Annotated in this window: 37 protein-coding genes and 1 riboswitch; of the genes, 22 read left to right on the top strand and 15 right to left on the bottom strand. The window is 40.7% G+C overall.

Annotation, left to right across the window (positions count from 1 at the left end):
• The 4 genes from BMX11_RS24390 to BMX11_RS17800 form a co-directional block, all read right to left on the bottom strand.
• A partial coding sequence (locus BMX11_RS24390) for a hypothetical protein (protein ID WP_175474606.1) occupies positions 1 to 231 on the bottom strand: 231 nt, incomplete at its 3' end.
• A 162-nt stretch (positions 232 to 393) separates the two neighbouring features.
• A complete protein-coding gene (locus BMX11_RS17790) occupies positions 394 to 1,611 on the bottom strand; it encodes a right-handed parallel beta-helix repeat-containing protein (protein ID WP_090886734.1) in 1,218 nt (405 codons plus the stop codon).
• Between the two features lie 344 nt (positions 1,612 to 1,955).
• Entirely contained in the window at positions 1,956 to 2,726 is a 771-nt protein-coding gene (locus BMX11_RS17795; RefSeq protein ID WP_090886736.1) for an alpha/beta hydrolase, read from the bottom strand.
• 898 nt (positions 2,727 to 3,624) lie between these two features.
• Positions 3,625 to 4,890 carry a peroxiredoxin family protein gene (locus BMX11_RS17800; protein WP_090886738.1) on the bottom strand — a complete coding sequence of 422 codons (1,266 nt, stop codon included), beginning with the start codon at positions 4,888 to 4,890 and terminating at the stop codon, positions 3,625 to 3,627.
• Between the two features lie 317 nt (positions 4,891 to 5,207).
• On the opposite strand from BMX11_RS17800, the gene BMX11_RS24145 reads away from it, so the two are divergent.
• The 13 genes from BMX11_RS24145 (at position 5,208) to BMX11_RS17870 (ending at position 22,193) form a co-directional block, all read left to right on the top strand.
• Positions 5,208 to 5,468, top strand: coding sequence for a hypothetical protein (locus BMX11_RS24145; protein WP_139180219.1), 261 nt, complete (start codon positions 5,208 to 5,210; stop codon positions 5,466 to 5,468).
• A 284-nt stretch (positions 5,469 to 5,752) separates the two neighbouring features.
• Positions 5,753 to 5,852: riboswitch (SAM riboswitch) on the top strand.
• 46 nt (positions 5,853 to 5,898) lie between these two features.
• Entirely contained in the window at positions 5,899 to 7,047 is a 1,149-nt protein-coding gene (locus tag BMX11_RS17810; RefSeq protein ID WP_090886742.1) for a cysteine desulfurase family protein, read from the top strand.
• A 135-nt stretch (positions 7,048 to 7,182) separates the two neighbouring features.
• A complete protein-coding gene (locus tag BMX11_RS17815) occupies positions 7,183 to 7,437 on the top strand; it encodes a hypothetical protein (RefSeq protein ID WP_090886744.1) in 255 nt (84 codons plus the stop codon).
• 77 nt (positions 7,438 to 7,514) lie between these two features.
• The gene (locus BMX11_RS17820; protein WP_090886746.1) at positions 7,515 to 7,856 is read left to right on the top strand and encodes an NIL domain-containing protein; all 342 of its coding nucleotides are present in this window, start codon (positions 7,515 to 7,517) and stop codon (positions 7,854 to 7,856) included.
• A 1,153-nt stretch (positions 7,857 to 9,009) separates the two neighbouring features.
• Entirely contained in the window at positions 9,010 to 12,120 is a 3,111-nt protein-coding gene (locus tag BMX11_RS17830) for a SusC/RagA family TonB-linked outer membrane protein (protein ID WP_090886750.1), read from the top strand.
• Positions 12,121 to 12,137: 17 nt separating this feature from the next.
• On the top strand, positions 12,138 to 13,499 hold the full coding sequence (locus BMX11_RS17835) for a RagB/SusD family nutrient uptake outer membrane protein (protein WP_090886752.1): 1,362 nt from the start codon (positions 12,138 to 12,140) through the stop codon (positions 13,497 to 13,499).
• Positions 13,500 to 13,506: 7 nt separating this feature from the next.
• On the top strand, positions 13,507 to 14,448 hold the full coding sequence (locus BMX11_RS17840; RefSeq protein ID WP_090886808.1) for a cyanophycinase: 942 nt from the start codon (positions 13,507 to 13,509) through the stop codon (positions 14,446 to 14,448).
• Positions 14,449 to 14,454: 6 nt separating this feature from the next.
• Positions 14,455 to 15,786: a hypothetical protein gene (locus BMX11_RS17845; protein ID WP_090886754.1), complete on the top strand. Its 1,332-nt coding sequence runs from the start codon at positions 14,455 to 14,457 to the stop codon at positions 15,784 to 15,786.
• Between the two features lie 25 nt (positions 15,787 to 15,811).
• Complete coding sequence (locus BMX11_RS17850) at positions 15,812 to 17,503, top strand: acetate uptake transporter family protein (protein ID WP_090886756.1); 1,692 nt, start codon at positions 15,812 to 15,814, stop codon at positions 17,501 to 17,503.
• 3 nt (positions 17,504 to 17,506) lie between these two features.
• Positions 17,507 to 18,106, top strand: coding sequence for a c-type cytochrome (locus BMX11_RS17855; protein ID WP_090886758.1), 600 nt, complete (start codon positions 17,507 to 17,509; stop codon positions 18,104 to 18,106).
• On the top strand, positions 18,106 to 19,362 hold the full coding sequence (soxC, locus tag BMX11_RS17860; RefSeq protein ID WP_090886760.1) for a sulfite dehydrogenase: 1,257 nt from the start codon (positions 18,106 to 18,108) through the stop codon (positions 19,360 to 19,362). The genes BMX11_RS17855 and soxC overlap by 1 nt, the downstream gene beginning before the upstream one ends.
• Positions 19,359 to 20,801 carry a phytoene desaturase family protein gene (locus BMX11_RS17865; protein ID WP_090886762.1) on the top strand — a complete coding sequence of 481 codons (1,443 nt, stop codon included), beginning with the start codon at positions 19,359 to 19,361 and terminating at the stop codon, positions 20,799 to 20,801. Before soxC ends, BMX11_RS17865 begins: the two co-directional genes overlap by 4 nt.
• Positions 20,802 to 20,822: 21 nt before the next feature.
• Positions 20,823 to 22,193: a YeiH family protein gene (locus BMX11_RS17870; RefSeq protein WP_090886764.1), complete on the top strand. Its 1,371-nt coding sequence runs from the start codon at positions 20,823 to 20,825 to the stop codon at positions 22,191 to 22,193.
• Positions 22,194 to 22,260: 67 nt separating this feature from the next.
• Here the strand turns inward: BMX11_RS17870 and BMX11_RS17875 are convergent, their stop codons facing one another.
• Complete coding sequence (locus BMX11_RS17875; RefSeq protein WP_090886766.1) at positions 22,261 to 23,031, bottom strand: hypothetical protein; 771 nt, start codon at positions 23,029 to 23,031, stop codon at positions 22,261 to 22,263.
• Positions 23,032 to 23,551: 520 nt separating this feature from the next.
• Here BMX11_RS17875 and BMX11_RS17880 point away from each other — a divergent pair.
• Positions 23,552 to 24,712, top strand: a complete 1,161-nt coding sequence (locus tag BMX11_RS17880; RefSeq protein ID WP_139180220.1) for a pepsin/retropepsin-like aspartic protease family protein — start codon at positions 23,552 to 23,554, stop codon at positions 24,710 to 24,712.
• Between the two features lie 87 nt (positions 24,713 to 24,799).
• Positions 24,800 to 25,024 (top strand): hypothetical protein, encoded by a 225-nt coding sequence (locus BMX11_RS17885; protein WP_090886768.1) that lies wholly within the window; start codon positions 24,800 to 24,802, stop codon positions 25,022 to 25,024.
• Positions 25,025 to 25,504: 480 nt separating this feature from the next.
• Here BMX11_RS17885 and BMX11_RS17890 read toward each other — a convergent pair whose 3' ends face one another.
• Both BMX11_RS17890 and BMX11_RS17895 read right to left on the bottom strand, forming a co-directional pair.
• Positions 25,505 to 26,260 (bottom strand): oxygenase MpaB family protein, encoded by a 756-nt coding sequence (locus BMX11_RS17890; protein ID WP_090886772.1) that lies wholly within the window; start codon positions 26,258 to 26,260, stop codon positions 25,505 to 25,507.
• 4 nt (positions 26,261 to 26,264) lie between these two features.
• A complete protein-coding gene (locus BMX11_RS17895) occupies positions 26,265 to 26,657 on the bottom strand; it encodes a hypothetical protein (protein WP_217643870.1) in 393 nt (130 codons plus the stop codon).
• A 720-nt stretch (positions 26,658 to 27,377) separates the two neighbouring features.
• Here BMX11_RS17895 and BMX11_RS24150 point away from each other — a divergent pair.
• From BMX11_RS24150 to BMX11_RS17910, 4 genes are all read left to right on the top strand, one after another.
• A complete protein-coding gene (locus BMX11_RS24150; protein WP_139180222.1) occupies positions 27,378 to 27,569 on the top strand; it encodes a hypothetical protein in 192 nt (63 codons plus the stop codon).
• Positions 27,570 to 27,772: 203 nt separating this feature from the next.
• A complete protein-coding gene (locus BMX11_RS17900; protein WP_090886776.1) occupies positions 27,773 to 27,952 on the top strand; it encodes a histone H1 in 180 nt (59 codons plus the stop codon).
• Positions 27,953 to 28,478: 526 nt separating this feature from the next.
• Positions 28,479 to 29,522, top strand: coding sequence for an NAD(P)-dependent alcohol dehydrogenase (locus BMX11_RS17905; protein WP_090886778.1), 1,044 nt, complete (start codon positions 28,479 to 28,481; stop codon positions 29,520 to 29,522).
• A gap of 258 nt (positions 29,523 to 29,780) precedes the next feature.
• Entirely contained in the window at positions 29,781 to 30,413 is a 633-nt protein-coding gene (locus BMX11_RS17910; RefSeq protein ID WP_090886780.1) for a TetR/AcrR family transcriptional regulator, read from the top strand.
• Positions 30,414 to 30,509: 96 nt separating this feature from the next.
• On the opposite strand, the gene BMX11_RS17915 is transcribed toward BMX11_RS17910, so the two are convergent.
• The 3 genes from BMX11_RS17915 to BMX11_RS17925 form a co-directional block, all read right to left on the bottom strand.
• Positions 30,510 to 31,331 (bottom strand): HAD-IIA family hydrolase, encoded by an 822-nt coding sequence (locus tag BMX11_RS17915; protein WP_090886782.1) that lies wholly within the window; start codon positions 31,329 to 31,331, stop codon positions 30,510 to 30,512.
• 41 nt (positions 31,332 to 31,372) lie between these two features.
• The gene (locus tag BMX11_RS17920; protein WP_175474607.1) at positions 31,373 to 32,101 is read right to left on the bottom strand and encodes an esterase family protein; all 729 of its coding nucleotides are present in this window, start codon (positions 32,099 to 32,101) and stop codon (positions 31,373 to 31,375) included.
• A 63-nt stretch (positions 32,102 to 32,164) separates the two neighbouring features.
• Positions 32,165 to 32,752, bottom strand: coding sequence for a GDSL-type esterase/lipase family protein (locus BMX11_RS17925; RefSeq protein WP_090886786.1), 588 nt, complete (start codon positions 32,750 to 32,752; stop codon positions 32,165 to 32,167).
• 248 nt (positions 32,753 to 33,000) lie between these two features.
• Here BMX11_RS17925 and katG point away from each other — a divergent pair, with 248 nt between their 5' ends.
• Both katG and BMX11_RS17935 read left to right on the top strand, forming a co-directional pair.
• Positions 33,001 to 35,277 carry a catalase/peroxidase HPI gene (gene katG / locus BMX11_RS17930; protein WP_090886788.1) on the top strand — a complete coding sequence of 759 codons (2,277 nt, stop codon included), beginning with the start codon at positions 33,001 to 33,003 and terminating at the stop codon, positions 35,275 to 35,277.
• A 778-nt stretch (positions 35,278 to 36,055) separates the two neighbouring features.
• Entirely contained in the window at positions 36,056 to 38,614 is a 2,559-nt protein-coding gene (locus tag BMX11_RS17935; RefSeq protein WP_245738703.1) for a BamA/TamA family outer membrane protein, read from the top strand.
• Between the two features lie 141 nt (positions 38,615 to 38,755).
• Here the strand turns inward: BMX11_RS17935 and BMX11_RS17940 are convergent, their stop codons facing one another.
• The 4 genes from BMX11_RS17940 to pxpB are packed head-to-tail and all read right to left on the bottom strand — an operon-like array spanning position 38,756 to position 42,395.
• Positions 38,756 to 39,940, bottom strand: a complete 1,185-nt coding sequence (locus BMX11_RS17940; RefSeq protein ID WP_090886792.1) for an NRAMP family divalent metal transporter — start codon at positions 39,938 to 39,940, stop codon at positions 38,756 to 38,758.
• Positions 39,937 to 40,701: a LamB/YcsF family protein gene (locus BMX11_RS17945; RefSeq protein WP_090886794.1), complete on the bottom strand. Its 765-nt coding sequence runs from the start codon at positions 40,699 to 40,701 to the stop codon at positions 39,937 to 39,939. The genes BMX11_RS17940 and BMX11_RS17945 overlap by 4 nt, the downstream gene beginning before the upstream one ends.
• On the bottom strand, positions 40,698 to 41,648 hold the full coding sequence (locus BMX11_RS17950) for a 5-oxoprolinase subunit C family protein (protein WP_090886796.1): 951 nt from the start codon (positions 41,646 to 41,648) through the stop codon (positions 40,698 to 40,700). The genes BMX11_RS17945 and BMX11_RS17950 overlap by 4 nt, the downstream gene beginning before the upstream one ends.
• A 42-nt stretch (positions 41,649 to 41,690) precedes the next feature.
• A complete protein-coding gene (pxpB, locus tag BMX11_RS17955; protein WP_090886798.1) occupies positions 41,691 to 42,395 on the bottom strand; it encodes a 5-oxoprolinase subunit PxpB in 705 nt (234 codons plus the stop codon).
• Between the two features lie 480 nt (positions 42,396 to 42,875).
• On the opposite strand from pxpB, the gene BMX11_RS17960 reads away from it, so the two are divergent.
• Positions 42,876 to 43,172, top strand: coding sequence for a DUF3861 domain-containing protein (locus tag BMX11_RS17960; RefSeq protein WP_090886800.1), 297 nt, complete (start codon positions 42,876 to 42,878; stop codon positions 43,170 to 43,172).
• Positions 43,173 to 43,317: 145 nt separating this feature from the next.
• On the opposite strand, the gene BMX11_RS17965 is transcribed toward BMX11_RS17960, so the two are convergent.
• Entirely contained in the window at positions 43,318 to 45,399 is a 2,082-nt protein-coding gene (locus BMX11_RS17965) for a CehA/McbA family metallohydrolase domain-containing protein (RefSeq protein ID WP_090886802.1), read from the bottom strand.
• Positions 45,400 to 45,653: the final 254 nt, after the last annotated feature.

Raw genomic sequence — 45,653 nt, forward strand, 5'->3', positions numbered from 1 at the left:
CTTTATGATGTAAGATGGTTTGATGTAAGATGGACCTGCCACTCGGAAATCTATCCATCTTCCATTCCCTACATCTGCCTTTATGATGTAAGATGGTTTAATGTAAAAATGGACATGCCACTCGCAATTCCATCCATCTTCCATCCTCACATCTTCCATCATATAAAATGGTTTGATGTGAAAAGGATTAATGTAGGTGGTCTCCCTACTGCATACCTGTCCATCTTCCATACCTCCCTCTTACATATTAAATTAGGTTGGATGTAAAATGGATTGATGTAAGTGGTCTCTCCACTGCACACCTGTCCATCTTCCATCCCCACGTCTTACATATTAAATTAGGTTTGAAGTAAGATGGGCATTCCACTTCTGAAACACCCATCTTACATCCAGCTAATAGTTTCCTGACTGATTAATTCCTGCTTTCAGGCTTAATATGCCATAATCGTTGTTGTAAACACCACCATTTGCCGCGTTAAAATTTGTGACGTTAATGTTGTTGCCTGCAAAACTGATTGTTCCATTAGGTACTATATTTCCTTCAATTCGGAAAGAATATTCTGTGCCAGTTGTATTATCCCTGTAGTAACCAATACCGTGATAAATATCGTTCACATTGGTTGTAATGTTAATCGTGTTGTTAAGTACAATAACATTATTAAGATAAGGGTATGCAGGAGTATTGCTGTACTCATAAAGAAGAATTCCCGAATCGTTGAAGGTATTACCTGATATGGTAACATTTTGTCCATTTCTTGCTTTTACCGAGCCGCCACTGCCATTTGCTGGCCATCCTGAAATGGTATTTCCACTAATGGTTAGGCCGTTAAAGCTATGCGCATAAATGCCGTGATCAGTTTGATCTAAGTCGGTATTTAATGCGATGTTTCTATTAATTATATTATTGTTTATGAGACTGTTGCTTTCGCTATTGTCGTTTATAGCGGTTACAAAATATCCGGTAGTACCACCATTTCCAAAGGTACAGTTAAGGATCTTGCTGTTGGTGGTGCTCTTTAGCCAAACACCTCTGCCGCTGTTGTTCACTCTTCTCGCAAAGGTACAAGTGTTAACCACCGAAGAATCAGTATCATTAAATTGTAGGTAGGCATCCGAATAATAGGTTTCATTTGTCCCTGCTTTTCTAGTGCCATAGTCAAAAATACAGTACTTAAAGGTTACTTTGCTGGCATTGGTAATCACAAATCTATAATTCCAGAATGTAATGCCCGAAAAAACACAGTTGTTGAGCTCCGTATTGTAGCTTACCGAAAGCATGTCTGTGGTAGTTCCTGTGGCATCAAAAATGGGATTGGTTGAGGTTTTTTTAGCGAGAATTACACCTGCTTTCATTACTATTCTTCCGGTGATGGTATAGGTGCCAGCTTCTACCCAAACAGTGTCGCCAGAAACAGCAGCCGCAATAACCTGGTTAATCTGTGCAAGTGTCATTCCGGTATTAATGGTTAAGTCGGAAACGGAAGCAGTTTGATTTTCCATCCTCAGTGTTTTGTTAGTGTCAAAGGTGCTGCCCTCGGCTTCAGTTTCTTTTTTACAAGAAAGCAGGACAAGGCTTAGTGCTAAAATTAGCAATTGGGACTTTTTTTTCATTTTCTTTTGAATTTAGTATTTGGTTAAGTTGATATACTAATTTCAAATAAAACAGGAGTGATAAAGGGATAAGAATTGGTTTAATTAGGGGTAAGGATTATGGAGATCTATTGTTTTTTTATTGGTGTATTTGGCACGTTTACAATTGGTTAACGGTTTTGGTGCAGACTTCTGTGGAAGTGAAAAATAATTGTTTTCACGTTGAAGTTTATTAATAAGCAGTATGGGATAACGATGCTGAAGATTAGCATTTACCACTACTAAATAGAGTTGGTGGCAAATTGATGAGTAAGGACTTGTATAATCTTTAACAGCACTGTTCTCAATATTATATTTTTAGGGGTTTACAGCTTTTCATACCAATCAACAATATAGTCTGCTACCAATTCCCATCCCTTTTCGCCGCAAATAAAATGGCTTTTGCCCTCAAATATCTTAAGATCAACCCGACTACTGCTATCTGAATATTTTCCTGCAATGGTTTGAGTAAGTGCCGGGGGGAAAATGTGATCACTTCCACCGCCAATAAACAAGATCGGAGCGTGTGCTTTTTTAAAATCAATATTAGAGAAGGGATTTAACACCAGTTGACGGCTTACCTTATAGCTTTCCGGAACTGCGAACTGATCAAATAACTGGGCACGTTCTCCTGTTGGAGTGGTATTAAAAAAAGCATAATCGTACCATTTTCTGCTGCCCATAAAATACTTGCTAAAAGAAAAGAAACCAAAGGCAGGGATAACAGTCTTTAGTGTTTGGAAAGGAGGAAAAACATTTTTAGGTGGTGCGCCATCAATGCTCACTCCAGCGACAGCTTTTCCCAGTTCTATCAATTTCAATACCGCCATTCCAGCCATGGAGTGCCCAATAATAAAGGGTTTTTCAGGTAGCGTATCAATTAACTGGCTAATGTTATTTACGATATCAATAAAGCCTGTATTAGTGAGTTCGGGGTGAGGACTTGTTCTCAGGGTACTGGGATTGCCATCGTGTCCGGGATTTGCAGGGGTGTAAACTTTATAACCTTTTTGTTCGTAGTAGGATTTCCATGCTGCCCAGGTGAGGTTATTGACGAAATTACCATGAATGAGGACGATAGTTTTTGATTTTTCCATTGTAGTTTGTGGTTTAAGGAAGGGATGTGGTTCTTCCTGATCTTTTAAAAGACCAAGTATCCTGTTAGTACAGCTAAATATAAGGAAAAAGAATAGAATATTTATATAACGACCATGTTTTCAGTGTTTTGTGTTTTTTTTGTGCAAATTTAAGATGGTTAGTTTTAAGATTTTAGTTTCTTAGTTGCCTTAGGTGGTTAAATGATCTAAAATGGTTTAATGGAAAATGGCAGGAGTTCAAATTTTCTTTGTGCGCTTGGTGGTTTAAAACATTAAGAAGTTAAGGTGAGTTAAGATTTGGGGTTAAGGAAGCAATACTTATAATGTCTTATCTGGCTTATATGGTTCAAATTTTTGTGCGCTAATGTGTTTATTTTTAGTTTCTTAGTTGCCTTAGGTGGTTAAATGATGAAAAATGTTTTAATGGAAAATGGCAGGAGTTCAAATTTTCTTTGTGCGCTTCGTGGTTTAAAACATTAAGAAGTTAAGGTAAGTTAAGATGGGTTAAGGAAGCAAAACTTATAATTATCTTATCTGGCTTATATGGTTCAAATTTTTGTGCGCTAATGTGTTAATTTTTAGTTCCTTATTTGCCTTAGGTGGTTAAATTATATGATTGAGATTATGGAAGCAATACTTATAATTATCTTATCTGGCTTATATGGTTCAAATTTTTGTGTGCTTGGTAGTGAAACGATCTTAGATGGTTAGTTTTACGCTTTTCACTGCCCTAGTCCGTGACTTACATACCAGTATATTCTTATATTATTAGAAAAAATAAAAGGGACATCCCATCCGGATATGTCCCTTTTTCTAACCAAATATAAACCTGTTATGAGACAGGAATTTCTTTATCTATCCAGCCGGATTTTTGGCATGCATAGTCTTTATGTCTTTTTTACTGAGCAACTAATTCGTCGATCTCTTTATTAAACTCCTTTACAAATTCAGTATAGTACTTTCCGGTTGCCGGACCACTATATCCTGTGTGGATTTGCGCTACTTCACCTTTTTTATTGATGATAATTGTAGTTGGAAAGGAGAGGAAATTGCTCAAAGCAGGTAACGATTCTGCCACCTGTTGCTTATCGGGCTTTCCTACAATCACCTGATCATATTCTATGCCAAATTTTTCGCGGAACCTGGTTAAGGCTTTTCGAACATAGGCCGAATCTAACTGTCTTTCGTAATGAAGGGCTATTACTTCAATGCCACGTTTGCGGTTTTCTTTATACCAAGGGGCTATAAAAGAGGCCTCATCCACGCAATTGGGGCACCAGGTTCCCGTAATGGTTAATAGCACAACCTTATTTTTGTATTTGTCATCACTAAGTGATATTTTTTTTCCGTTCACATCAGGGAAAGAAAATTCTAGTGTTTTGTATCCTTCTTTAAGAAAGGTAAGTTTTGTCGCATCAGGAAGTGCAGCATTGACATTCTTTATGCCCTCTAATGGTGTGTTTCCTCTTGCACTGATGTTTGCTCCGGTAATTTTGCCATCTGCTGTAAACGAGCCTTTGTAGTATGCCGGGCTGGAGCCGATAAAGCTCGACAGATAAAAATCATTGCCTTCAACTATACCTTCCAGAAACCTGGAATCTCCTGTTACACGCAAGAATGTTCCGCTTAATTTATTTCCGTTTTGTTTAAAAAGTCCAACGGTTTTTTCTGCTTTGCCATCAGGCGATTTAAAAGTCACGTCATAAGTCCCGGAGAAGTCTGCACTGGCAGATTTACCTGTGGATTTAAAGCGATAGTTGATTCCTTTTTTCGCTGTTAACGGGATGGGTTTCCCAGATCCGTCCTGCTTTCTCAGAAAGCCAACCAGTGAATCTCCCTGAACTTTCAGTGCAAGTTCGTTATCAAACTGATCGAGTTTAGCGATTACTGAATCTGCCGATTGAGTTACATTTCCGCCATCAAAGCGTTCTTCTGCATTAATAAAGGTGATGCCTAATCCGCCATTTTTTTTACTGCCAATTTCAAAATTGATAGGAACCTCAGTACCTGGCTTAATTTCAAAGCTCGCTCTCCAAAGCCCTTTAGGATCAAATGATACCTTTTGGCTCAGCTGTTTACCTGAAACTTTCTTTTGAGTTTGTGCTTGTAGATTTTGCGATAAAACAGCAAGCCCCGACAAGACGATTAATGATTTTATATTCATAGGATGATATTCTTCATTTGCGGGGCAAAGTTAGCTATCGTTTCTGCAAGGAAAAAATATTTTCAACAAAATCTATGGATTTTGTAGTTTTTATGTTTTTCAGATTATATCTCTATATAGGATCATTCTACATCAAACCAATTTTATATGTAAGATGGAGGGATGGAAGATGGACAGGTATGCAGTGGAGAGAGCACTTACATAATCCATTCTACATCAAACCTATTTTTATATGGAAGATGGAGGGATGGAAGATGGACGGGTATGCAGTGGGGAGAGCACTTACATAATCCATTCTACATCAAACCTATTTTTATATGGAAGATAGAGGTATGGAAGATGAACGGGTATGCAGTGAGGAGACCACTTACATTAATCCTTTTTACATCAAACCTATTTTTATATGGAAGATGGAGGGATGGATGATGGATGGGTATGCAGTGGGGAGACCACTTACATTAATCCTTTTTACATCAAACCTATTTTTATATGGAAGATGGAGGGATGGAAGATGGATGGGTATAAAGTGGATAGACTATCTTACATCAAACCATTTTACATCATACAGTAAAATGTAGGGAATGGAAGATGGATAGATTTCCGAGTGGCAGGTCCATCTTACATCAAACCATCTTACATCATAAAGGAATATGTAGGGAATGGAAGATGGATAGATTTCCGAGTGGCAGGTCCATCTTACATCATAAAGGAAGACGTAGGGAATGGAAGATGGCTAGTTTTTCGAGTGGCAGGTCCATCTTATATCAAACCATTTTACATCATTTAAGACTGATTTACATTTTTTTTTAAAAAATTATACTAAGTCTATAGGAATTATATATATTTGTTTGAAATTATTTACGACTTATCCAGAAAGACCGAGGGAAATGGCCCTGTGACGTCTTAGCAACCTGTTGCCAAATAAGGTGCTAATTCCTTCTCCTAACAGAGAAAGATAAGATGATACGCTAGGAAATCTAGGTAGGTCATTAACGAAAATGTTAACGTATGAATATTTATTTAGACAATGCCGCCACTACTCCGCTCTCGCGTGAAGCCTTTTTAGAAATGGAACCTTTCTTATTTGGAAGCTTTGGTAATCCCTCTTCCTCACATAGTTTAGGCAGGATCTCCAGACTGGCGCTAGAAAAATCAAGAGCAACCATAGCGGGGTATCTGAATGCAGAGCCGGCACAAATAATTTTCACTTCAGGAGGGACTGAGGCAGATAATACGGCTATACAATCCTCAATCGCCGCAGGTGTTAAAAGGGTAATTACTTCTGCTTTAGAACATCACGCGGTACTGAATACCTTAAAGGTTGCCGAACGTGAAAATAAAATTGAACTGGTGTATCTGGAAAATGATCATAAAGGAAACATCTCTATTACTGCCCTCGACCGTTTGTTGCAAGATGAAAAGCCTACACTAATTTCCCTGATGCATGGAAATAACGAGATTGGAAATCTAAATCCCATCCTGGATATTGCAGATCTTGCAGAACATTATGGCGCTATTTTTCATTCTGATACCGTACAAACTATGGGGCATATCCGCTATAATACCAGGTTGCTTGGACCTGATTTTCTGGTAGGCTCTGCTCATAAATTTCACGGACCGAAAGGTGTAGGATTTTTATATGCGAAAGATCCGGGAAAGGTTTTACCATTGATTAGCGGAGGTTCGCAGGAAAACAGGAAAAGAGGGGGAACTGAAAATGTAGCTGGAATTGTAGGAATGGCAGCTGCACTTGCAAAATCATATCAGCATTTAGATCGACATGAAGCCTATATTCTTTTTCTCAAGGAACGGCTTATCAATGGACTTCGCGATATTCCGGGAATTCATTTCAATGGATTGTCGGCAAATTTAGAACAAAGCTTATCTACGGTGCTCAGTATCTCTGCTGATCAAAATGATCGGGATGTGGATCTTTTAACCCTGCTTGATCAGGAGGGGATCTGTGCTTCAGGAGGAAGCGCTTGTTCTAGTGGAAATCCCTCGCATGTAATTCAGGCACTTGGCGGGAAAGCAGGGCAGGATACTTTACGTTTTTCATTTAGCCGGTACAATACCGGTTCGGAAATAGATCGTTTACTTTCGGTAATCCAGGGGCTATCTACAAACACTGTTCTTAACAGGAGTTTGAGTGCATAAACCAATTTTCTTATAACGAGAACTAACTTAATAACCTATTCAAAAAATAAAAATAAATACTTAGTCTATAGTTTTTGTAGTGTTTATTTAAATTCTTATATTTGAACCTATATTTCACACTAGCTTCAATTATTTATGGCAACTATTACACAATTTCAAGCAGCATTGAAAGAAAAATCTAAACGTTTATTGGTGGAGCATTCCCTCGGAAAAAACCTTATTGATAAAATCGAATCTGCAGGTGGCAGGTGGACAGCAAAAGAGGGGAGTGATTTTTATGAGTTTAATGATGTTCCAGCCGAGCTGAAACCCGAACTCGATAAAAAATTACGCAGTGCCCAACAACGCTTGCATGACATGGATCAGCAATGGCATCAATTGATTAGATAAGTAGGTGAAACTTTAACCCGAAAACTAACAGGCAGCCTAAGCAATCGCTTTAATCCATACCTTTTAATTACATCACTATGTCACAGCATCTTTCTAACAGACAAATCGCTCCACATCACCAGGTTCTAAATCTTCCGCTAAGTTATCAGGAGCGGCTAAAGGCTAATCCGGATTGGCCCAGCAAGCAAGTATTTAAATTAGAGGTTCATGGCAGTTCTAATGCAGAAGCCATTCTCTCGGAAATTGCCCAACGATTCTCGGTTCGAAGTCAGGTCGTTGTTTCCCAAATTGAACAGATATCCGGCGTAAGGTATGGTAGCCTGATTGTAGAGATCGCGGGTCATCCATGGGATCAAAAGCTGGCTATAGACCATTGTCGTTGCCAGGGTCTTTCAACTCAATTATTAGGGTATGTGTAGTTGTTCAGTGCCTTCCGTGTTTCCGTGGCAAATTAATTTTAACCACCAAGAACACTAACTTTTTCACAGAGAACGGAGGGCGCACACAGGTATCCATAGCTCATTTAACCACTAAGGACACTAAGTTTTTCACAGAGGGAATAAGGGCTTTAAGCACTCAGCCCGTAACACATTTAACCACTGAGGACACTAAGTTTTTCACAGAGAAAAGGAGGGCTAAAGCACACAGCCATTTAATCGCAAAGAAAAAGTTTGCGTCTTGCAAGGGCTCCACACCCCGTAACCCATAACACGCAACCCATTTAACCGCAAAGCACGCCAAGTTTTCGCAAAGAAACGCAAAGTTTCTTTTTGTAAATGCACCACACCCAGTAACCCATTTAACCACTGAGGACACTAAGTTTTTCACCGAGAAAAGGAGGGCTAAAGCACCCAGCCCGTAACCCATTTAACCGAAGAGAAAAAGTTTGCGTCTTGCAAGGGCACCACACCCCGTAACACATTACACACACCCCGTAACCCATTTAACCACTGAGGACACTAAGTTTTTCACAGAGAAAAGGAGGGCTAAAGCACACAGCCATTTAATCGCAAAGAAAAAGTTTGCTTCTTGCATGGGCTCCACACCCCGTAACCCATAACACGCAACCGATAACTCATTTAACCCCACAGAAGAACAAAGTTGCTTCTTCCATGGGCTCCACGCCCCGTAACCCATAACACGCAACCCATAACCCTTTTATAATGTACTGATTATGATTGATTTACATTGATGTGTAACAATTATAAATAGTTAATCTATGGATTTGGTAGATTAAATAAAATTTTCTATGTTTGAACCCAATCATGAAAACAGCATTAGTATTCACAACCCGGTCGCGCTCTGAAACCGATTCTATACAGATTAATCTAAAACAACAGCTGATGGTTCAGTCTTGTTGCTGTTGTGGCTAAACTACTTTACGCTCCGAAATCGTAGTATCAATGACCACCCTATCCCGATTCTAAAGATGTATTAAACCAAACCAAAAAAAAACCGACAAGGAAGCCTTGCCGGTTATCGTGGAATATCAGTTCTGTAACGCCAATCACGCACTGATACCCTTCCAGTCTTAACCAATGAACTTAGTCATTAACTTAAAACCAGTTAAATATGGAAATATTTCTCCATAAGAAAAAGCATTTTATATCAGGCAGCCTCATTTTCTTCTTTTCGCTGCTTGCATTTTCAAACCCTATCTTCGCCCAGGTAGAACCACCACCACTGATCAATTCCAACCTTCATGGAGTAGTAATCGATTCGGCAAGCAAGCAACCTTTGCCTGGTGTTATCGTTCGGATTAAGGGGGTTACCCACTCGGTATCAACCGATAACGAAGGTAAATTTGTATTTGTAACCGGACAAAAATTGCCTTACACTTTAATCTTAAGCTATGTAGGCTACCAAACCAAAGAAATTGTAGTTGGCAATAGTCCGGTTACCATCAGGCTGAGAGAAACCAGTAGTCAGCTAAATGATGTGGTAGTAGTGGGCTATGGTACCCAAACCAGAAAATCGATTACCGGCTCCGTTTCTACAATCGCCGTTGATGAGGTAAGAACAAAACCTACAGCAACCTTTGCCGAACAACTTCAGGGAAAAGCTCCGGGCTTACAGGTTAGCACTTCTACCGGAATACCGGGTGATGGTATGTTCATCCGTATCAGGGGTACAACTTCTATTAACGCCAGTAACGATCCTTTATATGTAATTGATGGGGTATATGTGAACAATAGCTCCCTTCAGCGCATTTCCACCCAAGGCCAGGCCAATAATCCCTTATCAGATATCAATCCGGATGATATAGAAAATATTACCGTACTTAAGGATGCCGATGCGACCGCCATTTATGGAGCAAGGGCAGCTAATGGCGTTATTTTAATAACCACTAAACGTGGGAAGTACAACACCGGGCCAAAGGTTACACTGAGCAGTTATGTGGGATATGCCAAAGCACCTAAGTTATGGGATCTGGTAACCGGACCTCAGCATGCAGAACTGGTAAATGAGTTTTACCGAAATTCTAACGCTGATGCTATTGCCATTGCTGCTGCAAATGGAACCACGCCGGTAACAACTTACAGATTTCAGCCATTTCGTGCGCTAACCGATAACCCAACAGCTTCACCAGCTCCACGTGGCTTACCCCAGGATCAAAATACCTACGACCGTTTAAACAAAGCCTTCCGCACCGGATTTCTTCAAAATTATGATGTTTCAGTATCTGGTGGGAATGATAAGACCACTTATTACATTGGCGGAGGACTCAACAAACAGGAAGCAACGCTTAAAACCAACGACTTCAGACGTGGGAGTTTTAAAATTAACCTTGATCAGCGAATTGGTGATTTTGTAACCATTGGGACCAGCAATATCCTTACACAAACTTACCGAACCAACGCCAGGGTAGGAGATGGTCCGCAAGGTGGAATTCTCCAATCAGCATTACACACACCAACCTATCTTCCTGAAGTAAATGCCGATGGAACGCCCGGTAAATGGGCGGGTTTTGATAACCTTGATGTTTTACTAGCCAACACCAACATGAATAGTACCAGTAACCGGCTAATCAGCAACGTTTATGGAGAAGCGAAAATATTAAAAGACCTGACTTTCAAAACCAGTTGGAGTGTAGATTATAATCAATACAATGAGTTTCAGTACTGGAATAGCTTAACCAATTTGGGAATTGCCAATAAAAACTTAGGTTCTACCAGTGTGAGTAACAATACCATCTGGACCAATGAGCAAACCTTGAACTATAATCACACGTTTGGGGAGCATGCCTTGGGGGCGCTCATCGGCAACTCACTACAGGGTGCAGTAATTAATCAGGTATTGGCGCAGGGAACCAATTTTCCAAACGATTCTTTCCAGCAGATTGCCTCGGCAGCCACTACAACTTCATCTGCTACCGAATCTGAATATACCTTATCCTCTTTCTTCGCCCGCTTGAATTATAACTATGCAGGCAAATACTATGCGGTTTTTAGCATCCGTGGAGATGGTTCATCCCGCTTCGGAGCCAATCACCAATGGGGATATTTCCCTTCTGCCGGAGTATCATGGCGGATCAAAAAAGAGAATTTCTTAAAAGATGTTGCAGTGATCTCGGATCTTAAACTTCGTGCGAGTTTAGGGGTAACGGGTAACCAAAACGGAATAAACGATTTTGCTTCTCGTGGCCTCTGGGGTGCCGGAGCGAATTACCAAAATAATCCCGGTACCATCCCCTCGCAGCTGGCTAACCCTGATTTGAAATGGGAAAGTACCTGCCAAACCAATATCGGACTTGATTTAAGCCTTTTTAAGGAAAGATTAACCATCAGCGGAGACGTATATGAAAAGTATACCAGTAACCTGCTCCTTAACTTACCTCTCGCATCAAGCAAAGGCTTTTCTTCTATTTTAACCAATGCCGGAGAGATGAGTAATAAAGGTTTCGAACTGAATGTGAGCAGTATTAACCTGGACCATGCTTTCAAGTGGAGTACCAATCTGAATGTATCCAGAAATATCAATAAGATCGAAAAGCTTCCAACCCCGGTGGTAGCGGCCTATGCTGCACAACGAATGGTTCAGGGCTTATCGATGTATACTTTTTTTACTTACAATCAGTTGTATGTTGATCCACAAACCGGGAATGCCGTTTATGAAGATGCAGATAAAAACGGGGTAATCAATTCAAATGATATTGTTCCTGTGGGTAATGCCCTACCTAAATTTAACGGCGGAATTACCAATAATTTCAGTTACAAAGGCTTCGATTTGTCTGTATTCTTCAACTTCGTTTACGGCAACAAGGTGTATAACAATAATAACTATTTCCTGGAGGGTGGCGGAACACGTGATGCCAACAGGGCCATGGATGTTTTCCAATTGAATCGCTGGCAAAAACCAGGAGACATTACCGACTTACCGAGACTTACGGCTTATAATCAAAATTATACCATCAGTCCAACCAGCCGCAATATAGAAGATGGATCTTTTATCCGCTTGAGCAATATCACCTTGGGCTACAACCTTCCAAAAGAGTTCATCAGAAAAGTAAAACTATCATCGGTTAGAATTTACGCCAGTGGTTCCAATCTGGCTTTGTGGACGAAATACAAAGGACCAGATCCTGAAATTAACGTGTCCTCCTCCGCAACCGTTTTGGGCTATGATTTAGGAACTCCACCAGTACCAAGAAGCTTCCAGATTGGTGCCAACATTAGTTTTTAACCTTTAAGCAGTTAAACATGAAAAAAGTAACTTACCTACTCGCATTCACTATATTATTTTCTTCCTGCAAGAAGTTTCTGGAGACACAACCACAACTTCAGGTAGATCAGGAACAGGCGATTATTAACGCCGGAACAGCTGCCACAGCAGTTAACGGCCTATTCAATTTATTGGCCGCTAATGGCTATTACGGATCTAACTTTCCTGCGCTATCTTATCTGTCAGCAGGAGATATTCAATGGTCGGGCTCGCAGGCCGATCCAAATGAAATTACCAAACATTTAACCTCGGCCACAAATGGCTATGTACAATCGGCCTGGACCGCTATCTATAAAACGATCTCTCAGGCCAATTATATTATCGACAAGGTACCTGGTGTAAACGATACCCAATTAACTACCGCTTTAAAAAATCAATATTTAGGAGAGGCCTATTTTGTGAGGGCACTTGCTTATTTCGATCTTGCAAGAGGATGGGGAGGCGTACAATTAATATTAAAACCAACTAATTCTTCAGAAGATAATACTGGAATACCACGGAGTAGCCTGGCCGATACCTATGCCCAGGTGCTCAAAGATTTAAACAGTGCAGAAACTTTGGTTCCGGCAGCTGTAAACCGCAATCGGGTATCTTTGAGGACGGTTCAGGCACTGAAAGCCAGGTTTTATCTCTACCAAAAAAACTGGGCATTGGCCGAACAATTTGCTTCCCTGGTAATTGCCGATAACGCTAACTATAATCTGGTAGCACCTTACAGTGCTTTTTTTGCCAATAATGCAGTCACTACGGCAGAATCGGTTTTGGAGTTAGCCTATTTTACATCTAACACTAACGGACATAGCAATTGGTGGTTGCCACCGGCACTTGGCGGACGTAGGGAATGGTCGCCAAATGATGCCTTGGTTACGCTCTTAAACAATGCAGCCGTTGGTGGAAACCGAAATACCCTGATTGCCCAAACTGCGCCTCCAGGAAATTTATGGTATGGCAAATTATACTATCGTAACCCACTGGGTACTGATCCTGCCTATGTAATTCGCATAGCCGAATTATACCTTATCCGCTCAGAGGCACGTGCTTATCAGGGTAATTTAACAGGAACCAACAGTGCCATTTCAGATTTGAATGCTGTGCGCAGCCGGGCGGGGGTGGGTGCAAGCACGGCCGCTACGCTTACAGATATTTTACTAGCCTTAGAAAAAGAACGTCAGGTAGAGTTCCCTTTTGAAGCCGACCGCTGGTTTAATTTGGTAAGAACTGATCGTGCTCAGACGCTTTTATCACTTCCTGATAAACACCTTTATCTTTTTCCTATTCCATATAATGAAACATTGGTTGATCCACAGCTTGCCGGTGGAAACCGTAACCCAGGTTATTAATTTTAAGATGATGAAAAAAATAACTTTCATTATGCTGGCCATTGTGGCATTTTACAGCACTTTATTCGCGCAACGCGCACCAATAACGGTGAAAAAATCCGATACCCGGCATGGCCCGGAGAAAGGGAGCCTTCTTATTATCGGTGGAAATGTAGGCTCCCAAAGAGATATCTGGGAGAAATTTACCGAACTGGCAGGAGGGAAGGATAAAGCCGTGCTGGTAGTGGTAACCACTGCAGGAGGAGATTCAGCCGCCTTTGACCAGAAAGGGGTGGCAGAAGTGAAGCGCCAAACAGGAATTAAAAATGTAACGCTTTTCCATACCAGCGACCTCAAAGAAGCCAATAGTGAAAAATTTATTGCGCCATTAAAAAATGCTACAGCCGTTTATTTTGAAGGCGGAAGACAATGGCGTATTGCCGATTCTTACCTCAACACCCTTACTCATCAGGCATTTATAGATGTTTTGAATAGGGGTGGTGTTATAGCAGGGAGTTCGGCCGGTGCATCTATATTAGGTTCTTTCCTTTGGCGGGGCGATACCAAAGGTGCTCATATCCTCGTGGGCGATCACACCCAGGGATTAGGTTTACTCAAAAATTCAGCAATTGATCAGCATTTACTGGTGAGGAACAGGCAGTTTGGCCTGGTTGATTTCATCCGTAAATCTCCTGAATTGATTGGATTGGGGTTAGATGAGGCCACAGCAGTTTTGGTACAGCGGGATAGTTTGCAGGTACTGGGTAAATCGGTGGTTGCCGTTTATGATTACAACAGGATTGTAGATAATGCGGGTAAACATGTAGTGGATGGCCGGGAAGATTTTACCGCATCCAGCGGACCCTTTTTCTTTCTGAGGGCCGGACAAAAATACGACCTCTCTAAACGGCAAGTAATCAAGGAAGCTCGAAAATTGCCTGCTGTAGCCAATAAAACTGATTATAAATAACCTACAATGAGTAATATAAATACAGCCCAAGGCCCCGATTGGACCGCTTCTGAAAAGGGAATTTTTAGGTTCTTTTTTCTCTATTTTATTCTTCAGGCAATTCCATTGAGTATAGATTTTTTTAAAATCGTTTTTGGTTTTAACTGGCTAAAAATCAGCTATACCGATATCTTTAATCTGAGTCGTTTATCGGCAAAGTTCATCCCCGGGCCAGATAGCTTCATCAATTGGATAATTGTCGCATTTATCGCCATAATTGGTTCCGTTTTATGGGCTAAATCAACCTATAAAAATGTAGATTATAACAAACTTTATTACTGGTTAAGGGCCATTGTGAGGTACCGATTGGCCATAGGGATCATTGGTTATGGGTTTATTAAGTTTTTTCCCTTGCAGGCACCATTTCCCTCTATCAGTAACCTCAATACCAGTTACGGCGATTTTACCGACTGGAAAATTTTCTCCATGAGTTTAGGCATTACCCCAAGTTATGAGGCGTTTCTGGGTGGAATAGAAATACTGGCGGGTTTGCTCTTATTCTTCAGAAAGACAGCCACCATAGGAGCGATAATCATACTCATCTTTACGGGCAATGTTTTTATTTCCAATCTGGCTTACCAGGGAGGAGAATATGTTTACGCCAGTTACCTGATTAGTTTTGCCCTATTCGTATTGTGGTTTGATACTCAAAGAATCTACAACCTCGTATCGCTTGAACGGCCAACTGAACCCAATAGGTTTAAACCTTTATTCTCTGTCCAAACACAGAAAATCAGACTTGCCCTGAAAACTGTAATCATCTTCTTTTTTGTATTGCTCTATGGTTTTAAAACCTATTCAGGATTGCAACACGATCCTTATCAGTTTCCCAAAGCAAGCGGACTCGCTGCTGCCGCAGGGGTTTATAATGTAAGCGAATTTAAAATCAATAATCAGATTTTGCCCTACAATCCTGCCGATCCAATACGATGGAAGGATGTGGTTTTTGAAAAATGGGCTACCGTCAGTGTACGGTCTAATCGGCCTGTGCTCATTGATTCAGCAAATTATGAGCAGGCTTTTGCCCATGATAAGGACCGCAATTACGAATTAGCTGGCTCGGGAGGTAGGCATTATTATCATTATGTAATAGATACTGTCCGTAATATACTTTCGCTGGAGAATAAAAATCCTCATTATAAGGGAGAGCGACTAAGCCTAACTTATCAACGTCCCGATACTTCAACCATCATTCTAACCGGGCTTAACGAAAATCGGGATTCCATTTATGTGGTTTTGAATAAGATAGATAAAAAGTATCCATTAAAAATGAGTCGCCGCAAAGCACTTAAACTTTAATTAAAGAACCATAAATAACAACAAGATGTCTGAGCATAAGCAACATGATACCTCAAATATAGCCGCAGAAGCTGCCAGTAAGCCCTGGTCAAAATCTAAAAAATTTGGCTTTCGGGTGCTGTTTATATTTCTTTTGGCCATGTGTATTCCTTTTTCAGGTAGCTGGTATAAGAATGTATTTACTTTAGATTGGTCTCGGCCGCATTACCGCGATCTCTACGATATTGCACGATTTCAGCCCAGTTTCATATCCCTCTTTGTAGGTCAGCGTAACCGCGATATCACCGATTCACCTGGAGCAGAAGCGGCAACTGAAAAAGGTAAGAAACAACAACATAAAGCAAAAAAAATCAATGGGGCAAAAGCTGATCAAGCTGATCGTCAGGGTGCTTTACCACAGAAGCGAAACTTCCTGCTCGACTATCTGGATTGGGGAATAGCGCTCCTAATCGGCTTAATCGGTGCCATCATCTGGACAATCTTTGACCGCAAAAGCAAGTCGTACCATACACTTTATTATTGGATCAGGGTGGTGGTGCGTTACCGTGCCGGAATTGGTATCATAGGTTTTGGTTTTACGAAGCTTTTCCCAACTCAAATGCCTTATCCTTCCCTTGGACTATTAAATAGCAATTTCGGAGATTTTACGGCACAAAAAGTATACTGGTTATCCGTTGGGATTGTACCTTGGTACCAGGTATTTGGAGGTGTAGTGGAGATCCTTGCCGGAGTGCTGCTTTTTTTCAGAAAAACCACCACTTTCGGCGCAACATTACTGGTTGCCGCCCTGGGCGATATCACTTTTGTAAATTATGCTTACGATGGGGGAGTACATGTATATGCCTTTTATTTTGTAGTGCTTGGCCTTTTTCTTGCTGCCGATGATTTCCCGAAATTGTATAATCTGTTGATTTTAGAACGATATACCGTGCCTTTTCGCGTTTATCCGGATTTAAGTCAGCCCGTATTAAAATACACCCGGATGGGTTTAAAAGCGCTTACTTTCATCATTTTCTTTGGAGTGATGACTTATACTGAAGTCATTAATTTCAAATACGATCCCTATAAACAGCCTTCAACCGCTGGACTGAAAGCCTTGAGGGGAAATTACCGGGTAACGGAGTTTAAAATTAACGGGCAAAACATTCCCTACAATCCCCTGGATTCTGTGCGTTGGCAGGAAGCTACGTTTGAAAACTGGACAACACTCACATTCAGGGTAAATCGCCCGGTACTTATCGACCCTTCCAACGGAGGAGGGAGCCCCATGCGCGACATTCAGCGAACTTTTGAAATCAGTGGGGTGGCAGGTGGTCAAAGGGCTTTCCATTATTATGCCGATAGCATAGATCATATCCTTTACCTGCAAGATAAGAATGTAATGGCTTTACGTGGACGTGGAAAAGGTGCTGATAAGACAACCGGTAAGCAAGAGGTAGATAACTGGATTAGTAAAGAAGCCTGGGCGCATATTGGCAACGAAAAAGAGATGATTGATAAATGGGCCTGGTCTACCAGGAGAGATCGGGAGTTTGCAGAAAAACCTAGGGTAGCCAGGAGAAACCGAATGGTTTTAAACTATAATACACAAGATGGTAACCGGGTAATCCTTTCGGGCTTAAACGAAAGCAACGATTCGATTTATGTTGTTCTGGATCGCTACCAGCGCAATTATGTGTTGCCAAAAAGTAGTTTAAATGCAGGTAAATATAACTAAACAATGAAGCGGAGAATCACATGGGTACTTGTATTTCCGGTTAGTTTACTGTTCTTTTCGGTAAGCAGCAGATTCGAAGTTTTGGATGGACAGAAAAGTTTAACCGATACGGCTAAAAAGGCTGTTAAGTTTGGATTTGGCCGAACGGCAACACCAAAAGAAATTGCCAGTTGGGATATCGATGTACGGCCAGACGGAAAAGGTTTGCCTGCAGGAAAAGGAGATGTAAAAACAGGCAGAATCATTTACACTACGAAATGTGCTGTTTGCCATGGTGCAAATGGAACCGAAACACCCGGGGTAAAATTGCCTGGAGCTGCGCTCGTAGGTGATACCCTGGCAAAAGCACGACCCAAAACCATTGGCAATTACTGGCCTTACGCCACCACGCTGTTCGATTATATCAGACGGAGCATGCCATATAATCTGCCTGGTTCACTAACCGATAATGAGGTGTACGGCCTGACGGCCTATCTGCTAAATGCGAACAAAATTATCAAAGCCGATGTGGTGCTTGATGCCCAAAATCTGCCTCAAATTGTAATGCCAGCAAGAAAGTTATTCATCATGGACGACCGCAAAGGAGCACCAGAAATTAAATAATGAAAGCGAACAGGAAAAATAATCGAAAAGTAGTTACTGGGAAAATCAGCAGGCGCACCTTAATTAGTGGCTTAATTGCCGCTGCGGTTTTACCTGTAAATGCGCTTTTTGCGGGTGATTTAGAAAAAAATGAAAGGTTACTTCATGATCTTGATGACCCAACGAAGTCGCCAGGGCCTGGGCCTAGCCCCCTGGGTAAACGATCAGGTTTTGAAAAACCTGTCCGTAAACCTTCTGATATTTCTTCCAGAACCCCTTTGCAGGATTTGCACAGCACGATTACACCGGCAGATCTGCACTTTGAGCGTCACCATGCAGGTATTCCCACCATCGACCCATCAAAACACGAATTATTAATTCATGGATTGGTAAATCGGCCAATGAAGTTTAGCCTGGCCGACCTCAAAAGGTTTCCCGCCATTACCCGAACCTGCTTCATAGAATGCGCCGGTAATTTCAGGACTGGCAAAGAAGAGATGACCCCACAAGACGTTTTAGGCCTCACCAGTCAGAGTGAGTGGACGGGTGTAATGCTATCCACCCTTTTTAACGAAGTGGGAATTGATGCTAAAGCCCAATGGTTTTTAGCAGAAGGTTCTGATGCCGCAGTAATGACCCGTACCATTCCGCTGTCTAAAGCCTGGGACGATGCCATGATTGTGTATGCGCAGAATGGCGAAGCCATAAGGCCAGAACAAGGTTATCCAATCAGGCTGTTGTTGCCTGGTTTTGAGGGAAATATGAATATTAAATGGTTGCGGCGGATTGAGTTATCAGAAGCACCCTACATGACCCGCGAGGAGACTTCAAAATACACGTATCCCGTGAAGGATAAAATCAGAATGTTCAGTTTTGAGATGGATGCCCGCTCTATAATCACCTTTCCATCTTATCCGCAGAAGGTAAGTAAAGGTTATGTGGAGATCAGGGGGATTGCCTGGAGTGGTAGGGGAAAGGTAGAAAAAGTAGAGGTAAGTACCGATAATGGTAAAACCTGGCAGCTAGCCAACTTACAGGAACCTGTTTTAAGCAAGGCCCATACCTATTTCAGGTATTTATGGAATTGGAATGGTAACGAAACCGAGATATTGAGCCGAGTAACCGATGAGACTGGTTATCTTCAACCCACTTTACAACAGTTAGTAGAGGCACGAGGACCAAATATAGGCGGTTATCACATGAATCCTATCACAGCATGGAAAGTAAAGGCTGATGGATCTGTATGGTTTAAACCCGAAAAATATACTGACAAATGAGTTTAGAAAAACGTGATTACGATGCGGTTATAGTGGGATCGGGACCTAACGGACTGGCGGCAGGAATTTTATTGCAACAACAGGGGCTATCCGTATTGATTATAGAAGGAAAAGATCAGATTGGGGGAGGACTTTCCACGCAGGAACTCACGCTACCGGGCTTTAAACATGATGTATGTTCGGCCATTCACCCTATGGCTGTAGCTTCACCATTTTTTAAAACGCTTCCATTAAACGAGCATGGTTTGGAATATATTTACCCCACTTTAGCAGCTGCACATCCATTTGATGATGGTACTGCTGCCGTTTTAGAGCAGTCTATTCAAAAAACCGCCGCTAATTTAGGCGGCGACGCGAAGGCTTATCAATTACTCATGCAATCGGTAACCGCGGCTTGGCCACTCATTGATAAAGATGCCTTAGGACCGCTTCATTTCCCGTCTCATCCTTTAGCAATGGCTGGTTTTGGTTTGAAGGCTTTAACCAGTGCCAGCTATTTTGTGGATAGGTTCAAAGAAAAACATGCCCGCGGTTTATTCGCAGGGATGGCGGCGCATTCCATTCAGCCTTTGAATAACCTGAGCACCACTGCTATTGGTTTGGTACTGATGGCTACGGGGCATCTGAAGGGCTGGCCTATCCCTAAAGGAGGTTCGGCCAGTATTGCAAATGCATTAGGCAGTTACTTTAAATCAATCGGCGGAACCATACAAATGGGAACCTTTATTTCCGATTTGCAGCAATTGCCATCGGCCCATGCCGTACTGTTTGACATTACCCCAAAACAGTTACTCAAAATAGCAGGGCACAGATTTTCTAATATTTATAAATGGCAGTTAGCCCGTTACCGATATGGTATGGGCGTGTATAAAATAGATTGGGCGCTTGATGGGCCGATACCCTATAAAGCTGAAGCATGCCGACAGGCAGGAACCATTCACCTCGGCAATACGTTCGAAGAAATTGCTGAAGGAGAACTGCAAACCAGTAAGGGATTTCAAGCCGAAAAACCTTTTGTACTCCTTGCCCAGCAAAGCCTTTTTGATCAAAGCCGCGCCCCGGAAGGCAAACAAACGGCATGGGCTTATTGCCATGTACCCAACGGATCAACACAAGATCTGACCGGAATTATTGAAAAGCAGGTAGAACGTTTTGCACCTGGCTTTAGAGATCGGATTCTGGCCAGGCATACGATGGATACTGCCCAAATGGAAGCGCATAATCCCAATTATGTTGGTGGCGACATTAACGGCGGTATTCTGGATATCGGGCAGCTCTTTACCCGTCCGGCACTGCGTTGGTCGCCTTATAAAACTTCTGCCAGGGGCTTGTACATCTGTTCATCATCAACTCCCCCAGGGGGCGGTGTGCACGGGATGGCTGGCTATAATGCAGCCAAGCAGGCCCTAAAGGATATATTTAAAATTGAAATCAAGTAACAACACAAATAAAAAACGACTATGTCAGACCACAACACTCAGGCAGATCACACAGCTGCTTTAACCGATGCGGGGATTACCCCAGACAAGAAAACATTTTTGCAATCGCTTACCGAAGATTGGTGGGCAGTAATATTAGGAACAATTATTATTGCCACAGTGCTATATTTATCCGGTAACGGAACCAGTATTACTTTGCCAGCATACAAATGGAGTAACACTGATGATCTTTTTAATAAAATTTTAGCGCCTCATAATTTACTTTTGATCGTAGAAACCGGAGCGATATTTTTGGTTTTGTCCGGTGCAGCTATTCTATTATCAGGAGGCCATGTTGGCCGGTTTGCTGCAGGTTTTACATTGATTTATGTGCTAGCCACCATTTCTTTTATCATTGGTGGCAATAAAACAGTGTCTTACTTTGGACTTGAATATGTGGTATTCGCCTTACTAATCGGGATTGCATTGGGTAACCTGGTACAAATTCCCAATTGGTTAAAAGAGGCAGTACGCTCAGAGTTTTACATTAAAACAGGTTTAGTTATTTTGGGTACCAGTATCGTATCGGGAGATTTAATCAAAGCAGGCCTTCCAGGAATTATACAAGCGGTTATCGTGGTTACTGCCGTATGGTTTTTTTCGTTGTGGTTAAGCCGTAAGTTAAAAGTTGACGACGAATTTGGAGTAATATTAGCCTCTGCGGTATCCATTTGCGGGGTTTCGGCTGCCATTGTAGCTGCGGGTGCAATTAATGGCGATAAGCGTAAACTTTCTTACGTAACTACCCTGGTTCTGGTGATGGCTATTCCGATGATGATTATACAGCCCTGGGCGGTGAAGTTTTTTCATATCCCCGAAGTAGTGGGAGGGGCCTGGTTGGGTGGAACCTTAGATACAACAGCTACGGTTACAGCAGCTGGGGATATTGTTGGCCCCATTGCAGTGAAAGCAGGAGTAATTGCGAAATTCTCTCAAAACGTATTCATCGGTGTAGCCGCATTTTTTATCGCCATATGGTGGGCATACAAAAAACCAAAAGGGGATGGAGTAGCCGTAGTAAGAGCTGAAAGTCCTGGGTTGAAGATCGTTTGGGAGCGTTTTCCTAAATTTGTACTGGGTTTCATTGCCGCATCGTTGGTATTCTCTTTTCTGCTAGCTCCTGCAACAGCAAAAGGTTTGGGATCCAGTCTAAACGGACTACGTACCATCTGGTTTGCCCTTGCATTTATCTCTATCGGCATGGAGGCCAAATTTTCTTCGTTGGTGAAACTTCAAGGTGGAAAACCGGCTTTTACTTTTGTTACCGCACAGCTATTCAATATCTTTTGGACTTTGCTGTGGGCTTACATTCTTTTTGGCGGGTATTTATTCCCTGTACCAGATTTTAATTAAAACAAAAGCTCCAGTGATTTTAAATGAATTCAAAATCGCTGGAGCTAATATAATGCTGTACGGATGATTAAAATTTAATGGTCAATTTTTCTGCAACAAGTGCATTGTTTTTGTAATACTCAAAGAACCAGTTTCCGTCCTTTTTTAAAACTATGCCATTAGCAGTTCCATTGCTGGCAATAAAATAATCAGGCACGGAGATCTTAAGCAAAGTGATTACAATCTTCGGACTGGCATCAATAAGCTGGAATCCATTAGCAATAGGTTGAGCATATAACAATCCTTCTACCGGTTTAGCCTCTGCTGTTGCAATTGGTTGAGAAACAGCCGGAGATTCAGTTTTTGTATTGGAAGTTGGTGTAGCAGGTACGGCAGCTGCCGCAGTTGCTGTAGCCGGGGCTTCAGTAGTGCTTCCGGCAACATAAAGCAGATCATTTAGAGAGGTGAAAGCATCTCTTAAAGCAAAATTGTAAGCTGTCTTGTATTCTTTCTCCCTGTTTTTACCCTCCTTGCTCTTAAGCAAAATATTCCCCTTACAATCTTTCAGTAAAATGGTTAAACTTGTAACAAACAGGGTGTTTTTTTCCTGTACATCTACGGTTAATGCCTTGCACTTATCTGCTGCAATTTCGGTGGGTAATTCAGCATTGTCATAATAAACGGTAAAGCCTTTTTCTTCAAAAATGGCCTTAGTTAAGGTATTTAAGTTGTACTGATTAACCTCTTTGAGAAAATTGAATTTCTCAGGAACAATGATATACTTATAGTTATTTACTTTGGGCTGCGCATACCCAGAAAAAGAGAGGGCTAAAAGGAGGATAAAAAGATATCTTTTCATAAAAATTGATTAAAAGGGATTAAGCATTCAATTTATACAATGAATGGTGAAAAATCAAATATACCACAATGATTCTTTCATTCCATAATCCACTCACTCATTCTCCAATTCAATCATTCCCTCATTCAATCATCCACTAATTCACTCATTCAATCATCCCCTCATTATCTAACTCAACCCTCATTCATTCCAACTGCAAATCCATTACCGAATAAAATATCCTAGCTTGAATGTAAGCGGTAGTTTCTTATGTCCTTAACTGGCAATATTCCATTTCAGTAATGAAGTTTTGCTTTGGGAGGTTCTTCAGCACCTCAGAGCGCATGCGTTATAATTCTATCTGTTAAATACTTGATGAGCTATATTAACTACTAATCGTTAGCAAATATAAAATAGAGGAATCGTAATTGAAAATTATATCTCATATTTGTGATATAAAAATGTTATTTTAGATCCGATGTTGAAAATATCCTGGAGCTATTTAATTTTTTTTACTCCTAAAGTCAATAATTATATTTTCATGAAGAATCTCATACTGCTTTTCCTGGTGTTTTTATCTTGGCAATCATTTGCCCAAAATCACAGGCCTATAGTAAATGCTATTAGCAAAAAAGCCAGGATATACGAAGATGATGAGCTGGTTAAAGGCTGGAACATTAGTCCTGGGGTAGCGATGGATGTATTCAGCACCAATAAATTAACCCATCCCAAGAAGGTTAAATTTATAACGGATATTGATTCTATTGTTTTTATGCTGAAGCCTGGGCAGCAAAAGGATTTCATTGTTTTATTGAATGGAAAAGATTCATGCTTAACGAGAATTCAAAGTCCCGAAATTAAAAACTTTAGTCAGCTAAAACCCGAAATTCATGATTCCATTCCGCTAATCATCAATGCTGAAAATACAATTTATTCCAGGGGAATATTGAATTATGTTGACACCTTAAATTTAAATTTTGATACGGGAACGACAGAATTGACGCTGACCAATAAAGTGCTGACCGACAGCATAAAAAGCAAGATTAAGCTTTATGATACCCTTTACGAATTGATTCTGGGAAAAAGAATTTATAAAAGCAAAGTATACGATGCGGCACTATCGGGACATGGTACCGATGGCCGTTTTGGCTGGGATTTATTTGATGGGATGATTGTAGAAATAAATTATGACCGGGGTTTGCTCATTATCCATTCAAAAATGCCGAAAATGATCAGGAAGGATGCAGCCTTTACCAGGCTGAATATCAAATATTCCAAACAGCTCCTTTTTGTAGAAAGTGAAATTGCACAGGGAAAAACCAAAAACAAAGATTGGTTTCTCTTTGATACCGGATACCAGCGTACCGTAATGCTCGATAATGATTTATTAAGTCAAAATAATTTTCCCTCGGATAAAATGGAAGTTATTAATAAGGTAATGATGCATGGCGGCACAGGAAACGAAGTGCCGGTAATTACATCAAATCTGGAAAGCCTGAAAATAGGAAGATACGCGTTAACAAATGTTCCGGCTCAGCTGCTAACCACTAATAAACCCATGAGAGGAGCCAACATTCATATTTTAGGTAATGAAATACTGAAACGGTTTAATGTGATTATGGATTTTCAGGAAAATGTTATTTACATGAAGCCTAATGCTGTTTTTAGAACTGATTATGCAGAGAAAAAAAAGAACGGCTAAATTTTTAAAGAAATCATCACGGCGGAAGTAAGAATGAAAATATTGATTTGGATAGTAGGAGTGACCTTGGTTCTAGGTTCTTGCATCATGATTTCAAAACACTATCATATGATTGGCGACGGATACACCACTATTGTTTTTCCATTGGCATTTTACAGTAAAGCAGTTGCTGGGAGCTTAGCGCCAGACCTGGTTCGCCAATCGGAAGGCTTCTGGACAGAAAACCTTTTAGCAAATATTATATTGGCTTTCGTTTTAATATTTTGTCTATTTTATCTGTTTAAACGCTTTAAAAGGAAAGAGGAAAATTAAAATGCCGACAATTGAATAGTGAATTTTGGAATTTAAACCGTTCCCAGACTCAATCCTGTCCGTCGATTTCCGCAGGAGTTCTACGGATTGTTTAATATTTAATAGAGGAGAGTCTTGGACTCGGTTTAATTAATGTTGAGTTATGAAACTCAACGGTATGTTGTAATCCGTAGAGGCGCTGCGCTTAACTCTACGGACAGGGTCGAGGCGCATAAAACTCCAATCTAAAAACTCCCTACTCCAAACTAAAGCCTCAGAACCCAGCCTACCGACTAAAGACTCTAGACTGAGGACTAAACCTCCTCAATCCTGTCCGTCGAGTTCCGCAGGAGTTCTACGGATTGTTTAATAGAGGAGAGTCTTTGACTCGGTTTAATTAATGTTGAGTTATGAAACTCAACGGTATGTTGTAATCCGTAGAGGCGCTGCGCTTAACTCTACGGACAGGGTGGCCGACAATTAAATAGCTAATTTTGAAATTTAAACCGTCCCCAAACTCAGAATCTGTGCTTTATATTTTGAGGGGAGAATCAAATTTCTTATGGCCTTATGCATATGAAAACTTCTACTCATCTTATACGTCCAAAGGATTGGGATAATCAGTTTTCCTTTTCCAAGTTGAAGTAAATGGTTCACTTTTGAGGGTACAATAAGGGCTTGTATCTCACGCATTAGAAAATATCTGGCCGTGCCCAGGTGCTTTTTATATTGCCGGAAAAGATCTTTTGAGAGGGGGCTGTACGCTAAATTCTCCGCTAATTGCTGCGCGTGTTGAATTTGCCATGCTGAAAAGTTTTGAGGTAAGCCAGTAATTTGCATTCGTTGGCCCATCCGATAAAAGGTGTCAAATATTTCTTCCTTTTCGGCTGAGCTGAGCTTTCTTTCCAATACCTCAAAAGAACGGATAGAATATTCAATGAGCATAAAAAGAACATCCCTGTAGGCCCAATCTGGAATTTGAGTACTTCTGGCCGCCTCAACATGCTTATGGATCATGGTAATTTGATCTATTGCAGCATGGGCTTCTTCAGAAGTAGAAAATACTATCTTTTGTGCATAGGCTACCGTCGAAAACAACCGGCCAAGAGGATCTTTTGGAAGCTTGCCTGTAAAGTATAGCCAGTCTACCGCCCTGTTTAAGCTAAATTCTGCTGCGGCACCAGCAAAAATAAAGAGGATAATGTCTGTATTACCCCATATCTCTCTTACAATGGAACCTTTCTTTACAAAATCCATAAGACTATTTTGCTTCTAGTATCTCAATTTTTCTACCTTTTTTATGACATAATAACAGCGGTATAACTCCAAATAATCCGAATGAACAATCTATCAATTGCCAGAATATCGGGATTTGCCTGAAGTTTCCAGCAATTAATGCCAGCGGAATAATGCAGATACAACAGAGGATACCAAACTCAATTACCCACTTATTTTTAATGGGATCCCTTAGCGGTCCGATAAAAAGAACCGCCAGCATGATATGAGCAAAAGCGAGCCAATCTGTACCATAACTCATAAACGGATAAAGATGGTTGGTATGTCTAATGCCCTCATAAACCTGTAGTAGCCAGGTTTGTAAGGCTACTGGAAAAACCTCACTATATCTAACCAAAAAAGCAATTTCTGATTCCATAGGAAAGGCTGTTAATCCACTTAGTGTCAAGCCTATGATAACAATCCAAAGACATATCCTAGATTGTGCTCTTAACTTTTGGATGGAATTTGTCATAAGTGTTTTTAAAAAGCGCTTTGTATTTCAAAGTAAATATTAAATTTTGACTATTCCAAAGAAATGGAGATTAATAATCTGAATGAAAGGAGTATTGAGCAGCTGTTGTTGAAACATATCTAAAGTGTTACCAAGGCTTCGCAGAAGTGTAATTAAGCATACACCATACTTTAATTTTATTTCTGGGGGGCAATTATTTATTTAATAAATGAAAGCGTTAAAAATGTTGCAAAGTCAAGCCAGGTGTACAACTTGTTTTAATTTTTGAAAATTTAAGGGTCGAATTCTATTTTCTATTTGCGATAATATGATTACATGGAAAACATAGCATGATGGAAGGTGTTGGGGAAATAGAAACAAAAGGCAATCTTACTTTGCGCTCTCATTGCCCTTACCTGGTGTGATTAGTGGCAAAATAGCTGCTTTCAAAAAATGACTGTTTAGTTGCTGGATTAAACTTAAAACAATAACTAGACTACATCTTAATAGCTAATAGTAGTAGTCCTTTTCTTTAAATGGTACAGTGTTTGATAAGGATGCCTAGTTGTTTATCTACTTACTAAAACGAATTACTGTGATTTTTTTTAAGATGTCTACAGGTGTAAAGCTGTGGGGGAATAGGCCATGATTAGATTGGGAAAAATTGTTCTTTTGGGGACAAGTATGGGGCTAATTGTTGATGAAAATGAGCAAGATATTCCTTTTGACTTATTGGATTGCCCGGAAGGATTATATATAGGAGCCAATGTTTCTTTCAATATTATTCAGTCGCTTGATGGCTTAATGGCAGCAGGTTTGCGCATGCTCAGCATATAACATTTGAAATATATTCTTTCTGCTCGCTGGTTCGGAGATACCACCTAAGTAGTTTGATAAATGATTATTTCATATTTTAATTGCAGGAAATTAGTTTTCCTTGCATTAATTACTATTTTTGAGCCCCCAATGCTATCCTGGGGGATAAATTAAAATATAGGGACGGCAGAAAATCCGCCTTAAAAAATGTAGAAAAAAATACTATGGACAAATTCAAACAAGTACAAGAAGTGATTGCTTCTGTTGAAGCAGATGTAACAAAATTTTATGATGGTGGTAATGCAGCAGCAGGAACACGTGTTCGTAAAGCTATGCAAGATTTAAAAGTATTGGCTCAAGAAATCAGAGCTGAAGTAACTGAAAAGAAAAACACTGCAAAATAATTTTGCATAACGTTTTGGGAAAAACAAAGCTTCTATTCGAAAGGATAGGAGCTTTTTGCATTAATAAGGTTTGATTAATCAATAAAATTAAGCGAAAACTGTAAGCTGTTAAAGTCTATTTGAGTTGGAATTGGGAGGGGAAACAATCAATTAAAAAAGAAGGCAGGACGTATCCGCCCTGCGCCTTGTCATCACCCGTCCATCCGGAACGCAGTTCGTATAATTAATAATACGCATCAAAAATGCTCATTCCTATTCATCTCCACCAAGTGTTATTGATCAAACAAGGTATTTTGTCGATATCAACCTATAATCTGTCGATCTATATCAAACCAAGGAGATGTATTTGTAGTGGAATTATGATTTAGATGTCTCCACAGTATTGTAAAAATTTTAAAGGAGGAAAATCTGGCTGCATAAGTTAGAATTGATTGTTTGAATTTCGTAACCATTTATTTGAATTGCATAACATCCGGATAACAATTGTGAATTAACTTTGTTATGGTAATTACTGTAAATTAAAATTATGATAGCAACAAAAGGATATGCGGCACAAAGTCCGGAGACAGGTCTTGCGCCATGGAATTTCGAACGTAGAGAAGTAGGGCCCCACGATGTACAATTCGAAATACTTTTTTGTGGAGTATGCCACTCCGATCTTCACCAGATTAAGAATGATTGGTTTCCTGGTATTTTCCCTATGGTACCTGGTCATGAAATCGTGGGTAGAGTAACTAAAGTAGGCGACCATGTAAAGAAATTTAAAGTAGGAGATATTGCAGGTACAGGATGCATGGTAGATTCTTGCCAGGTTTGCGAGAACTGTAAGCAGGATTTAGAACAATACTGTCTGGAAGGAAATACTCAAACTTACAATGGTTTAGAACGCGATGGAAAAACGCCTACCTATGGAGGTTATTCTGATTCTATTGTAGTAAGAGAAGAATTTGTATTAAAGGTATCTGATCAATTGAACCTTGCAGCAGTAGCACCATTGCTTTGCGCTGGTATTACTACTTATTCGCCATTACGCCACTGGAAAGTAGGTAAAGGACATAAATTAGCTGTATTAGGTCTTGGTGGTTTAGGACATATGGCTGTTAAATTTGGTGTTGCATTTGGCGCTGAAGTAACGGTATTAAGTACTTCTCCTAAAAAAGAAGAAGATGCAAAGAAATTGGGAGCACACCATTTTGTAGTAACTACAGACCCTGCTCAGATAGAAGCGGCTAAAGGACAGTTTGATTTTATCCTGGACACCGTTTCTGCAGAACATGATTTCAATCTTTATCTTTCGCTGTTAAAAACAAACGGAACGCATATTTGCGTAGGGGTTCCACCTAAGCCAGCACAAATTAATGCATTTAGCTTGTTGGGCGGTAGAAAAAGTTTAGCGGGATCTGGAATTGGAGGGATTAAAGAAACCCAGGAAATGCTTGATTTTTGTGCTGAAAACAACATTGTTTCAGATATTGAGATGATCGATATTAAAGATATTCATCAAGCTTATGAGAGAATGGAAAAAGGAGATGTTCGCTATAGGTTCGTAATTGATATGGCTACCTTATAAGCTAACTTCAAATTGCCCAGGTATCGAAAGAGGGTGTATCATAAATCAATAAATCTCTTGAGTGTTGTCCCGATTTTTTTCGGCCATTCAGGAATGGTCAATTGAATTTATGATGTATCCTCTTTTGGTTTAAATTAGACCTGTAAACACCTTTTTACATCTTTCCATTTATCTTGTAAAGCAGGTTAATCGGTTAATTTAAAGTCTTTGTCTTTATGATTAAAAAAATGCAACTTGCAGGATCAAATACCTGTAAAGATGGCAAGAAAAGTTACTGACGGTCCTATTAGGAACAAGGAGAGAACGAAAAAGAAAGTAATAGATGCCTTGGGTAATATCTTAAATAAAGATGGATTTTCGGGCTTAAATATAAGTAAGGTAGCCGATAAGGCTGGTGTAGACAGAAGGTTAATTTACGATTATTTTGGTGGGCTGGAAGGCGTGGTGAAGGAATATCTAAATGCCAAAGATTATTGGAAAATTAATGAAGAAGATGTAGAAGGGATCATCGCATCAAACAAACATGATTTCGGAAAAACATTGGCTACAGATATATTAGAGAAAACGTTTGATAGCCTCATGGAAAATGCTGAAATGCGGAGGATTATCACCTGGGAGCTGAGCGAAGATCTTCAGCCTTTAAAAGAATTAAATCAGAAGCGCGAGAAATTAGGGGAGATCCTGTTAACAGAGATTATTGACGATCACTTTAAGGGTAAGGAAAAAAACTTCAGGGCAATAGAAGCTATTTTATTTAGCAGTGTTTACTATTTAACGCTACATGCCCAAATGAATATGGGGCCATTTTGTGGTATCGACCTTAAACAAGCAGAAGGTCAGGCAGAATTAAAGAAAACGATCAGGCAGATAATAGATTGGGCGTATGATTAGTGCTTAGGAGATCTTTCCTGGAATAAAACCACCTAAGACACCTCAGACATCAAAAACTAAGATGCCTTAGATGCCTAAGGTGGTGAAAAATCGATGTTACTTATTCTCTGTCAACAATCCAGCTGTATCCACTGATTTGGCTTCTTCCCACCAGTTTAAAGGAAACCTGATTTCATCAACAGAACTGGCAATCATATCTGGTTTAAAGGCGTAATGACCTAACCTGTCTTTGCTCGAAATGCCCGACAAAACAAGGATTGTTTTATATCCCATTTGTACACCACCCTGAATATCTGTTTCCATCGTATCACCAATAACAGTAGTTCCGCTGGTCTCCAAACCTAGAAACTTTCTAGCCGATCTCATCATCACCGGACTCGGTTTACCTGTTACAAAAGCTTTTCTGCCTGTAGCTTCTTCAATCATGGCTGTTGTTGCTGCAATACCCAAATTATTCCATCCCGGTCTCTTAGGTGATGGATCACGATTGGTGGTAATAAATTTAGCGCCTGCCAGAATCATATCTACTGCACGCTGAACCATTTCAAGGGTAAAGTTTCTGCCTTCACCCAATACAACAAATTCCGGGTCTGTGTTCACTAATGTAATCCCATTTGCGTGTAAACTGCTTAGTAAACCTCCTTCACCGAGTACATATGCTGTTCCGTTTGGGCTTTGGTCTGAAAGAAACTTTGCTGTAGCCATTGCACTGGTATACACATGACTTTCATCAACCGTTATACCGAGGCCCTTAAGTTTACGCACTACCTCAAGGCTAGTTCTTTGACTGTTATTGGTCATAAAGGCGAAAGGAATATCCTCATCAAGGAGTGTTTTTATAAACTTGTCTGCGCCAAATATCAATTCTTCCCCGCTATAAATCACCCCGTCCATATCTATTAATAATCCCTGTTTCATTCTTCTATACTATATTGATCAATGCAAAATTGCGGTGTTATTTAAATGTAGAGTGGCACCATCTTTCTCCAGTAGTGTGGGCGATGGGCATTGCTTTCCCAAGTGTGGAAATGGTTACTGATGCCTTTTTGCCACAATATACTGCTTAAATATTGATTTCCGCTTAAAAATGGATCGGTTTCACCCACCGCAATAATGATCTCCATTTTCCGAAGGGAATCAAGTAGCTCAGTATCATTTAGATTGCTTAAAAACTGGGCTGGCATATTAAAGTAGATGGTTTCGTTACGAAAACCACTCAGTAGATCGCGGAAATCTCCGGGCGCTTCTGTGAGGTCGTACCTTCCACTAATACCTACTGCTTTTTTAAAGAGTAGCGGATATTTCATGGCCAGGTTAATGGCATGATAAGCACCCATGCTACATCCGGCAGTTGCGATATAATCGCCGCCATTTTTAAGGTTTATAAATGGCATCACTTCTTCTAAAAGGTACTTTTCATACTGTAAATGCCGCTCCATCCGTGCAGGTGGACAAACATGCTCGTTGTAAAAACTCTCCCCATCAATGCTGTCTACACAAAAAAGCTGAAGTTCGCCATTTTCAATCTGATTTCTTAAGGAATCGATTATTCCCCAGTTTTCATAATCGTAAAATCTGGCCATTCGGGTTGGAAAGAAAAGAACTGCTCTTCCCGCATGTCCGAAAATCAAAAGCTCCATATGCCTTTGCAGATTATTGCTAAACCATTTATGGTATTCCCTGTTCATCGCTAAATCTTTGAGAGAAAATTAGCGCTCTGATATTATTTACATATTAATAAAAGGTAATGATTACCCTAACTTTTCGGAAACAACAGCGCTCCATAAACGATATCCTTCTTCGCTTAAATGCAGGCCGTCATGATCGAAATATGCCGGGTTGGGGTTTCCCTGTTTATCAAGCATTTTCTTAAATACATCAATAAACTTCCAGTTGCCATTCAACCTAATGATCTCACTCTCAATTAAATTATTGGTGTATTTAAATTGATCGGCCTTATGCCATCTTGAAATACTGGGTTTCAGGGAAATAAAATAGCAGGGTAAGGGGCCAAACCTTAAATTCGCCTTCACCATTAACTGTTGAAAGAAAATGAATATTTCCTCCGGATGCCTGCCATCTCCCAAATCGTTATCTCCTGCATAAACAACCAGGGCCGTTGGGGTGTATTCCATCATAATGCGTTCGAAAAACCAAACACAGGCAGCAAGGGTTGATCCTCCAAAACCTAAATTGGTAACCTTTCTACCAGTAAAATCACTATCCAGACTATTCCACAACCGAATAGAGGAACTCCCATAAAATATGATACCCGGATCGTACCTTTTTGCCCCATTATTGCGTTCAAGTTGCTTTACCTCTTCTTCGTACCAATACATATAGGTTAAAGATAATGACTTTACGTTGCGATAAATTAGCTGGTATGTTAAGTTTATGTGTACAATCTAAAGAATAGGCATTCAATCACTCAATCATTCTCTCATTCAATCACTTATTCTCCATTATAGATTTTGACTATCAAAATATAGAATTAAATGATTGTTATTATATGCCCGATTGTTTTAATTTTATACTACCAATTAATCTCCAACGAGTAATATTATTCATTCATAAACGATAACAAAACATGGAAAAAGGATCAGACGATATCAGCAAATGCCCGTTTCATAACGGAAGCATGAAACACAATGTAGCTGGTGGTGGAACCAGAAATGGCGACTGGTGGCCCAATCAGTTAAAGCTTAATATTCTGCGTCAGCACGCTACACTTTCAAACCCAATGGATAAGGAATTTAACTATGCTGAAGCCTTTAAGAGCCTTGATTTGGCAGCTTTGAAAACTGATTTACATGCGTTAATGACTGATTCGCAAGATTGGTGGCCGGCAGATTTTGGTCACTATGGCGGCTTATTTATCCGCATGGCCTGGCACAGTGCTGGTACTTACCGTGTAGGTGATGGAAGGGGTGGAGCAGGTGCCGGATTACAACGTTTTGCACCGTTAAATAGCTGGCCGGATAACGTGAGTTTGGATAAAGCCCGCAGACTGCTTTGGCCAATTAAACAAAAATATGGTCGCAAAATTTCCTGGGCAGATTTAATGATCCTTACCGGTAATATCGCCTTAGAATCAATGGGCTTTAAAACCTTTGGATTTGCAGGTGGACGGGAAGATGTTTGGGAAGCTGATGAGTCGGTATACTGGGGATCTGAAAAGACCTGGTTAGGAGGCGATATTCGTTACGCGCATGGGTCTGATGGTGTAGGAAAAGGAAATGGGGTACTGGTTTCTGATGATAATGCAGATGGGGATGTTCATACACGTAATTTAGAAAAACCTCTTGCTGCGGTGCAGATGGGTTTAATATATGTAAATCCCGAAGGTCCTGATGGCAATCCTGATCCTGTTTTAGCTGCTAAAGATATCCGTGATACATTTGGACGTATGGCGATGAATGATGAAGAAACGGTAGCCCTGATTGCCGGAGGACATAGCTTTGGTAAAACCCATGGTGCTGCCTCATCTGATCATGTTGGCAAGGAGCCAGAAGCTGCGGGTATCGAATCGCAAGGCATGGGATGGAATAATAGCTTCGGTTCTGGTAAAGGGGCAGATGCCATTACCAGCGGACTCGAAGTTATCTGGACCAAAACGCCTACCCAATGGAGTAATAATTTCTTCGAAAATTTATTTGGTTTTGAATGGGAATTATCGAAGAGTCCGGCAGGAGCACACCAATGGGTGGCTAAAAATGCAGAAGCCATTATTCCTGATGCTTTTGATGAGGCTAAGAAACATACCCCAACCATGTTAACTACGGATCTTTCTTTACGTTTTGATCCTGCGTATGAAAAGATATCCAGACGTTTCCTGGAAAACCCTGACGAGTTTGCTGATGCCTTCGCTCGTGCCTGGTTCAAATTAACCCACCGTGATATGGGGCCTAAAGAGCGTTACCTTGGTCCGGATGTACCGCAGGAAGAGTTGCTTTGGCAAGATCCTATCCCAGCAGTTAATCATCCTCTGGTAAATGAAGGTGATATTAATGCCCTAAAATCGAAAGTGCTTGGTTCAGGGTTAAGCATTGCCGAATTGGTTTCTACAGCCTGGGCATCTGCATCCACTTTTCGTGGATCAGATAAACGTGGAGGAGCAAATGGTGCCCGGGTTCGCTTAGCACCACAAAAGGATTGGCAGGTAAATAACCCGGCACAGTTACAAAAAGTATTAGGGGTACTGGAAGGTATTCAAGCCGAATTTAATAGCCAACAGGCAGATGGTAAAAAGATTTCTTTGGCCGACTTGATTGTTTTGGCAGGATCTGCGGCTGTAGAAAAGGCAGCACAAGATGCCGGACATGCGATTGAAGTAACTTTTGCTCCCGGTAGAATGGATGCTTCGCAAGCACAAACCGATGTAGAGTCATTTGGTTATCTGGAACCCCTTGCCGATGGCTTCCGTAATTATCGTAAATTAAAATTAGCTGCCTCTACAGAAGAATCGCTCATTGACAAAGCGCATTTACTCACTTTAACGGCTCCTGAATTGACAGTGTTGTTGGGTGGTTTGCGTGTGTTGGATACTAACTTTGATGGTTCCAAAAATGGTGTGTTTACTACACGTCCAGGAAAATTAACCAACGATTTCTTTATTCATTTACTGGATATGGGAACGACCTGGAAAGCGGCTTCCGAAGATAAGGAATTATATATTGGCAGCGATCGTACAACAGGTCAACCGAAATGGACTGCTAGCCGGGCTGACCTGGTATTCGGGTCTAACGCTGAATTAAGAGCCATTGCAGAAGTTTACGCCAGTTCGGATGCCAGCGATAAATTTGTAAAGGATTTTGTAGCCGTTTGGACAAAAGTGATGAACCTGGATCGTTTCGATCTGGTTTAAATAGTGGATTAAAGTATATTAAAAGCGTTCCGGATTTATTCGGGGCGCTTTTTTGTTAGGGGAATGTTAGATTGTGTTAGGGAGGAAGTTTTATAGTAAGTTGTATGTTATAAGTTGTATGTTATAAGTTTTAAGTGGTAAGTCTGGGCGTTCAGTTCACTGGTTCATTAGTTCATTGGTTCATTGGGCAGGGTGCAATAACCTCCAAAACCTTACCCTGTATTCCTACCAATAATTTTCACCCATCAACAATCCGTCATCCTCGCGCATGCGGGGATCTTATTGCGATACTAGTTCATTAGTCATTGGTTCATTGGGCAAGATGTAATGACCAACCTACAGGGTTCCTATTTGGCTAAAGCACGATCCTGCTTCCCGCCTAATTTAGGAGGGGTTGGGGGTGGTTAATTGTAGTTTATTGGTTCATTAGTCATTGGTTCATTGGGTACGGTGCAATGACCAACCTACAGGGTTCCTATTTGGCTAAAGCACGATCCTGCTTCCCGCCTAATTTAGGAGGGGTTGGGGGTGGTTAATTGTAGTTTATTGGTTCATTAGTCATTGGTTCATTGGGTAGGGAGCGATAACCTACAGGGTCCCTATTTGACCTTAGATAATCAGGCACTCCGATTAATACCTATATTTTCTTTCATGGCCAATATGGTGAAAAAATAGGAGCCATGTGGTATAATGTTTTGGGAGTTTAGGTAATAGACTTGTGACCGCATTTTGTATCACCTCTTTGTGGCCAAATTTCCTATCTTAGAATAAAAAAATCTTGATTAGAAAAATTCTCTATTTTTTGCTGGTAACCTTGCCGATGATTGGGTATGCCCAAAGCGGTCGGCAGGATAGCATTCGCGTTGCAGTTGGGCCGGAGTACGATCAGGTGACTGACTTGCACCGTTTTCTTTTTGGGGAGAATTACCGAAAAATATGGGCTACACCGGTGATGGTTAAAGTACTTGATCTTCAGCAGGAAAAGGGCGGTTTACAGATTGTTAAGCTGGGAGGAGGGATGCAAACGCGATCTTTACGCCTGGTAGATGTTTCGGGTAAGGAATGGGTACTGCGAACCCTGCAAAAATTTCCAGAGCGGGCATTGCCTCCGGGCCTGAAGAAAACCATTGCCAGAGATATATTGAAAGACCAGGTTTCTACCGCCAATCCCTTTTCTTTCTTAACCGTTCCAAAACTGGCTTCGGCACTGGGAATACCACATTCTAATCCGCAAATTGTTTATATAGGCGATGATCCAGGTCTGGGAGAATACCGAAAGGATTTCGCCAATAATGTATATCTCTTTGAAGAGCGGGAGCCCGAAAGTTCTGTTAAAACTGATAATACAGAAAAAGTGATTGCAAAGCTAAAACAGGATAATGATGTGGCGATAGATCAGAAAACAGTGCTGCGGGCAAGGCTTTTAGATATGCTGATTGGTGACTGGGATCGTCATGAAGACCAGTGGCGATGGGATAAAGTAAAAGCAGATGGCAAAACCTTGTATACACCTATCCCACGTGATCGAGATCAGGTTTATTATCGTACGGAAGGTGTTTTCCCCTGGATTGTTTCTCATCAATGGCTGAAGTCAAAATTTCAGCCTTATCACGAAGAAATCAGAGATATTAATGGCTGGAATTTTAATGCCCGGTATTTTGATAGATTCTTTTTAAATCAATTGTCAGAGCAAGATTGGTTAGCACAAATTAGGTTCGTTCAGGAAAAATTGAGTGATGAGTTGATATATGGTGCCATGCAAACCATGCCTCCCGAAATCTATAAACTTTCTGGAAAAGAACCGGCAAAAACCTTTATTGCCAGACGGAAAAATCTCGAAAAGCAAGCATTAACCTATTATCGTTTTATTTCTATTTATGTTGATATTACTGCGAGTGATAAACATGAATATTTTGCTATCAATAACCTGGCAGATGGAAATCTCTCTGTGGTAATCCATAAGACGAAAAAGGACGGAACCGAGGATGGGATTATTTATCAGCGGGTGTTCAACCCAAAGATAACCAAAGAGATCAGGCTTTACGGTTTCGATGGACAGGATGCTTTTGAGGTATCGGGGACTGGTAAATCGCCAATAAAAGTACGGATGATTGGGGGTGGCGGAGCTGATCGTTTCAAAATTGATCCTGAAGTAAAAAACAAAAGTAACTTATATGTATATGATCGTTCTGATAAAGAAAATGCATTTCCTTTAAGCAAGGAGGCAAAAATTAGAACGGCAAGCGATAGTACAATAAATGCCTTTAACCGAACTGCATTTGTATACGATCGATCGGAAGTAGTGGTGCTGGCTGATTATAATAACGATTATGGAATCTCTTTAATTACTGGCTATAGAACCACCAAGCAAGGTTTTCGAAAAGAACCATATGCTTCCAGAAATGAGTTTCTTGTAAAATACTCTACGGTGAGGCATTCATTTCTCATCGATTATGCGGGAGATTGGAAGAAGGCAATTGGTAAAAATGACTTGAGTATCAATATTAATTCGCACGGACCTAACAATGTCAGCAATTTTTTCGGTATTGGTAATGAGAGTATTTTTAAGGAAGGCCCTAATGCCATGGATTACTTTAGAAATCGCTATGATTATGTAAATGCCGAAGTAGCCTTAAGCCGGAGCGTAGGGAAATTTAGACTGAGCGCCGGTTTAGATGCACAATTTTACAACAGTGCCGCGAGCAATAATGGTAATAATTTTTTGAATAGCTACGCTGCTACCAATCCTGGAGATAATGTATTCGACCTGAAATGGTATGCCGGCGTTTCTTTTCGGGCAAACCTCGATACCCGGAACAATCTGTTACAACCTACAAAAGGAGTGGTTTGGCGCAACACTATCAAGGCAGTACAGCAAATTGGAGATGAGCAAAACAGATATGGGCAGGTAAGTACTGAATTTAGTGCTTATTTAAATCCGGATCAGGATTCGGTATTGGTTATTGCTAATCGTACGGCCTTTGGCACCACCATTGGACAGGCGGCCTATTTTCAACAGCTTAAAATAGGAGGGCCGCAAACGCTGAGGGGGTATCATACCCGGCGTTTTACCGGAAATACAATGGTGTACAATAACTTGGAACTTCGGCTGAAGGTGCTTGATTTTAATTCATATCTCTTCCCTGGAAAGTTGGGCGTTTTGGGTTTTTATGACATTGGCAGGGTTTGGAGTCCTGATCAATCCTCAAAGAAATGGCATAATGGATATGGGGCTGGGGTTTATCTGTCGCCCGCAGACCTGATTTTAATTCAGGGTACGGTTGGTTTTTCTGAAGAAAGTACTTTATATTATATCAACTTTGGTTTTAGGTTTTAACCTTGATAGGGTTTCTTATCTAAGAGCGGTGATCAAATAACAGAGTTATAATCTTTAGTTGTAAATCAGTTAAAGCATCAAGAAGTTAAGAGGTATATCTTAACTCGTAATAGTTTACCAAAAACAATTAGCGTAAAATGATCAATAATCCTTAAATAGCTGTATGATCGTTCCGTAACCCATCCAAATCATGGTAATAACAACCGCTAAGCCAGAAATGGTAAGCCACAAAGGTTGTTTATAGGTGGCAATAATCTTCGAGCGATAAGCTGCGATTAACATTACGCCAAGTGCAATGGGTAAAATTAAACCATTTATAGCCCCAACAGCCAGAAGTATTTTAACAGGTTTTCCTATCAGGATGAATATCAGGAAGGAAATTAATATAAAAACAATCGTAATTGCCGGGTTAAGCTTAAGGATTGTTGGATGAAAGCTTTTGATAAAGGAAATGGAAGTATAGGCCGAGCCGACAACAGATGAAATTCCCGCGGCCCAAATCACCAAACCAAATACTTTATAGCCAAACTGACCGCTGGCCAGCTGAAATACAGATGCAGCAGGGTTTTCGGGATTTAATTTAGCGCCTGTACTCACTACCCCCAAAGCGGCAATAAATAAAAGCAACCGCATTACTGAAGCCAAACCAATGGCACTTAAAGCACCTTTGTTCACAGCTGGTAGGTTATCTATTCCTGTTTGTCTGGCATCTAATAACCGATGTGCACCAGAGAAGGTAATATATCCACCAACTGTTCCGCCTACAATGGTAAGCACCGCACTAAAACTGAATTGGGTAGGATTAACAGATTTCACCAGGGCTTCGGCAATAGGAGGGTCACTCACATAAGCAATGTAAAGTGCCAAGCCTATTTTGAGTAAGCCCATGGTCTTAGCGAAAGCATCCATTGCCTTGCCCGCTTCTTTATAAACGAAAATACCTATGGCTATAATGGCACTAATCATGGCTCCCTGTGCGATACTGATACCAAAAAGAACATTGAGACCTAAACCTGCCCCTGCAATATTCCCAATGTTAAAGGCAAGTCCGCCGAGAAAAACTAAAAAGGATAGAAAATATCCCGCACCGGGGAAAACCTTGTTTGCGATATCCTGAGCAGGTTGATCGGCTACAGCAATGATTCTCCAGATATTCAGTTGTGCAATGGCATCCAGAATTATAGAAAGGAGGATTACGAATGCAAAGCTTGCACCTAATTGTTCGGTAAAAACAGCCGTTTGCGTTAAGAAGCCTGGCCCAATGGCCGAGGAGGCCATTAAGAAAGCAGCTCCGATCAGGATACTCCAGTTGTGTTTTTTCTTCATTTAGCCGGTGACTTAAGCGTTATTCCTTCATTTTTAAGCTTTTCGCTAATCATTTTTGCAAAGGTTACCGCATGCGGCCCATCGCCATGCAAACATACTGTATCGGCATGTAGATTTACCTTTTTTCCATTGGTAGAAATGACTTCCTGTTTATTAACCATCATCAATACTTGTTCAATAGCCTGCTCATCACTGCTAATCATTGCATTATTAGCGCTACGGGGTGTAAGCGATCCATCATCCTGATAAGTACGATCGGCGAAAACTTCGGAGGCAGTTTGAATACCGGCTGTATGTGCAGCTTCGATCATTTTGCTGCCGGATAGGGCATAAAGGAGCAGGCTTGAATCAAAATCACTTACCGCTTGTACCACTGCGTTAGAAAGGAGCAGGTCTTTGGCTGCCATATTATAAAGTGCACCATGCAATTTAACATGGTTTAATCGGCCACCCGCGGCTTTTACAAAGGCATGCAGGGCACCGATTTGGTACAGCGTCATTTGGTAAGCTTCGCCTGGAGATATTTTAATTTCTCTTCTGCCGAAACCTTGAAGATCAGGAAGGCCTGGATGGGCACCAATCGCAATTCCCTTTTGGATGGCCATTTTAACTGTTTCCTGCATTACTCCAGGATCGCCGGCATGAAAGCCACAAGCAATATTGGCAGATGTAATGTAGTTCATAAGGAGCTCATCATCAGGCATTCGATAGTTGCCAAATGCTTCGCCCATATCGCAGTTCAGGTCAATCGTTTTATTCATAATATCATTTCTATGGCTAATGCCAATTTAGCGAGGTCTCTTTCCTGCTTTAAATATAATTTTTCTGCTGCTAATGGGCTAATTTCTTCGAATAGAATCTCATCTCCGGGTTTTAACTGGGCACAGATAGGCAAATCTACTAAGGCAACCTGTGCTATCCGCGGATAACCACCAGTAGTTTGGCAGTCGGCCATGAGTAAAATCATTTCCCCATCTCCATTTACCTGTATCGTGCCAGGGCAAACAGCCGTGCTTAAAAGTTCTGTCGATTGAACTCTTTTGAGTTTTGATCCCTTTAAGTAAATGCCCATTCTATTGCTTTTCAGGTCGATGGTATAGGTTTTAGAAAGCAAATCTACAATTGATGTCTCATCAAACCAGTTCGATTCTCCTCCCAATATTATCCTCACTACTTTCTGATTTTTTGCCCTAATTAAATCCTCGTAAATACCCCAGCGTGCATAAGATTTATTGCTGTTTTTAAAATCGTTTAGTAACTGAATATTAGTCTTGCTTAGTTTTTTACTGCCCGATAGCCAATCATTCACTTTTAAAGCCCTGCCTTCATAACCGCCAAACCCTGCAGGTGTGTAAGTGCTTCTGCTGTTTAAAACCAGTGGCAAATCCCATCCTCCGGGAACAGCCAGATAGGTTCTCGCACCGCTTGTGGTATTTTTCAGGTTAACTATTGTCCCTGCTTTAAGAAATATAGCTCTTGCAGCGGGGAGTTTTTCGTTATGGGATTGCAAAGTTGCCCCATTGCCACAATAGGAAAGTAAAATGTCAGTATCGCATTTAAATGATGCATTGCCGTAAGTAAATTCTATTACCGCTTCGGTATCTGAATTTCCGACAGCTAAATTGGCGATTCTGGCCGATAAGGTGTCCATTGCTCCTGAAATAGGCACAGCCTGAGATAAAAAATCGACTCTCCCTAAATCTTGAATTGTACTTAATTATCCAGGCTTTATAATGGTAATCTGCATCATTTACAAGAGAGATTGATAGTGATCAAGTGTGATGGATTGAAAGACCACTTCGTCGCCAGCCTTTAATAATGCCGGTACTGAACGGTTGGGGTCAAATAGTTTGAATGGGGTTTGCCCGATAATTTGCCAGCCTCCGGGAATGTCTAATGGATAAATACCCGTTTGTTCACCTGCAATACCTACAGCCCCGGCAGGCACTTTTGCCCTTGGTTGTTTTCTCCTGGGGGTAGAAAGGCGTTTATTGAGTCCACCCATATAAGCAAAACCGGGCACAAAGCCAATCAGGTGTACCAGGTAAGTGGCTGTACTATGGAGCTGAATAACTTCAGCTGTACTTAAGTTGGCATGAGCCGCAACCACCTCAATGTCTGGACCGAATTCGCCCCCATAATAAACAGGAATGGTAATCCGATTTCGCGGGGCATTGTTTTGAGTCTCGGTTATTTTTAGTGACTTGATGTAATCAGATACCTTTTGTATACATGTATTTCCTTTTAAGTCAGATCGATATACTTTAATGGGGTCGTAATGTACCGTTAAACTCGCGTAAGCCGGAACTGTTGTAATCAGGCCTGGAAATGGATTGGTATGCAGAATCTGATTAAATGCAGAAATACGATCTGCCAGTGCTAAACTAATTTCATCTCCGAAAACAATGGTAATCGATTTTTCATTTAAAGCATAAATATCTGTTATTAAATTCATCGCTTCAGACACAGGTAAGGCAGTTTTGTTGTTGAAATAAGGGTTTTAGTGAGCATTTCTTCTAGCTTACAAGATGCCAAAAAAATACCATGATGCCTAATTTTTGAATTTAAACTTTCCGGTATTCCTTTGGAAACAGGTCGAGGTGTTTTTTGAAAAATCTGGCAAAGTAGTTCGGGTATGATGTTTCATTATAAGCTGTATTTTGACTTATGGTGGTAATTTTTAAATCTTGGTAAAAATTATACTTTGTAAAGAAACTGAGGCAATGCTAAAAACTGACAATCGATAGAAATTAAAGTTATGTTTTTTAGCTTATTTAGCCGGTGTCAGTAATCAGTTTACAGTATTCAGTTTTCAGTTAAACAATTAAACGTTTAAGCAATTAAACAATAAAACCATTTCCCAGTTGCCACCCAAACAATTCAACAGTTAAGCGATTAGACAGTTAAACAATTAAAAACATTTACCCGATAAACAATGATAAATAAAAAAAACAACCATTATAGCATTAAGCTAAGCGAGATTGAACTCAAAGATGGAACTTCATCAGATAGATCAATCACTTTTGAATTTGATAATCATGATAATATTCTTGATTTGATTGAGCAGGTAAAAACCAAAGGGCTTTTTGAAAGTCCAGAAGAGACAACAGAATTTATCGTCGGTTTGAAACTCTTCAGTGAGGTAATGTTGCGGAATAGAGAGCACCCTTTGTTTGAAGAATTCCGTCCGGCTTTCGGGGAATTTATGAAAAAGCTAAAAGGGAAAAAATAGCATGAAGAAAATGTTAGGCAGGATGTAATGATAGAAAATGGCTAGCTAGGATAAGCAATGTAGTTATGTAAAATGGATATCCGGCGATCGAGCGTAAATTCCCTCTTCCATTAATCCATTTTACATCTTTTTTTTGCTTCTCAAGCTATTCTATCCATATCATTTGCGTAAATGCTCCATTAGCCGCAATATCCCATGCCTCTACGCGAACCCATTTCCTGCCGGCAAGATTGATGGGCCAGCTGAATTTTTGATTGCCAAATGCCCGGGTATTATTGAGGTTTATGCGTTCCCGGTAAACATTTTTTCCGTCTCCGGAAACAATTTCAGCATAATTCATTGGGAATGTCCAGTCTAGCTGCATATTAACTGTCGCCTTGCCCGTTTTACTTAAAGTTAATGTTTCTCCAGATTTTTTGCCATCAATGTTGAAGGATGGAATAACAACTTCTCCCGTAGAAACAAAAAATCTACCTTTTCGCATTACATCCAGTACAGGCTGCCAACCCTCGCTGTAGTTCGGGAGTTTATCCATTTCCAAATAATTTACATTTAAGTGGGCGTACATTTCATTCTGGTGGGTAATGGTAAAAATATCCGCTTCAGAAATGACCTGCTTTTTCAATCCCCAATTGGCCATATCGTCGCCCAGTTTTAATACTCTTTGGCTGAGCGTAGGGATGGATAAATCGGCTGGGATGGCTTTCCAGGCGGCACCAAGAAAAGTATCTGATTTGAAAAAGGGTTCGTCTTTATAGGCATCAGGATAGCCCGTTGACCCTTTGGTACGTGCATGAGCTGTCCAGGCGAGGCCTTTTTCCAGCTCCAAAAGCTTTAGCATTTCTGCTGAGTTTCCAATATGATAAACTTTGCCGAGTGCAGGATTTTCGGTTACAAAAGGCTCATCGGCTTTCCTCGACATTACCCAGTATACTGGTTTAGGGAAAAATGCCAACCAGTGGCCACCATAAAAATTATTGGCCTCTTCGCCCGGTAAAAGCAGGAAGTTGGAGTCGGATAAGCGTTTAGTCTGCTCAAAAAGTGCTTGCAGCTCTCTCAATCGATCGTTATCCGGACCTTTAGGATGGCCTGGCCCATGGAATTCAGCCAGTTTAACAATGTTTAAGCCATGTTTCTTCAATACGTCTACAAACTCAGGCTTTTCAGGAATAGGTTTTCCGGATAGGGCTACTTCGCTGATAAACTCGTTGTGAAAATGTGTAGACATCGTTTTAAAACCCGCAATGGGCTTGTAAGCATCACCATGTGTAAAAGCTTTAACTTCTGCCAGAGCCTGTTCCCCATTGCCTTCGGCTAGTAAACAAAAGAAATTTAATCGTTGTTGTGTGCCCGGAGGGGCATTAAACCAGGGAACATACCTATTGTCGCCCAAAGGATCCTGGCGAATACCCATTCCGAAGCCCGGGATTAATTGGTGATAATCTTTGCCATACCAGGTAAACTTAAGGTTAAAGGCTTCATCTAGTGGATAGAAATATTGGTGCGGGGCAGGGAAGAGGGCAAGGCTTCCGGTTGGGTTTTCTCCGATGATGGTACGATATTTTACTTCCACATTTTTGCTGACATCACTTGGTTGTGGTGTGATGTGATGCATTTGGTCCTGAACATTTGCCCAGGCCATAGATTTCCATAATGATCCTTTATTCACCAATCCGGCATCATAAAGAATGGCTGTAGAGTCTGTCTGGGTTGATAATACAGCAGCCACATTAAATAAAGGGCTTCCGTTGTAATAGGTTACTTCGATTGCCCCCTCAAAGCGATCAGCCCGGGCACCAGAAATGCGAACAATAGTTTGTTGCCCGCTGGTGGTTACTTTTGCACTTCGTTTATCAATGCTTACGAGGTACGATTTATACGGTTTTTTGGGTACACGATCGAAGAAAACATCCCAACCACCACTATTCGGACTCAGTGTGCGTTTGCCTACAGTAAGTACAAAAGCAGGATCAAGGCTTGAGGTAATTTCTTTAAGTATTTTTCCTTTTCCTAACGAAATGCTCCTGATGAGAGGTTTGCTCTTGTCGAGGTCGAGAATCATTTTTGCCGTTCCGCTTTTACCTGCCGGCCAGTTTACAGTAATTAATTTTTGGTTAACAGTTACGGTTGCGCCGTTCTTTTTTACAGCAGAGAGATCGACCAGGGGGGATTGAGCAAAAGAGGTAAAGCCGCAAAAAAGCAAGCCAATGAGCAGTGTTTTTTTCATAATTGGTTAGGTTGAAGCCACCAAAATACTGTATTTACCATCAATTATTACTTTTCTTTTTGCAATATTTTTGTGGTAAAATTGCTTAACTAAAAGCTTTTAGCTTGCAATTAAAGGGTTTGTGTACATGGGGGCTATGAAAAATGGGTAGGGCGAAACATCAGGGAATTTGGAGTGGATTATTTGCAGGCAAGAATTAAGCAGCAAAAGCATTATTCTTTCCAACATTAAGAAGTTAAGGGAAGTTAAGATAG

It is taken from the genome of Pedobacter rhizosphaerae, assembly GCF_900111155.1.
GTDB classification, from domain to species: domain Bacteria; phylum Bacteroidota; class Bacteroidia; order Sphingobacteriales; family Sphingobacteriaceae; genus Pedobacter; species Pedobacter rhizosphaerae.

Coding starts and splice junctions, on each gene's coding strand:
- BMX11_RS17890 (WP_090886772.1), bottom strand. CDS start 26,260: ATGGATTTTGTAAAGAAAGGTTCCATTGTAAGAGAGATATGGGGTAAT.
- katG (WP_090886788.1), top strand. CDS start 33,001: ATGGAAAAAGGATCAGACGATATCAGCAAATGCCCGTTTCATAACGGA.
- BMX11_RS17870 (WP_090886764.1), top strand. CDS start 20,823: ATGTCAGACCACAACACTCAGGCAGATCACACAGCTGCTTTAACCGAT.
- BMX11_RS17910 (WP_090886780.1), top strand. CDS start 29,781: ATGGCAAGAAAAGTTACTGACGGTCCTATTAGGAACAAGGAGAGAACG.
- BMX11_RS17865 (WP_090886762.1), top strand. CDS start 19,359: ATGAGTTTAGAAAAACGTGATTACGATGCGGTTATAGTGGGATCGGGA.
- BMX11_RS17850 (WP_090886756.1), top strand. CDS start 15,812: ATGTCTGAGCATAAGCAACATGATACCTCAAATATAGCCGCAGAAGCT.
- BMX11_RS24145 (WP_139180219.1), top strand. CDS start 5,208: ATGGAAGATAGAGGTATGGAAGATGAACGGGTATGCAGTGAGGAGACC.
- BMX11_RS17880 (WP_139180220.1), top strand. CDS start 23,552: ATGAAGAATCTCATACTGCTTTTCCTGGTGTTTTTATCTTGGCAATCA.
- BMX11_RS17945 (WP_090886794.1), bottom strand. CDS start 40,701: ATGAATAAAACGATTGACCTGAACTGCGATATGGGCGAAGCATTTGGC.
- BMX11_RS17925 (WP_090886786.1), bottom strand. CDS start 32,752: ATGTATTGGTACGAAGAAGAGGTAAAGCAACTTGAACGCAATAATGGG.
- BMX11_RS17875 (WP_090886766.1), bottom strand. CDS start 23,031: ATGAAAAGATATCTTTTTATCCTCCTTTTAGCCCTCTCTTTTTCTGGG.
- BMX11_RS17855 (WP_090886758.1), top strand. CDS start 17,507: ATGAAGCGGAGAATCACATGGGTACTTGTATTTCCGGTTAGTTTACTG.
- BMX11_RS17965 (WP_090886802.1), bottom strand. CDS start 45,399: ATGAAAAAAACACTGCTCATTGGCTTGCTTTTTTGCGGCTTTACCTCT.
- BMX11_RS17815 (WP_090886744.1), top strand. CDS start 7,183: ATGGCAACTATTACACAATTTCAAGCAGCATTGAAAGAAAAATCTAAA.
- soxC (WP_090886760.1), top strand. CDS start 18,106: ATGAAAGCGAACAGGAAAAATAATCGAAAAGTAGTTACTGGGAAAATC.
- BMX11_RS17960 (WP_090886800.1), top strand. CDS start 42,876: ATGATAAATAAAAAAAACAACCATTATAGCATTAAGCTAAGCGAGATT.
- BMX11_RS17835 (WP_090886752.1), top strand. CDS start 12,138: ATGAAAAAAGTAACTTACCTACTCGCATTCACTATATTATTTTCTTCC.
- BMX11_RS17840 (WP_090886808.1), top strand. CDS start 13,507: ATGATGAAAAAAATAACTTTCATTATGCTGGCCATTGTGGCATTTTAC.
- BMX11_RS17830 (WP_090886750.1), top strand. CDS start 9,010: ATGGAAATATTTCTCCATAAGAAAAAGCATTTTATATCAGGCAGCCTC.
- pxpB (WP_090886798.1), bottom strand. CDS start 42,395: ATGAATTTAATAACAGATATTTATGCTTTAAATGAAAAATCGATTACC.
- BMX11_RS17795 (WP_090886736.1), bottom strand. CDS start 2,726: ATGGAAAAATCAAAAACTATCGTCCTCATTCATGGTAATTTCGTCAAT.
- BMX11_RS17915 (WP_090886782.1), bottom strand. CDS start 31,331: ATGAAACAGGGATTATTAATAGATATGGACGGGGTGATTTATAGCGGG.
- BMX11_RS17905 (WP_090886778.1), top strand. CDS start 28,479: ATGATAGCAACAAAAGGATATGCGGCACAAAGTCCGGAGACAGGTCTT.
- BMX11_RS17800 (WP_090886738.1), bottom strand. CDS start 4,890: ATGAATATAAAATCATTAATCGTCTTGTCGGGGCTTGCTGTTTTATCG.
- BMX11_RS17940 (WP_090886792.1), bottom strand. CDS start 39,940: ATGAAGAAAAAACACAACTGGAGTATCCTGATCGGAGCTGCTTTCTTA.
- BMX11_RS17810 (WP_090886742.1), top strand. CDS start 5,899: ATGAATATTTATTTAGACAATGCCGCCACTACTCCGCTCTCGCGTGAA.
- BMX11_RS17790 (WP_090886734.1), bottom strand. CDS start 1,611: ATGAAAAAAAAGTCCCAATTGCTAATTTTAGCACTAAGCCTTGTCCTG.
- BMX11_RS17820 (WP_090886746.1), top strand. CDS start 7,515: ATGTCACAGCATCTTTCTAACAGACAAATCGCTCCACATCACCAGGTT.
- BMX11_RS24150 (WP_139180222.1), top strand. CDS start 27,378: ATGATTAGATTGGGAAAAATTGTTCTTTTGGGGACAAGTATGGGGCTA.
- BMX11_RS17920 (WP_175474607.1), bottom strand. CDS start 32,101: ATGAACAGGGAATACCATAAATGGTTTAGCAATAATCTGCAAAGGCAT.
- BMX11_RS17895 (WP_217643870.1), bottom strand. CDS start 26,657: ATGGAATCAGAAATTGCTTTTTTGGTTAGATATAGTGAGGTTTTTCCA.
- BMX11_RS17900 (WP_090886776.1), top strand. CDS start 27,773: ATGGACAAATTCAAACAAGTACAAGAAGTGATTGCTTCTGTTGAAGCA.
- BMX11_RS17845 (WP_090886754.1), top strand. CDS start 14,455: ATGAGTAATATAAATACAGCCCAAGGCCCCGATTGGACCGCTTCTGAA.
- BMX11_RS17885 (WP_090886768.1), top strand. CDS start 24,800: ATGATTTCAAAACACTATCATATGATTGGCGACGGATACACCACTATT.